Below are 57,671 nucleotides of genomic sequence, written 5' to 3'. Positions count from 1 at the left end.
CCCAAGTTAATTATTCAAAAAGATATTAAATAAACCAACAATGAAGAATTATTCACTTTGTTTAAAAAAATACAGCGTATTGATAATGCTGCTGTTGTGTGCCGTTATTTTTGGTTGTAAAAAATATTATGATCCACCGGCTGTTTTTGAGAAACAGGAGATTGTTTCGGTTAAAAAAAGAAAGGTCTTGTTAATTGGTATTGATGGTGCTACAGGAGAGGATGTGAAAAAAATTATGCCTCCAATTATTTCTTCCATATTGCCCACCAGTAAATATTCGTGGCAGAGCAGAAGCGATGCCCCGGTTAGCGATGCCGGAACCTGGAAAAATATCATGACCGGGATAGCAACCATCCACAAAATACAGGATAGTACCTTTATCGTTCCCGAAAGTGCCAGTGAGCACGATGCGGTTGTAGAGTATCCCTCGTTAATTGAACGTTTGCAGGCTACCCCTAAAATGAGGTATTCGGTGGCGGTTTCACCCTGGAAAACTTTGGTTGATCGTTTACTCCTTTATGCTGATGAGCCGATTGCGGTTGCCAACGATGCCGCTGCGGCCGATACGGCGGTTAAGAAAATAGGCATCAATAAAGCCGATTTAATAGTGGTCAACTTTAATCAGGTTAACCAGGCTGGTCTTAAATATGGCTACGCTGCCGATGTACCAGAATATAAAGCTGCGGTAACACAGGTAGATACTTACATTGGTAAATTATTAGATGCCGTTAAAGCCAGAAAAACATATGCCAATGAAGAATGGTTAGTGGTAATTACCTCTAATCATGGCGGGGTGAACAAAGGTTTTACCAGCCAGACGGAGCGGGAGCGTAACTCGTTTAATATTTACTATAACCCGGCTTTTAAAAAGGTAGAAATAGATAATGTGCCTTTAACTGATGCCTTTTTATTTCCGGCAGCTAAGGCCGCTACCGATGCAAAAGCCACACTTGCGGCAGCTAATTCTAGCATTTATGAAATAGGGGCATCGGGCGATAAAACCATCCAGTTCAGAGCCTTTGTTAAATCCAGTTCTTCATCTAACGGGCAGAATTTTGTATTGTTCTCCAAATCAAATGCTTCGTATGGTACAGTAAACGGATGGAATTTTATGGTACAGGTTAATGCCGATGGTAGCCGGAAATTCAGAGTAACGATGGGTTATAACTCATCTACCTTCTTTTTTATATATGCGCCTGCTAATTTTGATTTAAACAAGTGGTATTCGTTAACCTTAAAAATTTATACCAGTGCAGGTAAAAGAATGGCTGTATTGTATGTAGATGGTGTAGCTGGCGATGCTGTTGATATCTCGGGCAGAACTATAGGCAACAGTGCTTACGATTTGTTTCTCGGCAATTTAAGTATCACAACAACTGCGGCTGTAGCTTCGGGATCATTTGCTGTGAACGATATTGCCTTTTACAATAAAGCTCTTTCTGATAGCGAGATCAGCGATTTTACCTGTAGTAGCAGCGTGACCCTATCTGATCCAAATTTGATTGGCTATTGGCCATGTAAACAGGTAGATGGCGACAAAATGCTTAACCAGGCACCTACAGCTTTAGGAAAAGACCTAACTATAGCCGGAAAAGGTGGTTTATGGAATTCTTTTGAAAGGAAGGTTTGCAATGCCACAGCGCCATCAGGCAATACCATTATGGCGGTTTCCAACTCTGATATTGCTTCGCAGATTATTTATTGGTTTGGGGTTAATGTAGAAGATTCATGGAAGTTAAATGGAAAATCGTGGCTCAAGCTCTATGAAGTGGAATTTTATAAACCGTAAATCAATAATAGATTTTAAATCATAAATATTGATGGATCTGCATCCTTTTAAGGTATACAGGTTCATCACTACTAAAAATATGTATATGAAACACAAATACTATATTATCATCGTAAGTATTGCCCTGTGCTTTGCTGCCTGTAAAAAGTTTGCCACTGAAGCACTAAACGATACCACCACAGAAAAGGTATCACTAAAAGTGAAGGTAATGAACGATAGGGACAATAAGCTGGAGCCGGGCGTTAAAATATTAATCAGCCGTAAAATAAGCTCAAGTTCGGTATTTCAGGTGATAGATACGGTGCGTACTAATGCGCAGGGTGAATTTACTTATAGTGTACCTTATCCAAACTTGTTCAAGGCTGAAGTCGATACCGCATTTTACAAGTACGATTCAAAAGAACTGCTAATACAGAATGCCACAAATGGAGAAGTTATTTTACGTACAAAACCTAAATTTGGTATGTCGACCGTTGATATCAGCATATTGGACAGCGCCTCATCGGCGGCTATCGGCAATTTTTTAGTTAATGTAAGCTACCGAAAAATAGGTACAGGCACGTTTATCGATAACGGATCAGAAAGGACAAATGCAAGCGGAAAACTCTTGCTTTCTTTACCTTATCCAACAGAGGTTAAAGTGAAAATTGGTAATACAACCGATTACAGGGCAGATTCTGTTTCCGTTAACTTAATAGACGAGAATAGTGTTAGCACCCAATTAAAGGTTTCTACTGCAACCTTGTTTGTTTTTAATGCCGCAGATGCATTGGATAAGCAATATGTAAGCAATACCAGTTTTAGCGTTTATGTTAAAAAGCCAAATGAAACAACGTTTACGCTATTAAATAATATCACTACCGATATAGCGGGTAATTTCTCTGTGGTGGTGCCTCATCCTTCACAGGTAAAAGTAGAAATGCTCAACAATAAATATTTTGTTAATTATTCTGCTGTATCTGATATTCCCACTTATGCTACTGTACAGCAAAAGGCAACACTGAATCTTAAATCTCCAGCTTTTACAACACCTGTATTAACCAATTTACAATCTACAGAACTTGCATTAAATAATGGATTATCATTAAACGGCCCTCAGGATATGACCACTGATGCCAAGGGTAATTTATTCATTTCTGACGCAGGAAATAATAGGATTATTAAAGTAGACAATACAGGTAATGCAACCGTTTTAGCCGGTAATGGTACTGCCGGAACCGTAGATGGTGCCGGTGATGTAGCACAGTTTAATGCTCCTTATGGCATTAGGTGTGGTACAGACGGCTCACTATACGTAGCGGATGATACCAGGCATGTGATCAGAAAAATAGTGATTTCAGCAGATGGAAAAGCAATTGTGAGTACCATTGCAGGGATTGCAAATTCGAGCGGTACCACTGATGGAGCAGGAACTGTTGCAAAATTTAACCGCCCGGCGGGTTTAGCCCTAGATAAAGCCAATAGATATTTATATGTAGCGGAGTGGGGTGGTAATAAAGTGCGTAAAGTAGACCTATCAACCAATATAGTTTCTACCGTTGCAGGTTCTGGAACAAGTACAGTATTAGGTGGGACAGGTACAGCTGCTGCTTTTCAGATTCCGTGGGGCGTGGCCTTAACAGATGACGAAACCTCATTATATGTAGCCAGCTGGAATGGCAGTTCGATAAGTAAAATAAATCTATCAAACAGTTTCGTAACGATATTACGAAAAGGAGCAACTACGAACTTTAGTTCACCACGGGGAATATATGTTGCAGGAGGAAAATTGTTTATCGCCAATACCGGTAATCACACCTTTTCGGTAATCAATAATGAGGTAGAAACCAATACCACCTTTAGTTTGTTGATGGGCGCCACCACCTCGGGTAATGCCATTGGTTCGGCTACAGCTACACGCTTTAATGGTCCTGTAGGTATTTGGTATGATAAATATGCAGGTAAGTTTTATATAGCCGATACCGGTAACAATAAAATAAAGGTAATCAGTCCCAATTAAATTAATACCTCCAGGTATTAACCCAGTGCCTGGAGGTTAACAACACCTTTGTTTTCAAAAAGAACGATCGATTGCACAAAACATGATCAGTGAAATAGATTGATGTAAAATTAACTGTAAAAAGGTGGTTAATTTCGGATTTTCTACCCTATCATTTCCGATTTTCACCTCTTTTAAGCGCGTAAAAGCACAAATTTGCCGCAACCAACATCAAAAGCCTATGTTAAGGCTTAACACAAAATGAATTATACAAATTTACCTAACCTATGAAGAAATTATTGTTCGTCATATGTTTTCTGGCTACAGCAGTAATTGCTCAAGCACAAAGGGCAGCTGATGAAAAAAAAGCAATGAAAAACCTGCTCGACAAGCAGTTTGAATTTGCACAGAAACAATATCAGTTATTGGCCAAAAACACACCGGCAGACCGTATGCCGAAAACCTATTATGCAAAAAATAATAAGCTGGAAACCAGCGATACCAAATGGTGGTGCAGTGGTTTTTACCCAGGTTCGCTACTTTATATTTACGAATACACCAAAGATTCCGGCACTTTAAAAGAGGCAGAAAAACGCCTTGCTGTACTAGAGAAGGAGAAACATTATACCGGAAACCATGATTTAGGCTTCATGATGTTCTGTAGTTTCGGCAATGCCTACCGCATTACAGGTAATGCGCGATATAAACCAACTATCGATACAGCTGCAGCCTCGCTTGCCACGCGCTACCGCCCGGCTGCTAAAGTAATCCAATCGTGGAATAGTAGTAAACAATGGAAGGGCCCTGTTATTATTGATAATATGATGAATCTGGAGTTGCTGGCATGGGTGTCTGATCATGGTGGCGATCCGAAATACAAGAAAATTGCCATCAATCATGCTGATACTTCGCTTAAAAACCATTTCAGATCAGATTATAGTTCCTACCATGTAGTGGATTATGATATGACTACGGGCAAAGTACTAAAGAGAGGTACTGCCCAGGGGGCATCTGATGAGTCGGCCTGGAGCCGTGGGCAGGGTTGGGGATTATACGGTTATACCATGATGTACCGTTTTACCAAGAACAAACATTATCTTAATCAGGCAAAAAACATCGCCAAATTTATCATCAATCATCCGAATATGCCTGCCGATCAGGTTCCGTATTGGGACTTTAACGCACCGAACATTCCTGATACTTATCGCGATGCTTCTGCCGCTGCAGTTATTGCCTCTGGTTTGTTAGAGCTAGGACAGTACGCAACAAAAAGCGAGCGAAAATTATATGTAGGCGAAGCAAAAAAAATGATCATTTCACTTTCATCTGATGCGTATAGTGCAAAACCGGGCGAAAATGGTGGTTTTTTACTGATGCACAGTACAGGGGCCTTACCCCTGAAATCAGAAGTCGACGTTCCGCTTAGCTACGCCGATTATTACTATCTCGAGGCGCTGATGCGCTATAAAAACTGGTATTTATAACATACAAAAAATGGAAAGAAGAAAATTTATAGGCGCGTTGTCATTAACCGGAGTATTTGGGCTGTTTAATCCTAACGAAGTTTTATCTGCTACAAAAACTAATAACAATATAAGCGCTCAATCAAAAAACGACAGAGAATATTGGTATAAACTGTTGTATAAAATTGCCAGCCCCGTTGTTTCCAATTTAGCCAATGGAACCCTGATTAAGAATATGCCAGTGGTTACGGCGCCGAAATTCGACTCCAGAACACCTGCTGTATCGTATTTGGAGGCTGTTGGCCGCACCTATGCCGGAATTGCACCCTGGCTTTCGCTACCTGATGATACCACAGCCGAAGGTGTTTTAAGGAACAAATTGAAATTACAAGCCATTCAGGGATTAGATAGCTGTTTTGCGGCAAACAGTCCTGATAAACTAAATTTTAGCAAAGATTATCAGCCGATTGTTGATTCGGCCTATCTGGCACAAACCTTTTTAAGGGCACCGAAAGCTTTATGGGAACCTTTAAAGCCCGAAACAAAGCGCGAAATTATTGCCTCGTTTAAATCATTGAGGAACAGAAAACCCTTTAAAAATAACTGGTTGTTGTTTGGCTCTATTACCGAAGCCTTTTTATTATCGATTGGCGAACCACACGATGAAAGCCGCTTAAATGAGGGGGTAGATACTTTAAACGCATGGTATAAAGGAGACGGCTGGTACGGTGATGGCGTAAACATGGCTTTTGATTATTATAACTCTTTTGTAATCCACCCGATGATGGTGGATACGCTAGCTGTTATGCTCGATAAAAAACTAATCAAAAAAGAACGCTACGATCTTGCTGTAAAAAGGATGCAGCGTTACGTAGTAGGGCAAGAACGCATGATTTCTCCTGAAGGAACCTATCCACCAATCGGACGTTCAATTACCTATAGAACCGGCGCTTTCCAGGCTTTGAGTCAAATTGCCTTAATGCATAAGTTACCAGCAACCATTCAGCCAGCCCAGGTACGTTCGGCCCTAACTAAAGTTAAACAGAACATATACGGGACACCTGGAACTTTTGATGCAAAAGGATGGTTACAGCTTGGGTTTTGCGGGCATGATCCTGAAATAGCAGACTATTATACCTCTACAGGCAGTTTGTACATGGCTACACTATCGTTCCTTCCTTTGGGTTTACCGGCTACCGACGAGTTTTGGGCCGCAGCCCCGGCAGAATGGACATCAAAAAAAGCCTGGGCAGCAAAACCGTTCTCCAAAGATTATCATGTAGATTTTTAACCTAGAAAAAAGGAGGCTGTATCTGAAAGTTAAATTCGATTCAACTTGTTAAGTTAAGCTTCTTGATGAATCGGGATTCGGTTTGAAAAAACTAAGGATTAGGACGGGTTTGGTTCGGAGTTGGTTCGGACTTACAACAGCGTTGTGACAATTATATCCGAACCAACTATGTTTTAAATCCCTGTTAAATTTGTTGAAATAGTATATTGATTACAATTCTTTTTTTATCTTAGTGTTAATCATCCCATAATTTTTAAAATTATGGCAATATTTAAACAAGGAATCAACGGTGGTTTCACCGGGAAAGTTGGGAGCGTAATAGGCTATCAGCTAAATGGACAATGGGTAATGAAAGCTTTACCTAAATCCAGTGTAAAAAACAAAAAAGGAACAGCCCAACAAAAGCTTTGCAGGTTTGGTTTTACCAGGATGCAGCATTTCCTTAAACCCTTAATCAGCTTCATTAGGGTAGGGTACAATCTCGAATCTAAACTGAGGATGATGACTGCGCATAATGCAGCCAAGTCGTACAATATGTGCAATGCATTGGATGCGGATGGTGAAATTGATTATGCAAAGGTATGTCTAACCTTTGGAAGTTTGTTGGGGGCAGAAAAGCCCAGCGTAGTTAAAGACGATGTGGGCCTTCATTTCAGCTGGGAAAATAATACAGCTAATAACTCGATTAGAGAAACAGATCAGGTGATGGTAATTGCTTATAATGTTAAAGCTCAGCGGACCTATTTTAAACTCAGTGGCGCAAGAAGGATTGATGGCATGGAGACAATTGAAATCCCCATATTTGAAAAAGACAATGAACTGCATACCTGGATTTCATTTATTTCAGATGACAGGCAGGCTATTGCAATGAGTAGCTACACAGGGCGTATTATCATTTAAGATACCGGTAACCAGCCGTACTCCATTAAAATATTATCAAGGCAATCGTTATGATTGATAATGCTGAGAAACCAGCTTATTTACGTCGCTAAACGCTATATGAGCGCACAGAATAACCATTGTCGGGGGATTGATCGTTGAATACAGACTATTGGAAGATACTTTTGGTTTAGTAAAGGCTTTGGATAACAGATTGGAAAAAACACAATCTATTGATCGCGCTCCATCAAAAGCAGATTGTTAATTAATTCTGATCAGCAGTTTGTTTTAGAGGCTTCTGAAATTGGCGGTATGGGGTCAATCAACTTGGTTTATGCAAGATATATTGTTTGATTTTTATAAATTTACAACATGAAACAAGCAGAGACCGTTATCGATTTTTACAACAGGCTGCCAGACCATGCTCCTACAGATGTTCCGCTCGATAATGCTGGCATTGGCCACATAAACGTGTTCACAAGAGATAGCTGTGCGGTAGTAAGTCCGTACAGTCGCCGCGATTTTTATAAGGTTTCTCTCATTATTGGTAAAGGAAAGATCTATTATGCGGATAAGTGGATACAGATTGACCGACCTGCGCTGCTGTTTTCGAACCCTATTGTGCCTTATTCCTGGGAAGCAGACTCAGATCAGCAGTCGGGCTGGTATTGTCTTTTTACCGAAGATTTCATTCAGCATAGTGAAAGGGTAAATAACCTGCGGGATTCACCTTTGTTTAAGGTTGGCTGTAACCCGGTGTTTTTTCCGGATGAAGTTCAATTGCGCGAAATTTCGGCCATATTCCAAAAGATGCAGGCAGAAATGTGCTCAACTTATCAGCATAAGTATGATGTACTGCGTAGCTATTTGCACCTGTTGATCCATGAGGCGATGAAAAATAATCCGGCCACAAATTTTCATACCTACGCCAATGCCTCTTCAAGGGTTTCTGCCTTATTTCTTGAACTGCTGGAAAGACAGTTTCCAATAGATTCACCTACGCTTGTACTCAAACTGAAAAACCCAGCCGATTATGCCGACGCTTTATCCGTACACATCAATCACCTCAACCGCTCTGTAAAAGAGGTTACCGGTAAAACCACAACCGCTCATATCGCTGCCCGTATTGTTAAAGAGGCTAAGGCCCTATTGCAGCATACCGACTGGAATATCGGTGATGTTGCCTACAGCCTTGGCTTCGAATACCCTTCATATTTTACACTGTTCTTTAAAAAACACACCGGTTCAGCACCTACTAAATTAAGAGAGACTGTTTGAATATTATAACGATCTGTTTGATGCTTATAAGTCGCGGTTTTGCTTTCTTGTCTACATTTGAGTAAACAAAATCTTATCAAAATGAAATATAGAAATTTAGGGACTACCAACGAAAAACTGTCTGCACTTGGCCTAGGCTGCATGGGCATGAGTTTTGCGTATGGGCCTACAGACGACAAAGAAAGTTTAGCGACTCTTGAAAAAGCACTTGACCTTGGGATCAATTTTTGGGATACAGCCGATATGTATGCAAACGGAGCAAATGAGGAACTCATTTCTAAGGTACTCGTTCCTAACCGCAACAAGGTATTTATTGCAACTAAATTTGGGTTCCGTTTTAAAGATGGAATTGCCGGCCCCAGCAGCGCAACAGGAACCTATTTTGATGGTTCTCCCGCCTGGATGAAAGTTGCCGTTGAACAGAGCCTGAAACGATTGAGAATTGATACCATAGACCTCTACTATGCCCATCGGGTTGACCCAAACATTCCGATTGAAGAAACCGTTGGCGCTATGGCCGATCTGGTAAGGGAGGGAAAGGTCCGCTATCTCGGACTTAGTGAGGCTTCTGTTACTTCTTTACGCAAAGCACATGCCGAGCATCCGATTGCTGCGCTGCAAAGTGAGTACTCGTTGCTTACAAGGGATGTGGAAAATGGAATATTGCAGACTACCCGTGAACTTGGCATTTCACTTGTGCCTTATTCTCCGCTGGCACGGGGGCTGGTTACCAATACACTCGATGTGAACATCCTGGCCGACGATGATTTTAGAAGAACCCTGCCGCGTTACCAGCAGGAAAATATTACCGGAAACAATAGGCTCATAGCTGAATTTGCTGCACTGGCTGGTACCAAGGGCTGCACGCCTGCACAGCTTGCCCTGGCATGGGTGCTGGCGCAGGGCAACGATATTATACCGATTCCAGGCACGAAAAAAAGAAAATACCTGGAAGATAATGTAGGTGCGATTGAAGTTAAGCTAACAGGTGATGACCTTACAGCAATTGATGAGCTGATCAGGCGATATCCTATCACTGGCGAGCGCTATAGTGAAGGAGCAATGAAGATGGTTAACCACTAACGGACTTTCCATGACATAGCATATTTGGTGCAAGCATTGGCCTAAGCCAAACCTAAAAGGATAACCAGGAGAAATCGGGGTATATTCTTAAAAGGCTAACTATAAGAGCCTGTTTAAATTTCAACAGAAATAATTGCTATGTCAGCCTGAGGGGTAATTTATTTTATAAAAATCAATATAAATGACGTTAACTTTATAGAGAGTTAAGGAGGATAGCAGCATAACAGTCGCATTAATAGTGCATTAACCTGTGCCTGAGCTTTGTTTTAGCGTATAATAGTAATCAATATTGGTGAATCGTTTGATATCCCGCATGGTAGTAATATCCTTATCTGAAATACGTTGAGCTTATCTTCCTAAAAAAAACATATATTACTGGATATGAATGTTTTAAGCAAAATTTATCCCAATAGTGCAGGCATTGATATTGGGAGTGAAAAGGTTTATGTTTCTGTCGAAAACCAATCAGTGAGGAACTTCCGCACTTTTACTTCCTGTTATAAGGAATTGAGTGCCTATCTAAAAGAGTGTTCAATAACCCATGTTGCCATGGAAGCTACGGGCGTTTATTGGATTACCCTTTATGATGTTTTAGAGGCTGATGGGTTTGAGGTTACGCTGGTAAACCCAGCCGACAGCAAAAACCTTCCGGGCAGAAAGACCGATGTCCAAGACTGTCAGTGGATTCAGCAGCTCTTTAGCTACGGGTTACTCCGCAAAAGTTTTGTTCCTGAAGATATTGTAAGAAAACTGAGGGTTTATACCCGGATGCGGGAAGATAAGCTACAGATGGCCTCCTCCCACGTTCAGCATATGCAGAAAGCCCTAACCCTGATGAACATAAGGTTGCCAGAAGTGCTTTCACAAACCCATGGTGCCAGTGGAATGGCAATGATACAGGCTATTCTTGAAGGAGAACGGAACCCTGAAAAACTTTTGGCATGCTGTACCCCATCCTTAATCAAGAACAAGGGGAAAGATATTTTGCTCGCTCTTGAAGGCAATTACAAAGAAGAATACCTTTTCGAACTTCTGCAGGCCTATGATGGATATATGTTTTATATTGATCAGGTTTCCAAATGTGATATAGAAACAGGAAAAGTCCTTCAGGATTATAATAATTCTTCCAATAAAGATTACAAAGACGGGCATCCGGTCAAACCAATCCGCCATAATAAGCCAAATATTGATCAACTACACCAATTATTATTAGGAATTCATGGAGCAAACCCGACCACCTTACCAGGTTTAACAGATTACAGTTTAATGAGGCTTACGGCTGAACTTGGCAACAATATTAAGCAGTGGCCTTCAATAAAAAACTTTGTTTCCTGGTTGGGTCTGGCGCCAGGTAAGCATCAGTCAGGAAAGATGAATAAAAGAAGCAAGAAAAAACCTGTAACCAGAGCGGGGCAAATATTTAAACAGGCAGCCCAGTCTATACTGTTAAGCAAACAGCCAGGGCTGGGAGCCTTTGCCAGAAGACTTAAAGCAAAAAGGGGTTCCGGCATAGCTATAAAAGCTACCGCAAGAAAATTAGCGGAACTTTATTATAGAATATTTGATAAAGGGATGGATTATGTTGAACAGGGAGTAAAGAGATATCAAGAAAAATTAAAAGAACAACAGATCATTTTCCTTCAAAAGAAAGCAAACGAACTTAATCTACAATTGATTGAAAATTAGTCTATTACGGAAAGACGTCAATGGTAGCCTGTCGAAGACCCTTGTTTTTTATACCAAGAAAGCACTTCGACAAGCTCAGTGTGACAGCTATCTTATATAATATCGGTGGTGTGAGCGGGCCACAAAGGAAAGATTAATTCAAACTTTGCCGCCCGCTTTAATTTATTTCTACTATGATTTGATCCGCCTTTTCTTCAAAGGCCAAGCAGGTAAAATCTAAGTTGCATGAAGATACCTGGCAAAGGCGTTTGAGGGATATACCTTAAAGATTTGTAGCGCATAAAAAGAAGCCGTATTTTTATCAGTACCAACAGAAAAAATGAGAGTTGAAGCGTATATACCGACCGAATTACTAAGACCTTTCATCAAGGCATACAGAATTGTTGAAAGTGAAGTGGAAATGACAAATAGAATTTTGCCGGGTGCTTCGCTTGTTGTTGCTTTTCGTTACAAGGGACAGGTTAGTTACGTATCAGAGCAAAAAGAAGAACTTTTGCCTACTTCAACTATTTCTGGTTTAAGAAAATCGGTAAGACTCATCCACTATTTACAAGATTCTGCCACCATAATTGTTCAGTTTAAAGAAACAGGGGCAAAAGCATTTTTTAACGAACCGCTCCATGAACTCTTTGAAGAAAGTATTTCTCTTGATGCTTTCGTTAAGCGGCATACAATTGCAATGATTGAAGAACGGTTAGCTGAAGCTCAAAACAATATTCAAAGGATTGCAATCATTGAGCAGTTTTTATTATCTAGATTAGATAGCCGTATACCAGACAGGCTAATCTCAACAGCGGTAGAAATAATTCATTCAACAAAAGGTGCAATCAAAATAAAAGAGTTGGCAGACACGCTTTATATCAGCAATGACGCTTTTGAAAAGAGGTTTAGAAAAATAGTAGGCACATCGCCAAAACAATTCTCCTCTATTATACGCATGGAAGCAATTGTGAGGCAGAAACAACAAGCCGAAAGCCTAGCAGGCATAGCTTTTAATGCAGGATATTACGACCAACCTCATTTCAATAAAGACTTTAAACTGTTTACGGGTCAAACACCAACAGCGTTCTATAAATCGCCTGACTTTTGGTAATTCAATGATTTTTTACAATGATCTGGCCTGAGTTGTTCTGAAATTTGCAGTATAAAAAAATATAACTGATGACTTCAATACTCAGAATAACCTTTGCATTATGCATCGTAATGATGTGCAAGCAAAGTAGCTTTTCCCAAATCACTAACAGGTCGGTAGAAAAATCAAACAAAATGGACAATGCTAAAAAAAAGGAATTCATTTATTTCCTCTACGATACGGTATTTTTAAAAAAACGGTATGAGAAATTATCAGCGATAATCTCACCGGATTATATAAACCCGTCTGGTACCAGGGGTGCCGCTGGCTTTCAGGAAACAATATTTGAATTGGCAAAAGCATTTCCAGATGCTCAATGGGAAGTAAAAGAGATAATTGCTGATGGAAATAATGTAGTGGTAAAACAAAAATTTAGTGGAACACATAAAAATCAATTTCAGCATATTCCACCAACCAATAAAACTGTTTCTGTTGACGGAATAGTAACCTATAAATTTGAAAATGACAAAATAATTGGAAGTCAGGTACAAACGGACCGCTTAGGGTTTTTACAACAGTTGGGTGTCTTACCCATCGACCTTACAAATTTATCCGGGAAAAAGGAAAACCGCGATGAGATACACTTCATTGATAAGTTCTCAGTTCCTAAAGCCGCAATTGAAGAGTTTGTAAAGAGAATGGATTATAACAGAATATTTATAAGAAAATTGCCTGGCTTTATAAGCGATCAGGTTTTCGAACAAAAAGACAATGAGGGCAATTTGGCCATTATAACAATTGCCGTTTGGGAAAATCAGGATAAACTGAATCAAGCGAAAACAAGCGTACAGGCGGAGTATAAGCGGATAGAATTCAATCCTATTGATTTTTACCAACGATTAAATATAAAAATGGAAAGAGGACAATATTTAAAATTTAAAGAGTAAGAAATGTACAAAGATGCTTTTGGAATTTAGTCTATATTTTCAATTATTCAACTATGAAAACGGTACTTACGTAATCGAACATTCAAATTCTCTTAGGATTATAAATCAAACCGCTAACTGTATTTACAACAGTTAGCGGTTTGATTATTATTAATTAGTTCTTATCTTATTGGCTTTAAGGTATTTAATAAGAGCTTCAGGATGATCGGTCTGCAATCCCTGCGCGCCGTATTTTATTGCCTTATCCCAATCTTCAGGCATCTCGCTGGCTTTTTGCACATCTTGAAAAATACTGATGCCCATCTTTTTTAAAACAGGCAACAGCGTTTCATTAGGGATTTTATCGATTGCTTCCAGGGATGTTTTTTCAAAAAACTGCAGCAGATCTTGCTCTGTAGTAATTGCCGGATCCAAACGCGACATCATTGGCATCTGAGGTGCAATTTTCTGCCAGGAAATGTAATCGCTTTTACTTCCTACATAAACCAGAATCTGATGTTCCATCCCTGCCTTTTTAATAACCCTGTATGCTTTTTCTGCGTCAGCAGCTTTAAAATCCAAATAGATATTAATCTTTCCCTTACAGGTATTGAGTGCGTCTTCAAAACTGGCAATTTGGTGTAAACTGCCATCTTTACCTGTAAGAATAAGTTTTTTCGCCTCCTCAAAATTCAGGTCTTTTATCAGTCCCTTTCCATTGCTCCCCTGATCAACCCGGTCGTTATGCAGCAGTACAAGATGCCCATCTTTTGTGGTACGGAGATCCAGTTCCACATAATCGGCACCGATAGCAATAGCCTCCTCAATGGAAGCTATTGTATTTTCGGGTTTAATTAAATGACTACCGCGGTGGGCAATCACAATAAAAGCATTTTTTGATTTTGGCAAAGGCTTTATCATTTGTTGCGAGAATGCCGGTAGAAATGAACTATTGAACAAGATACCCATTAAAACGGGTTTTAGTTTTATGCTCATGCTTAGGGCTTTTGTACTGGGTTCATATCGGTGAATGCTGCTGCGCTGTTTCTATCTACTTTTTTTAAAGAGAAAGCATCGAAAAGTTCACCAGAGGTTTTATAGGCCTCAAATTTAAGGTTGGCGCCATCAACATGGATTACCTGGAAAAGCTGTGTGTTTTCTAAAGAGATATCCATCCATTTGGCACCATCTACCTTGTACATTTTAGGGCCGGCAACTGAAACCAGGTAAACCGGTCCATTTGCTTCCCTTCCCGATAGCCCCCTTGGTAAGTTTTGCCCACGGCTATAAGTATGATCATGCCCTTGCAGAACCAGATCAATGTGGTACTTGTCGAATAATGGTTTAAACCGTTCCCTGAATTCCTTATTGTCCCTGCTTTTTGCTGTAGAAAAAATAGGGTGGTGGAAGGTTATCACGGTCCATAACTTCGTGTTTTCTTTTAAAACTTTTTCCAGCCATTCATATTCGGCTTTGGCCGAAGCTTCGTCCAGGATAATCATTTGTGAGTCTAGTGAGATAATCCTTACATCCTGATAATCGACATAATAAACCGATTCTTCCAGTCCTTTTGGACCATTGCCAGAAAAGGTATATTGTACGCCCCAATGTGGATCGAGTACCAGTTTTCTTTTATCATCGCGAACATATTCATGGTTTCCCGGAGCGGGTATACTCGGTATCATACCATTGATAAAGCCGCCTCCATAATGCCATTCGCCCCATTCCTGATCATTGTTCGAGCGGTTGATCAGGTCGCCCGCGTGAATGATAAACCTTGCATCAGGTTGGTGTGAAAATGCCTTGCGGATCACCCGCGACCACTTCGAACGGATATCATTCTGTGCATCGCCAAGGTAAATGAAAGAAAAAGGCTTGTTTTTAGCCGATGCAGTGGTAAACTGGAACCATTCGCTCCAATGCTCACCCGAGCCAACACGGTAAGCATAAACCGTTTCCGGTTTTAGCTTGGTAAAGGTAACATGGTGATATTTAGCTATTTCATAATTATTTCCGCTTCCTAAAAGGGTAGAAGCTGCATCATAGCTTGTAATGGATTGTTCGAGCGCCGGATTGGAATCTTCTGCCTTGATCTGTGCTTTGGATGCTTTAATAGTAGTATCGGTACGCCAGTTAACGGTTTGGCTTGTAGCAGGATCTCCGGCCCAGGTCAAAATTACCCGGTCTGGGAAATGGCCGGGTTTAAAATCCTGGCCATATGTTTTAGTGCCCAGGGCTAAAACAGAGAGTGTAAATAGAAAAGAGAAAGTTTTGATATATAATTTCATATTATAATAATTAAGGGTATTCAATTTATTTCAGGCACCACATTAAAGTATTCTGATTATCTGCACCGAAAACCGAAACGGCTTTTTGATAGTTAACACGGTTTTTTGCACTTTCCGAATCCGGGTAGGTATAACGTTTAGGGATTCCTCTTCCGGCTGCAAGCGGACCGGTAATAAAAGCAGGGTATCCTGTGCGTCGCTGATCAAACCATCCTTCTGAGCCTTTAAATAACATGGCCAGCCATTTTTGGGTAATCAACTGTTCAAGTGTACCATCGTATTTCACCAATTGCTGATCATAGTAAGTTTGGGAGGCGGTTACGGCATAACTGGCCATCGATTCCCTGATGCCTTTATAGTACAGCGATTCTGCCGTTTCGCCGTTTACGGTAAGTTTGCCTTTCTGTACGGATTCTGCCAAAATAAAACATTGCTCGGTATAGGTAAGCAGGCTGGCTTTTAATAATGGATTTGAAGCACCACCGTTTTTCCTGAAGAAGGTAGAAGAGAAAACCGAAACATGATCTTCGCCACCATTATAAGCAGATGGCGCATCGATGGCATTGGGTACACCCACATACCTGTTCAAATCTACAGTAGATCCGGTGGTACTTTTTACAGGCTCTACCCAAACAGCCAGTCTTGGGTCGTTTCTTTGGATCAGTCTGTCTACCAGTTCTTTGCTTACTTTCGTTTTTAAATAATCGAAGTCGATCATTGCCAGAGGACCGCCGGGCCAACTGTAAGTGGCAATGTTACCCAGATAGGCAATTTCTGCGTTATCTGCACTGCTTTCGAAAATAGGATATGCCGTTTTATCGTTCACAATTTCCTGCATTTCAGTAAAGGCCGGTGGATAATTTTTGGAGATACGCAACAGCATCCGTAAGCGGAGCGAATTGGCAAACTTTCGCCAGGCGAGCGCCTTTCCTTTAAACATCACGTCTCCTTTAACATTAATTTCCTGCGAATTGCCTTTTAGCATGTCGTTGGCTTCCCTTAATTCTTTCAATAAGTCAGGGTAAATGGCCTGCTGCTGATCGTATTCGGGATAGATGAGGTTGGCCTCTTTTGATTTTAATGCTTGAGAATAGGGAATGTCGCCATAAAGATCCGTTAGATAGCCGAAGTTGAAAGCCTTCATGATTTTACTGATGGCAACATACTGATTTTCAGAACGTTTTTGGGCCGTTTCCATAAAGGTTTTGTTCACAGCTAAGCGGGCGTAAATATCATCCCAATCAACCGGTCCCCAATCTAACAGATCGTAACCTGTATTTCGCACCAAGGTAAGGTAGCGTGCTGCCGAAGCCGGTCTTCTGCTCACTGCATTTTCCTGATAAGCATAAGTAGTAGAAACCAATACATCCGACATTAAAAACTCGGTATTTGTAGTTTCAGGAGCATTTGGGTTGGTATTTATTTCTTCAAAATCTTTGGTACAGCTTGTTATCAATGCAAGCAGCATGAAAAGGAGCGTTGTATATTTGAATTTCATTTTTGTACAGGTTAAAAGTTACAACTTAATTTAAAACCGAATGAGCGGGTACCCGGCAATGTCCAGTGGCCCACGCCCAATTTAAAGCCTTCGGTAACGCTCATGGTCGTTTCAGGGTCATAGCCCAGTCCATTGGCGGTCCAGGTGTACAGGTTTCTTCCAATAAGTGATAGTGATAGGTTGCTGATGGGCAGTTTGCGCGTCAGTTTTTTGTCGAATATATAGGTTAAAGAAGCTTCCCTGATTTTTAGGAATGAAGCAGAATAGGTTAACCTTTCGTAATATTTATTGTAAGTGTTGTTATAAAAATCAGAAGCTGCAATAATTACGGTATTTTGGGTTAGGTTACCATTTGCATCAGCAATATAACCCGGGATAATCATCCCGTCGTTGCGTTTTCTGCCCTGCGAATCCGTCCAGGCCAAACCACCTGTTTCTGCATCCCTGCCCACCAATGTATTATCGGTTAAGCCGGCATTGATCAGGCTTTTAACCACGTACGAATAGAAATTACCACCTTTACGCCAGTCTAAAAGCACGTTTAAAGTGAAATTTTTATAGCTGAAAGTATTGTTAAAACCCAACGTAAAATCGGGGTTATAGTTTCCAACTTTGATGTATTCTGTATTGTTACGGATGTAATGTCCGGTTTTATCCAATAAAGCAGCACCTGCATTTGGTCCGCTGGTTACCTTGGTATAGCTTGGTGTGTAAAAATCTCCGATTTTTGTGCCTTCTTTAATCAGGTAACGGATATTATCCCCATCGGCACTGCCCATTGAGTATTCTTTCAAACCTTCTGATAGCTCAATTACCTTGTTCTCGTTTTTGGTGAAATTTACATTGGTTTCCCATTTAAAGGCGCCATCAAAAGGCACTGCATTTAAGCCGATTTCCCAGCCGCTGTTCTGGATATTTCCGGCATTGATTAATCGGTTGGACGAACCTGAAGCAATAGTGGTTGGGATGTTGATAATCTGGTTTCTTTTATTGGTTTTATACCAGGTTACATCAATGCCAACACGGCTTTTGAAAAAGCGTAAATCTCCGCCAAATTCGTACGAAGTGGCAATTTCTGGTTTCAGGAAGTTATTTTTGAGATTAAATTCAATGGTTGCCCTTTTTACGTCTCCCCAGTCCTGGTTAAAAGGGATGGTGTTATATAATTGATAAGGATCGGTGTCGCTACCTACCTGTGCCCAGTTGGCCCTTAGTTTAACAAACGAAAGTACATCAGATTTGATCTTAAATACATCGGTTATGATGGTGCTTAATGATGCGGAAGGATAAAAATACGAATTGTTGCCTGCAGGCAGGGTGCTCGACCAATCGTTTCTACCCGTTACATCAAGAAAAACCATATCCCTGAATGATACCTGCCCAAGGCCATAAATACTATTAATGCGTTTGCGTGAGTTGTACTGCGAATTTACAATGGTACCGGCCTGTGCATTGGCAATGTTGTATACACCGGGAATGCTCAAACTTTCTGTTTTTTGCGCAGTAGATCTGTTGGTCTGATCCATCTGATTTCCTCCGGCAGAAAGGTTCAAAGACCAATCCTGGCTTAACAGTTTTTTGTAGCTCAGTAAAAAATCAGTGTTTTGTTCTTTAAAGAAAGAATTATCTACTCCATACCCACCAAATTTGAAGCGTTTTGAGCTAAAAGGACGTTTGGTTTCGTGTTCTTCATTGTACATGTCAATTCCGGTACGTACCATTAAACTCAAGTTTTTGGTGATGTCGTAAACAACATTCACGTTTCCAGTTAACCGGTTTCTATCATAGCCATTGGTATGTTCGTAAGCTACGAAATAAGGGTTGTCCGAATCATCTGCCGAAAACTGTTCGATGTTTTCTCTTCCCGGTTTCCAGTAGTTTTTCAGGTCGTTGATATTCATATTTGGCGGAAGCGAATACAGCATCTGCGTAACACTTTCGCGGTATGCCGATGGCCTGTTGTCGCTTTTATTGTTTACATAACCAATATTGGTGCTGATCTTTAGTTTAGGGTGCAGCACATAGGTGGCAGAAAGGTTGAGTGTATTCCTTTTCAGGTCGGTATTGGGAACAATGCCTTTATTGGTTAGGTTGGTGTACGATAAGCGGTAATTACCATCCGCATTTTTTCCGCTGATGGAAATATTGTTGGTATAGGTAGAGCCGGTTTCGTAAAAATCCTGTGGATTGTTGGGGTACGATACCCAATCGGTGGCAATTGGTTTTCCGCTGGCATCCAGGGGGCTGTTCCATTGTAGGTGTTTTGTACCTACATCAAGCCGCGGGCCCCAAGCAGATGTAGTAGAAGATGCGGGATCATCGGTATATTCGCCACCTCCAAACGTATGCTGAAAATGAGGGAACAGCCATGCCTGATCGTACATGGCATTTGAGTTAAAGTTTATCCCTAAACCCTTTTTGTTTGCCGAGCCACTTTTGGTGGTAATCAAAACCACACCACTTCCGGCCCTGCTGCCATATAATGCTGCAGCACTTGCACCTTTTAGTATGGTGATGCTTTCTACATCATCTGGGCTGATATCCGCAATCGGGCTACCATAATCAACCGATGAGCGGCCAACTTCTGATGTTGCGCGAAGCGAATGTGCTACCGGAACACCATCGACTACGAATAAAGGCTGGTTATCGGTAGCAATAGAAGACTGACCCCTAATGGTGATAAAAGATGTAGATCCGGGATCGGAACCCGTGCTTACTATATTTACCCCAGCTACTTTTCCGGCGAGAGAGTTCACTACATTCACTTCTTTTACGGTATTTACTTCACTTCCTTTTACAGTCGCAATCGAATAACCTAATGCCTTTTCGGCACGTTTAATGCCCAGCGCAGTAACAACCACGTCGGAAAGTGCGGTTTCATCAGGAGCGAGGCTAACATTCAATTCGGTTTGGTTATTGATTATAATTTCCTTCATCTGATAACCGATCATACTGAAAATCAGCGTAGCCGATTTGTTGATAACGCTCAGGTTAAAATCTCCGTTAAGGTTGCTGCTGGTAGAATTGCTGCTGCCTTTTTCGATTACGTTTACGCCTGGTAATGGCAGCCCTTTTTCATCGGTTACCTTCCCGCTAATGCGGACCGATTTTTTAATAATGACCTGATTCTTTTCAATCAGATAAGTAAGCTGCATGGGTGTTAAAACCCGGTTTAGCAAACTACTAACCGTTTCATTATCTGCTTGTAAGCCGGTGATGTGCTGTTGCTCTACAGCATCTTTATTGGAATATACAAAAGAAAGACTGGTTTTCTTTTCGATGGTTTTAAAAAGATCGGTCAGGCTTCCCTGTTTTAAACTGATACTTATTTTGGTGTTTAGCTGCTGGGCATTTACAGGTGATGCCTGCCCTACAAAGAGCATTACGGAGAGCATGAGATAAATAAGGGTAAAAAAACGCATTGCGCTAAAAATTAATTGACTAGTCACTGCTGACTTTTTCATAACTTTGTATGTTTTAATCTTGATGGGTTAAAATAAAATTTAAAATTTCTTAGCTGCGGCATGCGTCAACATGCTGCAGCTATCTTTTATCGTTGTCTAGTTACATTTACCTCCTTTTATATAAATAATCTGTTTGTTTATGGTGTAATGAATGTCAAATGTGAGGCTGATGGTTTTCATTACCTCGCTGATCTCTACATTGTCGAATTTTGCGGTAAGCTCACAATTTTTGAAAGACTGATCAGTAACGATCTTAACTGCGTATTTGCGTGATATGATCTGAAAAACATCTTCCATCGGTGTGCTGTCGAAATTCATTTTTCCCGTTCTCCAGTTGATTGAAGCTTTGGCATCATCAACATTTTCGGACATCAATTGGGTAGATTTTATGTTATAAATTACCTTCTGATTAGGCAAAAGATGAACTGCTGCCGATTGTATGCCGGCAGAGTCTTTTGAAACCGCTACTTTTCCGGTAAGCACCGTTACTTCTGCCCCGTATCCTTTCCAGGCCCTGATGTTAAAGCTGGTTCCCAACACCCTGGTCTGGATTTTTCCGCTTTTCACTATAAAAGGATGTGCGGGATCTCTTTTTACCTTAAAAAACGCTTCACCATTTAATTTAACATTTCGGATATCAGCGTGCTTTAGGTTTTCGGGAAAACTGATGCTACTGCTCGAGTTCAGCCAGATTTCCGAACTATCCGGAAGGATTACATTAACAATCTTACCAGGAGCCGCTGTTTTGGTTATCCACACAATCTGATTTTGAACCACGGTTAATGGCTTTTTATCGCCAGCAACAAAAAATACCAACGCGCCAATAATGGCGGCAGCGGTTGCAGCTGGCCACCATTTTAATATTTTAAGTTTTCTTTTCGGAACCTGTTCAATTTGTTTTTTGATACCCTGAAAACTTTCTCTCCAGGACTCATCTTCTGGCATTTGCGCCGTATGCTGCCATAGCGATAATGCTTCTTCCAGTTGCTCCCTGCGGTCAGGATCATTAGCTATCCAATCGTTAAGTCTTTCTTCGAGTAGTTTTATTTCGGCGTTGCTGCGGGAGTTTTCCTTTACCGCCAAGTATTCGAGTACCAATTTCCATATTTCCTGATCCATTCACATGCTTTTATACTTACAAGACAAGAATAGTGAAAGCGCTACGGGTCGAAATCTGTTAACTTTGTGTTAAGAAATCGTCAAGGTTTTTTTTACCTAAATTCAGATTTGTTTTTTAATACTTTTTGTTGAAGGAACTGGAAACCTTTTACCAGATGGTCTTCCACGGTCCGTACGGAGATCTCCAATAAAGTTGCAATTTCTTTGTAGCTAAAGCCATCAATCCTGTACATGTAAAAAATAAGCCGTCGGCGTTCAGGCATCTGATCGATAAGCGCATAAAGTATCCGGCTCTGGTCTTTGTTCTCGAAAGCCTGAACAGGTGTTTCTTTTAGATCGATAATCTCAGCGGCTTCTTCTTCACTATCGATATGCCAGAAATTTGCTTTGGGGATTTTATGGTAATTGTTAGCGGCATTTTTTATAGCACGGAAGAGATAGGCTTTTTCGTTGGTGAGGATTGTACCGTTTTTCCAGATGGATATAAACACATCATTTAAAATGAGTTGTGCATCTTCAATATCCTTTACCAGGTAAATGGCGTATTTTATTAGCGTGGGGTACATGCGGCGATAAAGATCTTCGAAGGATTTTTCATCAAACTCCTGTTCTTTATTGTCGTTAAATCCGGCAGTATTGTTTTCGCCCATAAATTATCGCGTCAAAATTAAAATTCAGAAACGACACAGATGTTAACTGAATATTAAATACTCACCATAATCTGCCATTCAACAAATTGGATGCTTTTTGCTATGGCAAGGGCAATGTGGGAACCTGATCAAAAATTTATCTAACACCCTTCTAAACATCGAGAAAGCATATTTTGAGGCAAAAAGACCTAAAACGTAAAATTATAGCGGCAATTTCTCCCGAAAAATTGGTGTATCATGAGGATGGCTATCAAACACCTAGATTGAACGAAAGGGTGAGTTAGTGTTGCTTGATTAATAGATAGTTACTTAAGATAGTTGCTTAAAATAAAAAACGAGACAAACAGCCTAAAAACTGATTTGCCTCGTGAAGTGCTCCCGACGAGATTCGAACTCATATCGATGGTACCGGAAACCATAATTCTATCCATTGAACTACGGGAGCGTAAGGCTGCAAATATAGAAAATTCAAAATCATTTCATTAAAAAAACAAGCCTATTTTTAATCTGTAAGTTTATATCAGAGTTAACTTCCTGCTGTTGAAATATTTTTTATGTTAAAAAATGATTAAATCATAAAGCAGCGGGCTGCCTTATTGAGTTTATTCCCCTTTATTTTTAATTTAAGAACCCTTTTGGGTTAATTTTAAAGGTACACCGTTGGCTTTTTAAGAAATAAAAATGCACCTTTGCGAACCGTTAATAGAGGTTTAGGCATGTAATAAATTAGATTGTATTTTATGGAAGAATTGGTTGTGGAAGAGATTCAGGAACTGCTTGAAAAAGAAAATGATAAGGCTTTAAAGCAATATCTCGATCAACTGAATATTTCGGATGTTGAAGAACTGATTGACGAACTTCCACAATATGCAGCTAAATTTATCGAAACCTTATCGCTCAATAGGGCAGTAAACGTTTTTAGGATCCTGGATTTTCCTACCCAGGAGCGGATCATCAAAAAACTTTCGGGCAATAAATTGAACCAGATCATCAAAGATCTGCCACCAGACGACCGTACCGCACTTTTTAGTGAATTAAAAGGTGATGTGGTAAAAAAGATGATTACACTTTTACCGCCCGAAGAACGTAAAGAATCACTTGCACTTTTAGGCTACAAAGAAGATAGTATCGGCCGTTTAATGACGCCCGATTATATCGCTGTAAAGCCCGAATGGTCTATCACAAGGGTTTTGGCGCACATCAGGCGCTACGGAAAAAACTCCGAAACCATCGATGTGGTATATGTGATCGATAAAGAAGGTGTATTGTTGGATGATATCAGGATCCGTGAGGTTTTACTGGCTGATCCGGAAGCAATTATCGGCGAGCTTACCGATAAACGTTTTATTGCCCTAAAAGCTAACGATCCTCAGGAAGATGCAATCAATATCTTCAGGATGAACAACCGTGTGGCTTTACCTGTAGTAGATGAAAATAACATTCTTTTAGGTATTGTTACCGTTGATGATATCCTGTGGATTGCCAACGAGGAATATACCGAGGATATGCACAAAATTGGGGGTACTGAGGCTTTGGATGAACCTTATCTTGATATCCCGATTTTAAAACTGGTGAAAAAACGAGCAGGTTGGTTAATCGTCCTCTTTTTGGGCGAAATGTTAACCGCAACAGCCATGCAGCATTTCGAAATCGAACTCGAAAAGGCGGTAGTATTATCACTTTTTATTCCACTGATTATGAGTAGCGGCGGCAACAGTGGTTCTCAGGCTTCAACCTTAATTATCCAGGCCATGGCCTTAGGCGAGGTAACCATTGCCGAATGGTGGCGCGTAATGCGCCGCGAGCTCGTTTCAGGAGCCTTGCTGGGCATCATTTTAGGCACAATTGGTTTTGTCCGCATCGTAACCTGGCAAGAGTTACACCTCTATAATTATGGTCCGCATTGGTTTTTAATTGCTGCTACCATATTTTTTACCCTCGTTGGTATTGTATTATGGGGCAGTTTGATCGGTTCGATGATGCCGATTATTTTGAAAAAACTAAAACTCGATCCGGCCACTTCATCAGCACCATTTGTAGCCACCATGGTTGATGTTACCGGGATTGTAATCTATTTCAGTGTGGCCGTATTAATTTTAAAAGGCGTTTTACTTTAAACTTAAATTATGCAAAAGAAAATTACCACACTTTTTACCGATATCGGAGGCGTTTTATTAACCAATGGCTGGGATAGGCATGCAAGGGGCGAAGCTTCTGTGCTTTTTAACCTCGATTCGGTTGACTTAGAAGAACGCCATCACCTTACTTTCGATACCTATGAAGTGGGTAAGTTAACTCTTGATGAATATTTAGAGCGCATTGTTTTTTTCGAAGAAAGGAATTTTACCTACGATGATTTTAAAGAATTTATGTTCAAAAAATCGCTTCCTTATCCCGAAATGATTCAGTTGATCTGCGATTTAAAAAAGAAATACAACCTTAAAGTAGCCGTAATCAGTAACGAGGGCAGGGAGCTAAACCAGTACCGCATCAATACCTTTAAACTGAACGAATTTGTCGATTTTTTTGTGTCGTCTAGTTTTGTGCATTTCCGTAAACCCGACGCCGATATTTTTAAAGTTGCGATAGATATTTCGCAAAGTGATGTAGAAACGAGTTTATATATTGATGACCGTATGCTTTTTGTGCAGGTAGCAGAAGGTTTAGGCTTAAGAGGCATCCATCATACCGATTACGAAGATACCAAGGCACAACTGGCTGCTTACGGGCTGGAAGTCTAATTATGATATGCAATTAAATTATGATGTGCAGTTAGATGTTACCAACTGTTTGATCTTTTACAAAAGATCAATAAATTTATTTTAAAATGTTTGCTATTGGTATCAGATGGTGACATCTGACAACACAAAAACAAATTAAAATTGGTAACTCTTATTAAAAAGAATACTTGCTAATTAAAAATTATATTTATCTTTACGCCGTGAAAAATACAACAGATAAATATTGTTTAAACTCGTGTTTTTGTTACTCAAAAAGTAACGGGTTGACTTTATTTATCTGATAAGAAATATAAAAAGATTTAAAGCCGCTTGTTACAAATGTAATAAGCGGCTTTTTTATTGCTGATTGTTTGGTATGCACAATGGATGTGTGCTGGTCTGCAAAACCAGTGTAGTCAGTTCGATTCTGACACCAAACTCAAAAATACTTTATTCCTTGTATAGTGGTATCTTCTTCCTTTGATGTGCAGTTAGATGTTACCATCTAACTGTTTGATTTTTATAAAAGATCAATAAATTTATTTTAAAATGTTTGCTATTGGTATCAGATGGTAACATCTGACAACACAAAAACAAATGGCAAAGAATTGTCGTCATTCCTGCACAGGCGGGAATCTTAATGCAAAATACAAGCTCAACCAAAGTATTTATTAATAGGTTGCAGTTTTTGGAAAGCAGCTGCAGAAGCTCTATTTTAAGTTTCTTCCCGCTTTCTGTTCAAGGCCTGATGAAGGATCAGGCGCTTTCACTGTCAATCGGGTTTAAATGGCAGTGTAGCTGCTAATATTTTAGGTTGGGCGCAGCATATAATTCCATTTTTCTGTGCCTTCTCTAACGTTCGTCATCCTGAATTTATTTCAGGATCTGTCATCGTTAACTATCTGTGTTAATCTGTATTATCTGTGGTTAATTAAGCGCTTCAATACGCGCTTCGACTCCGCTCAGCGTAACAATCGAGTGGGTTCTGTGTTTTTTCTGTGCCTCCTCCCGCGCTCGTCATCCTGAATTTATTTCAGGATCTTTCATGGCAAACTGGCTGCTGCATATCTGTGTTAATCTGTATTATCTGTGGTTAATTAACCTTTGCAATGCGCTTCGACTCCGCTCAGCGTAACAATTGAGTGGGTATCCGTGCTTTCTGTATCTCCGGGGCAAAAAAGTCTTCAAACAAAAAAAGCCACTCTTTCAAGTGGCCCTAAGCTATTCAAAGTCCCCTTTAGGAGATTTAGGGGTTATACATTAAATCTAAAGTGCATGATGTCGCCATCTTCCACCACATAGGTTTTTCCTTCAACACCCAATTTACCAGCATCTTTACAGGCATTTTCAGAACCTAAGGTTACGAAATCGTTATACTTGATTACCTCCGCACGGATAAATCCTTTTTCGAAATCAGTATGAATTACACCAGCAGCTTGTGGTGCTGTAAAACCTTTGGTAATGGTCCAGGCGCGAACCTCTTGTACACCAGCGGTAAAGTAAGTGTAAAGGTTTAGTAATTTATAAGCCGCGCGGATTAATTTATTTACACCTGATTCTGTTAAGCCTAAATCGGCTAAAAATTCCTGACGCTCTTCGTAGCTATCCAGTTCAGCAATTTCTGATTCAATTTTAGCAGAGATCACTAGAACTTCAGCATTTTCATCAGCAACATTTGCTTTAACCAAATCAACATATTTATTGCCGTTAATTACCGATGCCTCATCAACATTACAAACATACATTACCGGCTTTTGTGTAAGCAGACCTAAATCTTCAATAAAATCGAAATCTTCCTGAGCCAATGGTGCTGTACGGATCGATTTACCACTTTCCAAATGAGATTTAACAACCGTTAAAATTTCATAAGTACGTTTAGCATCTTTATCGCCACCTGTTTTAGCCATTTTTTCAACTTTTTGAATACGTTTATCAACGGTATCCAAATCTTTAAGCTGAAGTTCAGTATCAATAATTTCACGATCACGGATCGGATCAACAGAACCATCAACGTGAATTACATTTCCGTCATCAAAACAACGTAGCACGTGAATAATTGCATTGGTAGCACGGATATTTCCTAAAAACTGGTTTCCCAAGCCTTCGCCTTTCGATGCACCTTTAACCAAACCTGCAATATCTACAATCTCGATTGTATTGGGCTGCACTTTGTTTGGTTTAACCAACTCGGCTAATTTGGTTAATCTATCATCAGGTACTGTAATTACGCCAACATTGGGCTCAATAGTACAAAAGGGAAAGTTTGCAGCCTGCGCTTTTGCATTTGATAAACAGTTAAAAAGAGTCGATTTCCCAACATTTGGTAAACCCACTATACCACATTGTAATGCCATTATTTATTAGTCTTTATATCTTTAGTTTTGGCTATTGGTGCATTATCTTATGGTCAATAGCCGAGTGTTTCATTTTTTGAGTATTAGTTCGGGGCGTTTTGGCTATGATCTATCAAAGCATCGACCATTTTACCTTTTTCCGCCTAAAATTCCGCGCAAAGATAAGCTTTTAAAAGCTTTATTTAAACCCTTGCTATTGTATCAAATCTATATTTTATCTAAGTTTAGCCCAAAATAGATAGAGATAAATGGAAGATTTTGAAAATGAAGTGCCCCAGGAAGTAAAATTGGTTGTTACCGAAGAAATGCGGAGCTATTTTTACGATATGAGTAAATGGGCAAGATTTTTATCGGTTGTGGGTTTTGTTATCTCGGCATTTTTAACCTTGGGTTCATTTGGAATAGGGGCTGCGGTAACGGCTAATCCAGGGATGCTCAATCAATTGGGCCCATTGGGCGGTATTGGCGCAACAGGCATCACCATATTTTACCTGCTGCTGGCCTTGTTCTTTTTTTATCCAAGTTTACTGCTGCTGCGTTTTTCGGCCAAAGGCAAACAAGGGGTTTTGTTCGGCGATCAGGAAAATTTAAATGATGCCATCGCCCATGTAAAATCGCTCTTTAAATTTTGGGGTGTAATTACCATCGTATTGATAGCCAGTTATTTTCTTCTGCTGTTGGCAGTACTTGCAGGCGGAGGTATAAAATAAAATATTGCGCACACAAAAAAGCCTCCCGATATTTTAAATCAGGAGGCTTTTTTTATTGAAATTATAATTACTTAAAAAGTAAAATCGTCGCTTGCTTTAGTGCTATGTTCTCCATTTTCAGAATATTCATAGCGTTTTTCAACCACATCTTGGTGAGTTTTGATGTAATCAACAGTTTCATTCAGCCCTTCTGCAAATTTTTCGAAATCTTCTTTGTATAAAAAGATTTTATGTTTTACAAATACACCGTCTTCTAATCTTTTCTTACTCTCGGTAACTGTTAAATAATAATCACCCGATCTAGTAGCCTTCACGTCGAAGAAATAAGTTCTCTTACCTGCTCTTACTTTCTTTGAAAAAACTTCTTCTCTTTCCTTGTTGTCGAATTCTCCCATGGTTGGTATTGATGTGGTTTTTGGTTTCGGTAAATATAAAGCAAATATTTAAAGTTCAAAATACAATTTTAATACAATTTAAATAGTTCGGGTTTCCTCCTCCAAAAGTTGGTTGTTGTAAAGCGCTGTATAGCTTCCATTTTTACTAAGTAATTCATTGTGTGTGCCTTGTTCGATGATTTTGCCATTATCAAGCACTAAAATCTTATCTGCATTTTTAATGGTCGAAATTCTATGGGCAATTAAAATACTTGTTTTTCCGGCCATGATTTTGCCCAGGTTTTGTAAAATTTCTTCCTCTGTTTTGGTATCAACCGCCGAAAGACAATCATCGAATATTAAAATCTTAGGCGATTTAATCAATGCCCTTGCGATAGACACGCGTTGTTTTTGTCCCCCAGAGAGGGTTATTCCGCGCTCACCGAGCATGGTTTCGAATTTTTCTTCAAAATCGATAATATTCGTATACACCGAGGCATTTTTCGCCGCATGATGCACTTCTTCATCGGTAACCTGGTCTAAACCAAAGGCAATATTGTTTTTAATGGTATCCGAAAAGAGGAAAACCTCTTGCGGCACAAAGCCGATCTGGCTGCGGTAATTTTTAAGGTTTAGCGCCTGAATGTTTTTCCCATCAATGTCTATGGCTCCATTTTCTACATCATACATCCGCATAATCAGACTGGCCAATGTCGATTTTCCGGAGCCTGTTTTTCCGATAATGGCTACAAATTCGCCGCTATTGATCTCAAAGCTCACGTTTTTTAAAGCTTCAATCCCTGTATCTGGGTAGGTAAAACTTACCTGGTTGAACTTGATATTGCCGTTTAGCTCAATTTCAGCAGTTTCTTTCGATTGGATATCAGATGGAATATCTAAAAATTCATTTATCCTTTTTTGCGATGCAGCAGCCCGCTGGATTAAAGAAGTAACCCAGCCCAACATCGTTACCGGAAAGGTTAACTGGTTAATGTAAATGATAAATTCGGCAATATTCCCTGCGGTAATACTGCCGTTCATCACCTGGATACCACCTATATATATGGTTAAAATGGTACTCAAGCCTATTAATAATAGCATGGTGGGGTAAAACAGTGCCGATACTTTAACCAAACTCATCGAATCTTTTTTATAATCGTTGCTTTGGATTTCGAACATGTTCCGTGTGTAATCTTCGCGAACGTATGATTTAATGATCCTGATTCCGGAGAAACGTTCCTGTACAAAGCTCGAAAGATCGGAGAGGCGCTCCTGTATTTTTCCGCTTTTTTTGAAGATCAGGGTATTTACATAATAGATAATGATTACAAGGAAGGGAAGGGGCAATAAACAATAGACGGCCAGTTTTGAATTTACATCAAACATCGACCAGATAATGAGCACAGATAAAACAAATGTATTGATGGTATACATAATCGCGGGACCAACATACATCCTCACCCGGTTAACATCTTCTGTGGCACGGTTCATTAAATCGCCGGTATTATTTCTTCGATAAAAACCCAGGCTCAGTTCCTGGTAATGTTGGTAGATATCGTTCTTCATATCAAATTCTATATGCCTCGACATTAAAATAATCGTTTGGCGCATAAAGAACAGAAAAAGCCCCCGTAATAAATAAAGCGCAATAACCAGTAAACCAAAATATAAAAGGTTGCTGCTAAAAATATCGTAAATAATGGCCTGGCGGTCGAAACCGTAAAAAAGGTTAAAAATCTGGATGTTCTCGGTAATCAGATCAACTGCATAACCAATCACCTGGGCAGGTACTACGCCAAAAATATTAGAAATGACCACGAAAATACTTCCGGGTATGATCCACCATTTGTATTTAAGAAAGTATTTGTTTAATCGGCTTAAATGTTTCATTCCATACAAACTTAGCTAATTTTGTTATTTCATGACACATATTTATCTTTTAGTGCTTAAGGTTTAAAAAATGATGACACTCTTTCCAATCTTCGAGCTTTGGGGGCTATGAGTTTGTAGGGCTAATTAACGGCTTACTAATTTGGGCGTTACCCAAGCTGCGCAAGGGGCGGGCTTTTCAGGGCTCCGCTTCGCTGCGGTACCGATGAAGGATCCGCTGGCGAGGTACGAGTCAAGGATTTGAAGCGCATAACGGGGCTTTTGTAACCCAAACGTACCGACACCTGCTTTTCTAAAATAATATGGCTACCTAATCGTGTTGTGGTTTAGACTACAGGCTTCGCAAACCTGCCAGGTTTAGCCCAAAAACCATCCCCATCGAATTAATTTCGTTATAGTTTCGTTAAATACGTGTAATAATGGTTTTTTATTTTAATTTTGCAGCAGGTTATCCGAACGTTCAATATGCCAACAAATTCTCCGTCAGATTCATCAATTTTAGATCAGTTAAGTGCTTATGGGCATAAAAAATTGGTTTTTTGCAATGATCCAGATACAGGTTTAAAAGCAATTATTGCTATACACGATACCACATTGGGTCCTGCTTTAGGCGGAACACGTATGTGGAGTTACGCCACCGAAGGCGAAGCTTTAGAAGATGCCTTACGTTTATCGAGAGGGATGACTTACAAAGCAGCCATTACCGGATTAAATCTTGGTGGTGGAAAGGGCGTAATCATCGGCGATTCCAGAAAAGATAAAACAGAAACTTTAATGCGCAGCTATGGCCGGTTTATTAAAAACCTAAATGGCGAATTCATTACCGCAGAAGAAATGGGTACCAATACACGCGATATGGAATATATCCGTATGGAAACCAATTATGTTACCGGCGTGCCCGAATCAATTGGTGGTGCTGGTAATCCGGCTCCTTTTACTGCGCAAGGTGTATATTTAGGCATTAAAGCGAGTGTTAAAGAGGTTTTCGGTACGGATATGCTAGCTGGAAGAACCATTGTAGTACAAGGTATAGGAAATGTTGGCGAGCATTTGGTTGCACTGTTAAGAAAAGAAAATGCCGAAGTTTTAATTAGCGATATTAACCAGGAGCAATTAACTTATGTTGCCCGAAAATATAAAGCAAAACCGATCGAAGCCGATAAAATTTTTACAACAGATGCCGATGTGTATGCGCCATGTGCAATGGGTGCTACCGTTAACAACAAAACCATCGAAAAAATGAAATTTGCAATTATTGCAGGTTCAGCAAACAATCAGTTAAAAGATGAAGTTTTAGATAGCGAATTGCTTTTGAAAAAAGGAATTTTATTCGCACCTGATTATTTAATCAATGCCGGCGGACTGATTTCCTGCTATTCTGAGTTAACTGGCTTTGGTAAAAAACGTACAGTGCAGCTTACTGAGAATATTTACGATGCTACCCGTAGCGTAATTAAATTAAGTAAAGCTGAAAATATATCAACAAATATTGCTGCAAACCGCATTGCAGAAAAGCGGATTGCAGATATTAAAAAAATTAAATCGTCATATTAAATCATAATTATTAAAACAGGTTTTAAAAAACCGCACTCGTTCTTACATTCATGTTAAACAGAAGGCACTTAAGAATCAAAGCTTTGCAAAATATTTTTGCTTGGCACATGGCAGACAAAAAAGACATTAAAGGTGATTTGAAAACTTTAATGCAAAGCATCGATAGCGTGTACGAAATGTACATCTGGATGTTATCTTTAATGGTAGAAGTTACCGAATTTACTGCTAACGACGCCGCAGAGCGCGCAAATAAGTTTATTAAAACAGCAGAGGATATTAATCCTAACATGAAATTGCTACACAATAAGTTTAGCGTTTTAATGCAGCAGAACCCCGAGTACGTATCTGCAGTTAAAAAATACAAGGTAGACTGGGGTTTCGATCCTGAAATCCGTAAAACAGTTTACAATTCCTTAAAAGCATCAAAAGAATATGCCGATTATCTTGCCGATCCAAACGAAAGTTTAGAGTCGTCAAAAGATATCATCAAATACATTTTCAGGAAAATCATCTTAAAAAATCAAGCCATTTTGCAGGTTTTCGAAGAGAAATTTATCAATTGGCAGGTAGATCACGAAGTGATGAAAGGTATGGTAGCTAAAACCTTGAAAAACTTTACATCTGAAGATCCTTTCAAAAATAAATTGACTGAAATTAGTGCAGATTGGGTTGAAGACAGCAAGTTTGTTCAGGATCTTTTTGTACATACTTTGCAGAATGATGCGAAATATCAGGAAATGATTGCCGATAGAACCAAAAACTGGGAATCGGAGCGTATTGCATTAATGGATACCATTTTAATGAAAATGGCCATTTGCGAATTGTTAAACTTTCCATCTATTCCGGTTAAAGTAACCATTAACGAATATTTAGAGTTATCAAAAGATTACAGTACACCGAAGAGTAATTCATTTATTAACGGTATTTTAGACAAAATTTTAGGCGATCTTAAGAAAAACAATACCATTAAAAAGATTGGCCGCGGATTAATCGAAGATTAAAAATGAAAAGAACATTTATCCTGGCTATTGCTGCACTTTCATTTGCGGCATGCCGTAATGCAAATAATCAAACTGGCGAAACTGCAACAGCTGTTTCAGTTGGCAACGATACTTCGAAAACAGCTAAAGTTGCTCCTGCAGATGCGCCTGTTATTGTTTTCGAACGCGATATTTTCGATTTCGGTAAAATAACACAGGGTGAGAAAGTTAAGCACGATTTCAAACTTAAAAATACAGGTAAAAGTCCGCTGATTGTTTCGAATGCAACTGCAACATGTGGCTGTACTGTTCCTCAGGTACCTGGCGAACCAATTTTACCTGGTAAGGAAGGGGTAATTAGCGTAGTTTTTAATAGCGAAGGTAAAATGGGCATGCAAGATAAGGTCGTAACTGTTACGTCAAATGCAAATCCAACGGTAACTACTGTCCATTTGGTAGGAGAGGTGCTGGCTAAAAAATAAATTGGTTCGGTTGTTTATGGCAATAATCCATAATGATCAAAATTCACAAAAACACAAATAAATAAGAAATGATATCAACAGTAATATTACAGGCAGCGGCAGGTGGTAGTAACATGCTCACTACAATCGTACCAATGGTACTCATCATGGTAGTTTTCTACTTTTTCATGATCCGCCCACAAGTTAAGAAAGCTAAAGACCATAAAAAATTGGTTGAAGAATTAAAAAAAGGAGATAAAATCGTAACTACCGCAGGTATTCACGGTCGTATTTCCGATATGAATGAAACAACTTTTTTAATTGAGGTTGAAGGTGGTGTAAAGATCCGTTTCGATAAATCGGCAGTTTCTTTAGATGCAACCAAGGCAGTTGCAGCGCCTAAAGCCTAATAAATTAATAAAATTTAAGCGCAGTCCCGAAAACTTTCGGGACTGTTTTTGTTTTACTACATTTGATTAAATGCATTTTGGATAATATTTTTCCAGCTTACAGCTAACATTAATTTATTATGCCCTTCATTAGGTTAACGAAGATTGAAAAAAGACGTGTGTTTAGCTTATTGGCCTGTTTGCTGCTGGCCATAGCTGCATGGCTTTTTATGGCATTGAACAACAAATATATTTATGTAGCAAAAACCGTTTTGGTTTTTAAAAATACACCTACCAAAAGGGCATTTTATCCCTTACAGTCTGATACGATAGATTTACAGGTTGAAGGCACCGGCTGGCAATTGCTTTTTGCCCGTTTACGCATTAGTCCACCCTCTGTTTCTGTTGATTTAAGTCGGCTCAATACCAAAGATTTTATTGTTTTTTCCGATCAGCTTTTCAATATCAACAGGCAGTTAGAAAGTACCCAAAAAGTAATCTCTGTTAAACCCGATACCCTGTATTTCGATTTCACCAAACGTGTAGTTAAAAAAGTTCCTGTAAAGCTGATCGATAAACTGAGCTTTGAAAAGCAATATGGCATTTCCAGTGAGGTTATTCTCAATCCAAAGTATGTTAAAGTAGCCGGACCTATAGAAGAGCTGGCCAAAATAAAATTCTGGCCCACTGATACGCTAAAGCAAGATAAAATACAAAGCAGCAGCACCACCAGGATTGCCTTACAGCACAGTATCCATAAAAATGTAAGTATTTATCCTTCATCTGTAGAGGTTAGGTTACCTGTTGATGAGTTTACGGAGAAGACAATCGAAGTGCCGTTAAAAATTACAAATAATAGGAACTATAACAGTCTTAAGCTGTATCCTAAAAAAGTTAAAGTTACCTTCTTAGTCGCGTTGAGTAATTACGATCAGGTTGACGAAAGTTTTATTACCGCTACTATTGATGTAGACGAATGGCAAATTTTAAAGCACCGTCAGTTTACGGTGAAGATAACCGAGTTTCCGGATTATTGTAAACTGGTAAGCGTAATGCCTTCCAAAATAGATTTTATTGTAGAAAAATAATGTATAAAGTAGGAATAACAGGAGGCATAGGCAGCGGTAAAACAACCGTCTGTAAGGTTTTTGAAGTATTGGGAATCCCTGTGTTTTACGCCGATACCGTTGCCAAAGAAATCATGTGTAAAGATGTTTTGCTGGTGGAGGGGATAAAATCTGCCTTCGGAAATGAAAGTTATTTTGAAGATGGGAAACTGAACAACAAACATATTGCCGGCATCGTATTTGATAATGAGGATGCACTGGCGAGACTGAACGCTTTAGTTCATCCTGCAGTTTTTAGGGCGTTTGATGCCTGGGAAGAAACCATTCCTGCTAATACGCCATATACCTTAAAAGAGGCTGCTTTGTTGTTTGAAAGTGGCTCTTACAAAATGTGCGATACCACAATCCTGGTTACTGCCCCTTATGAAATCAAAATGAAGCGGGTAATGCTGCGCGATGGGGTAACAGCAGAGCAGGTTAAAGCACGTATGGATAAACAGTTGAGCGACGAAGAAAAATCGAAAATGGCCAACCATTTTATCATAAATGATGAGCAACAATCTATAATTGAACAGGTTTTAGCTTTACACCAAGAATTTTTAAAGGCGGCCGAAGAATTTAAGAATGGCAAGGCTTAATCAACTTAAATCATAACATCCTTAAATCCTTTCATCCTGATCATGATTTTAGAAGATTTTATTACCATTAGCCCAATGGGCCTGTATTGCGTTTACGGCGATTTTTACCTCGATCCACAACAGCCCGTTAAAGAAGCTGTAGTTTCACATGCACATGGCGATCATGCCATTGGAGGAAGCCAGAATGTGTATTGCACTGCTGCTACTGCAACGTTTATGAAACACCGTTACCGCAAATTTGCCGCTGTCGATTTTTTTACCAAAAGCTATCATGAATCCTTCAAAATAAAAGACGTTACCATTACTTTCTATTCTGCCGGTCATATTTTGGGCTCTGCGCAGGTTTTAATGGAGTATAAGGGGGTGAAATATCTCTATACTGGCGATTATAAGATTGAGCCCGATAATACCTGTGAGCCTTTCGAATTTGTTGAAGCAGATGTGTTGATTACAGAAAGTACCTTTGCTAATCCCGAAACCAAACATCCTTCACCAATAGATGAAATTAAAAAGCTGAACGAAACCAATGCGAATATTATGCTTGGTTCTTATGCATTAGGTAAAAGCCAGCGGATTATCCAATTACTCAATGCACATTGCCCTACGAAGAACATTATGGTTCATCACAGCATTATGCCTTTTGTTAAAATCTATGAAGATTATGGTATGAAAGTAGGGCATTACAAAATGTACGATAGAAAAGTGATGAAAAATAATCAGGAGCATCAGGTTTATATTGTGCCGCCAATGGTTTTTCACAGTTACCATAAGGCGATTAATGTAGTACGCGCCTTTGCCTCTGGATGGAAGAACCTGCAACAACAAAACGGGATTTCACTTTATATTTCTGATCATGCCGATTGGGATGCAATTTTAGAAACCATAGAAAAAGTTAAACCAAAACAAGTATGGACTTTACATGGCGACGGTAAACAGCTCAAAGATTTTTTTAAAGACAAACTTGAGGTTAAAATACTTAATGGTTAAAATGATTGATTGAGAGAATGGATGTGATACAACTTAAAACATTCACTCATTCAAAATTCACTCATTCAATAATTATGTTAAAAGAAGGCGAAGATTTTTACTTTAACGAAGATGGACTGATGGTTTTTACCGAAGCTTACCATTTAAAACGTGGTTATTGCTGTAAAAATAAGTGCAAACACTGTCCGTGGGGTTATGGGAAGAAGAAAGAAAAGAAGTGATTCAGTTGGTAGTTGGCAATTTTCAGTTCACGTTTCTCTATTTTGTCTACAACTCATTTCTCCTTGTTAAAGCGAACATACTCATAAATATCGGCCAAGGGCACGTCAAATCCCATTGAAGCAAGAGTTAGCACATCAGAAATCTCTTCGTGTTTGTTGAGTACCCAATTTTGCTCATCATCAATGTAATAGGCCTCAACCGACACTGATTCTGAATCAATCATGATGTATTCTTTTAATGATGGAATATCTTTGTACAGGTTAAATTTTTTTCCTCTATCGTAATTTTTGGTTGAGGGAGATAGAATTTCAATAATTACAGTTGGTAAAATTGAGGTGTCTTCATCAACATCGCTATGTATTAACCCATTACAATAGATCGATATATCAGGATAGGTAAATAAAGTATTCTCAGGAATATTCATTCGTTTATCACTTCCATAAGGCCTGCAGGGCGTGCCTTTGAGTTTGTTAGCTATTTCGCCAAAAACATTGCTAAAAATCTCATTGTGATTATCACCAGCGCCAGACATTGCAAATATCTCTCCCTGGAAATACTCGTGCTTTACAGTTGATGCTTTTTCCATCTCGAGATATTCCGCTACAGTATAATGCCTTTTTTGGTAAGCTACAGCAGGTTCGTTTACAATCTCATCCATATAAATTTATTGAATTTGGTACGAAAGGTTAAAGGTTTAAATTGGCTAATTGAAGTTGTGGGCAGAATCACGTTGCAGCGCTAAAGGGAACATGGTTATAAATATCGGTTAAGGCTACATTAAATCCCATCGAAACAAAATTTAGCGTATCAGAAATATCTTGGTGTTTATTGAGCACCCAATTTTGCTCGTGATCAATATAAAAGGCCTCTACCGACACTGACTCTGAATTAATCATAATGTATTCTTTTAATGATGGAATATCTTTATACAGATTAAATTTTTTCCCTTTGTCATAATTTTTGGTTGAAGACGAGAGAATTTCGATGATTACAGTTGGCTGCAAAATAGTGTCTTCATCCTCACTTAAATGTTTAATTTCGTTACAATAGATAGAAATGTCTGGATATGTAAATAAGGTATTTTCCGGGATATTCATTCTCATATCGCTGCCAAACGGAATACATTTCGATCCTTTTAGTTTGTGAGCAAGAACCCCGAAAACATTCGAAAAGATCAGATTATGGTTAAAGGCCGCATCTGACATTGAATTGACGTCATCGAGCTCAGAGTCACGGTGCAGTGGGAATATTTCTCCCTGAAAATACTCATGCTTTACCTCAGATTTTTTTTCCATCTCGAGATATTCCGCTACAGTATAATGTCTTTTTTGATAAGCTACAACAGGTTCATTTACAATCACATCCATATACTAATTTACAGATGTTTTTTCATAAAGGTCAAAACTATAAACGATTAAACGTTTAAAACGGATAGTAGGTTTTGTGTTTGGGATTTAATCGGTTAACTGCAAACTGCCGACTAAAAACTGTCAAACTGAATTAATGTCCTGCAAAGAAACCAATCAATGCGACACCAATTCCCAATAAAACGGCAATCATTTTGCGGGTATTGATTTTATGATCGGCACTCGATTCGAATAAGATGGTGGTAGAAATATGTAAGAAAATACCAATTACAATACCCATAATTTTATTGAAATAAGCATCAATACCTCCAATAGTACCATTGCTTAAGCCAACACTTACATAAAAGCCCAATGGGGCCATGATGGCAAATACAATCAGATAAAATATAATGCTGCTTTTTTTGAAATGGTTTTGCATTAATATGCTGGCCAGCGCAAAAGCCGCCGGGATGTGGTGTAGCGAAATTCCGAAAATCAGCTCATTGTGCTGTTCTTTTGCCAATGGCATTCCTTCTAAAAAAGCATGCAAACACAAACTGATCATAATCCCAAAAGGAAAAACATGCCCGTCGTGATGTTTATGGATATGGCCATGTTCTACACCTTCTGAAAATTGCTCCAAGAAGATCTGTAATAAAAAACCAATCAGGATGAAAACACCAATCTGCCATTTGTCGGGGCCGCTATAAGCGTCAGGAATTAAATGTAAAACCGTAATGGCAAATAAATAAGCCCCACTGAAAGACAAAATCAGTTTCAGTAGCTTAGATTTATCGCTCTTTACTAAAAATATAGCTGTCCCACCTAAAAAGGCACAGAAAAAGAGTACGCAGAGTTTCCAGATTTCCATAAGTTAAAAATCAGGTTGTAATTTTTTAAATATTCTCGAACAGATAATTCCTATGGTAATGCCCAGTAAAGCACCAGTAGTTACATCAACAGGATAATGAACACCAACATATACCTGGGCAAAACTGATGATAAGTGCCCAGAAAATGCCAATAGGCAAAATAGGTTTCCATCGGCTATAAAAAATGCAGATTAAAAAAACGGCTATAGCAAAATGATTGGTGGCGTGCGCAGACGGAAAGCTCAAACCACTTCCACAGGGAACACGGTGAATAATATCGTTCGCCAAACTCAAATCATTGCAGGGCCTAACCCGGGCTACCCAAGGTTTCACTACTCTCGACGCAATTAAATCGCCCATGGCAAAAGTGAAGAGAACCATGCCGATAATGTAATAGCCCTGTTTCTTATATTGTTTAATACAAAAAACAACAATAAAAAGGTAAAGGGGCGACCAAAAGAAACGGTTACGCATTAAAGGCATCAACCAATCAAAAAAGCTGTTTGAAAGCCCACGGTGGATTTTCAGGAACAATTCTACGTCAAATTGCTGTATGCTTTCTATCATGCTTTTTTACAGATTAAAATTAACCGGTCTGAGCTGTTTTCGTCAAAATCGTCTAAGCCATAACTGCCAAAAGTTTTTTCGATAACCATCCCGGCCTTGGTAAGCATGCGCTGAAAATCCTCAAAACTAAATGCCTGCACCCGCTCTTCGAAATTGTATACCTTTTGTTTGTCTTCGAAATTTATCTTTTTGATAATTTTTCCCTCGATCACATTTTTGGTGATATTAAAAGTTATGCCATTGAGCGATTTTGTTTCGCAATGATTTAAGTTGCGGATAATTTTTTCGGTATTAAAATAGTCGAGCACCAGAATTCCCTCAGCTGTTAAACATTTTCGAAAGGTTTTAAGCGCATTTACATGGTCTTTTTCGGTGTCGAAATAGCCAAAACTGGTAAACAGATTTAAGGCCACATCAAAGTAATTGATGTAGAATAACCTGCGCATATCGTGTACAAGAAAATGTAATTTATTGTTTTCGAATTGCTTGGCGTATTTAATACTCTGTTCTGATAGATCTATTCCGGTAACATCGAAGCCTTTTTTGTTTAAATAGATTGAGTGCCGGCCTTTGCCACAGGCAATATCCAACATTTTAGCATCGGCCCCCGGGTGTAGGAATTGCGTAAGTTTATCGATGAAAAACTCGGCTTCAGCATCATTTCGTTGTTGATAAAGAATATGATAATAAGGCGAATTAAACCAATATTGAAACCACTTGCGCTGCATATAAAAGCCGTTTGTATCTTAAAAAGATGCAAATATAACGTTTTACAATCGCTAGTAAAGTTAGAATATGCTTTTATGCAATAAAGTTGCAAGAATATTATGGATACCGTATCCAATTAAAACACACGTTTGTTTTTGACCATAGTCCCAATTCTGGAAAATTGATCTTATAAACAGATATAAAAGCAATGTAAATTAAAGTGCACAAACAGTCCTAAATAGCTGCTATCTTGTTTTTTTTCTTATTTTTGAGCCTCAATTAAATTATATACAGTGACTTTAATAAAATCAATTTCAGGAATACGAGGAACCATTGGCGGAAGAGCCGGAGACGGCTTAACCCCATTTGATATTGTGAAATTTACAGCTGCCTTTGGTAGCTGGGTGGTACAAAAAACAGGCAATAAAAGAATAGTTTTAGGTCGCGATGCCCGTATTTCGGGTGAGATGGTGAATAACCTGGTTATCGGAACTTTACAAGGCTTAGGCATTGAGGTAATCGATTTAGGTTTATCAACCACGCCTACTGTAGAAGTCGCTGTGCCTGATGAAAAAGCAGGCGGCGGTATCATTTTAACCGCAAGCCATAACCCAAAACAATGGAATGCCTTAAAATTACTAAATGCGAGCGGCGAATTTATTAGCGACGCTGACGGAAAAGAAGTTTTAGATTTAGCAGAAAGTGCTGATTTTGATTTTGCTGACGTAGATAAATTAGGTAAAGTAATTAAAAACGATACTTATCTTCAAAAACATATTGATAAAGTTTTAGCATTACCATTGGTTGACGTTGAGGCGATTAAAAAAGCCGATTTTAAAGTTGTAATCGACTGCGTAAATTCAACTGGTGGTATTTTTATTCCTGCTTTATTAAAAGCATTGGGTGTGAGCAAAGTAATAGAATTATATTGTACACCAGATGGGCATTTTCCGCACAACCCTGAGCCACTTCCCGAAAACTTAACTGAAATATCAAAAGAAGTTCAGAAACAGCATGCAGATTTAGGTATTGTAGTTGATCCGGATGTTGACCGTTTATGTTTTGTAAACGAAGATGGCAGTATGTTCGGCGAGGAGTATACTTTAGTGGCTGTTGCCGACTATGTATTGAAAAATACACCAGGAAATACGGTTTCGAACCTTTCATCAACACGTGCTTTGCGCGATGTGACCGAAAAAGCAGGCGCAGAATACAACGCATCGGCCGTAGGAGAGGTGAATGTAGTAAACAAAATGAAAGCAACAAATGCCATTATCGGTGGAGAAGGAAACGGTGGAATCATTTATCCTGAATCGCACTACGGTAGGGATGCCCTGGTAGGTATTGCCTTGTTTTTAACGCACTTAGCTAAATTTGGTAAGTCAATCTCCGTATTAAGAGCCAGTTATCCGCAATACCACATTTCTAAAAACAAAATTACCCTTACGCCAGAAATGGATATCGATAATTTGTTGAAACAGGTAGAAGAAAAATATAAAAATCAGCCATACAGTACAATTGATGGATTGAAGATAGAATTTGATAAAACTTGGGTACATTTGCGCCGTTCGAACACTGAACCGATCATCAGGATTTACAGTGAAGCAGAGAATGAAACCATTGCCGAGAATTTGGCTAACAAAATTATTTCTGATATTAAAGAAATTTTACACCTTTAATCTCTAAAAGATTTCAGGATGAAGCATACCTGCTCAGGTTTAATAAAACGATTAAACCTTGAACATTTAAAACAGAGAATGCCCTTAGCAAGGTATCTTTGCAACACACTAACTTTTAAATATTCGTAAAATGAAAAGGGTCTATTTAGATAATGCGGCCACAACGCCTTTAGATGCAGCAGTAATCGCAGAAATGACAAATGTGATGGAAAACTATTTCGGTAATCCATCTGCCATTCATGCACTTGGCCGTGAGGTAAGAACGCTTGTAGAGAAAGCCCGTAAAACCGTTTCCGGCCTGCTTAATGCATCTCCATCCGAAATATTTTTTACTTCCGGCGGTACCGAAGCCGACAATACTGCTATCCGCTGTGGAATTTCAGCTTATGGCATAAAACATGCCATTACTTCGAAAATAGAACACCATGCCGTTGAGCATACGTTAAATACAATGCTTAAAAATGGTGAAATCGATAAATTAAGTTTTGTAAATATTGACGAAAAAGGGAATATCGATTACAATCATCTCGAAGAACTACTTCAAAATAACGAACGTACTTTTGTTTCGCTAATGCATGCCAATAACGAGTTGGGTACCCTAACCGATATGGTTAAAGTTGGCGATATCTGTGAGAAATACAATGCCATTTACCATGCCGATACCGTTCAAACCATGGGGCATTACCCACATAACGTACGCGAGCTTAAAGCACATTTTATTGTTTGCGCAGCGCACAAGCTCCACGGGCCTAAAGGTGTTGGCTTTTTATATGTAAACAGCAACATTAAAATTCCACCGATGATTTATGGTGGGGCACAGGAGCGCAACATGCGTGGTGGTACCGAAAATGTATATGGTATTGTGGGCTTAGCCAAGGCCTTAGAAATTGCTTATGCAGAAATGGATCAGCATCAGGCCTATATTCAGGGTTTAAAAGATTATTTGAAAGCACAGTTAATTGCTGAAATCCCCGGTATTGCTTTTAATGGCGAAACCGATGCCGATAAAAGTTTGTACACGGTACTGAATGTATCATTTCCAGAGATGGATATGGCCGATATGTTGTTGTTTAATTTAGATATCAATGGTATCTGTGCTTCTGGTGGCAGTGCCTGCTCTTCTGGTTCGAATATTGGTTCGCATGTGTTAAATGGTATTAATGCCGATCCAAACCGTCCTTCGGTGCGCTTTTCATTTAGCAAATACACAACAAAAGAAGAGTTAGATTATGTAATAGAAAAAGTTAAAATGGTAGTAAAGCAAAATGCTTTGGCTTAAAATATCATTAACCAAATAGGAGAGTCTCAATGAAAATTGGGACTTTTTTTTGCATAAGAATTTAGCTTTTTTTGGGGGGAAAGCAAAGGCAGTATTTCATTTTAAGGTTAGTCCTGCTTTCCATTTCAAATCCTCGCCCGATGAAAATCGGGCTGCGGGTTTTCCATTTCAATCAGGTTTATATACAGAAGTCGGTGCTGCTATTGAGGGTTTAATGGCATGATGCCTGATCTATTCTGCATCCTGCAGCCTCAAATAGTAGCACAGGCTGTGCCACTTAAACCTGATCGGAACGGACACGAAGTAATTGAAGCGCAGGGCTGTACTGGCCTAAATAGCACTGTAGCTGATTTCCAATAAACAATCAATTTTGCAATTAACTATTAAGCCAATAGAAACCGCTTGCAAAATTCAAAAATAAAGCTTATATTTAATTAAGATAAAGGCAATCCACGCCATTTTAATGTTGTTCCAGAACGAAACCTTATCAAATTCCCCGTGGTATAAGGTTAAGCAAATTTTAAATAGCTTTTTTACTAATGCATTTTGCAGTTTAAAGAGGCATGCTGATTAAAATTGTTAACCCTGAAAACTAACCATGTTTTCAATAATCTATATCGTCATGGAAAAGAGCCAAAACAATCAAAATCTAGAGAACGCGAAGCAGGAGGAAAAATTAAATGAAGAAAGGAAACACATTTACAAGTTTATCCTTAACCCATTTTCGTTTGAATCTTCGAACCATTTCAATAAAATCCATAAAAGAAGATTTCATTCTTTCGGCTGCATTCACGAATTGGGAAAACTTCCGGGAGCAATGTTATAATTTGCGAAAGGTAAACAAGTTTAGTTAATGCTATTGGTCTTTCTAAGGAGAGGCTATTTACTTCTTTGTGTTATGAGATAATGCTTTGGTTGAGAACTAAATGACCAAACTAGCCGCGCTAAGACGTTAGTTTTTGCTATTGAAACATAAAACAAGATTAATTGAAAGGTCTTAGCGAGACGCTAAGACTAGAGAAGATATTTGTTTGGTGAGTCACCAAACATGGAAATTTGTTGTCAATAAACCCATTCCCAAAACAACTAAGCAAAAACAATCTTATTTTTCACTTGTTTCTTTAATACATCAATTTACAGTACTATGGAAACAAATAAGGAAAAAGGTAAAGTTGTTGAGAACGATTTGCTAGATAAAAAAGTAGAAGATGTGAGAGATCATGATTCTTTAGATGAAAATAAATCATCGAAAATAACCACTAATCTTTTTAACAAAGAGGATAAACGGAAGAATAATCCACTAGGGCCAGGACACGAGCCCGGACCAACACCTGGTTCAGGAATATAACTGGTCGGAATATAATTTACGAACAAAATGACTAGATTTAAACCACAGCAATTGCTGTGGTTTTTTAGCTAAATCCCAAAATGGAAAGAAGAAATTTTATCAAAAACTCGGCATTGGCCATGGCCTTGCTTTCAATTTATAAAACTGATGTTTTTGCACAGCAAGCGCTATTGCGGGCTTATAATTTTAAACCATTACGCAATAATATGGGGATATTTACCGAACAGGGCGGTACCATAGGGTGGTTAAATTCGAGCAATGGTTTTGTAGTGGTAGATGCCCAGTTCCCAACTTCGGCGCCGCATGTGATCGAAGAATTGAAGAAACTAGGTGAAAAACCTTTCAAATACCTGATTAATACCCATCATCATGGCGACCATACTGCAGGCAATATCTCCTTTAAGGGATTGGCCGAAAAAATTGTGGCGCATCAAAACTCGTTGGTGAACCAAAAAAGAGCAGCAGAGAAAGCAAATAATTTAGATAAACAGTTACTGCCTGATACTACTTTTGGAACAAAATGGACTGCAAAAGTGGGCGATGAAAACATAAAAGCTTACTATTATGGCTCCGGTCATACCAATGGCGATGCCGTTTATCATTTTGAGCATGCAAATATTGCGCATGTAGGCGATTTGGTATTCAACCGTAAGTTTCCTTACATTGATAGGGAAAACGGCGCACACATCGGCAATTGGATTACGGCATTGGATAAAATTTTGGCTCAATTTGATAACGATACCCTGTTTATCTGGGGACACAGCCTGGATCCTGAAAAAGTAACCGGAAACAAAGCGGATGTTAAAGCCTTTCAAAATTACCTGCAGAACCTTTTAACTTTTGTGAGCAGTGAAATCAAAGCAGGTAAAAGCAAAGAAGATATCCTAAAAACAAGCTCAATTCCAAATGCACCAGAATGGCAGGGAGAGGGTATTCAAAGGAGTTTAACTGCTGCTTATGATCAGCTGAAAGGGAGATAAATACTCATTGGTTAACCACCCTGGCCGCTATTAAGTTAAGAGGGGAACTGGATTACGCTTTGAAATGACAAATAGGTGAATCGTGAGTTAAGTGCTTCTTTGGTAATGCTTTGTTCTGTTACCGTTGATATATTTTCAATAAAGATATCGTCATCTCGACTGAAACGCAGTGGAATGGAGAGATCTACCTTGATGGATTTAGCTTCGCTGAGCACTAGGTGGTTCTCGGCTATGTTATACTCCGCTCGAAATGACGGTATCGTCCGTCGTAGTTAAAAATTTATCGTTCTTGTATACAGCACTCCAAATCTTTTTTCAATTTATAAACATTCTATATTTAAAATAATCCTTTCAACGTCATTGAATTACCGTAGGCTTTAGTGTTTAACAACTATATTTGTTACAATTCAAAATCTACAGCTCATGGATGATTTTATTGCAGCCCGTTCCCAAATGGCCTTATCGTTAGGCTTCCACATCATTTTTTCCTGTATTGGCATGGTTATGCCTTTCTTTATGGCCGTATCGCATTATAAATGGCTTAAAACAAACGATGAGGTATATAAAAACCTAACTAAAGCCTGGAGTAAAGGTGTAGCCATATTTTTTGCTACTGGTGCGGTATCGGGTACCATGTTATCTTTCGAATTAGGATTACTCTGGCCAAAATTTATGGATCATGCCGGGCCAATATTCGGGATGCCTTTTTCGCTTGAGGGAACAGCCTTTTTTATCGAAGCAATAGCCCTTGGCTTTTTCTTGTACGGTTGGAATAAGTTAAATAGGTGGTTTCATTGGTTTACCGGGATGGTTGTAGGGGTAAGTGGTTTAGCATCCGGAATACTGGTTGTTGCCGCAAATGCCTGGATGAACAGTCCGGCGGGTTTTGATTTTGTAAACGGACAATACCTGAATATCGATCCCATACAGGCCATGTTTAATAAGGCATGGTTTAGTCAGGCGCTACACATGTGTTTGGCCGCATTTACCGCTACAGGCTTTGCTGTGGCAGGTGTACATGCTTTAATGATCTTGAGAGACCGTAATGCAGCGTTTCATTTGAAAGCCTTTAAAATAGCGGCCATATTTGCCTGTATAGGCGCATTATTGCAGCCTTTAAGTGGCGATATTTCGGCAAAAGACGTAGCCAAAAGGCAACCTGCTAAACTTGCTGCAATGGAGGCATTGTACAAAACCGAAAAGCCTGCCCCGCTGTTGATTGGTGGAATTGTGAATGAGAAAGATAAAACCGTGAAAGGCGCAATCGAAATTCCAGGTGCTTTAAGTTTTCTTGCGCATGGCGATTTCAAAGCAGAGGTTAAGGGGCTGGATCAGATTCCTGAAAATGAGCATCCTCCGGTAGCCATCACCCATTATGCTTTCCAGATTATGGTTGGGATTGGCACGCTGCTACTCTTAGTATCCTTAACTTATTTCTTCATTTTATTTAAAAAGAAACCTTTAACCGAGAAACGCTGGTTGTTGAAATTATTTGTTGTGGCCATTCCGCTTGGCTACATCGCTTTAGAAGCCGGCTGGGTGGTTACGGAGGTTGGCAGACAGCCATGGATTATTTATGGCATTATGCGTACTAAGGATGCCGTTACGCCAATGCCGGGTATTGCTTACTCCTTTTATATCTTCTCGGCCATTTATGTTTCGTTAAGCATTATTGTAACGTTTTTGCTTTACCGCCAGATTAAGATGGTGTCCGTGCTCTATAATAAAACTGAAGAAAATAATCATTAACCACAGATGAGTTTATCATCTGTGAAATCAAAACATCGGTGTAATAGTTTTCAGATATGAAAGAAGTTGTAATTACATTTTTATGCATGGCCATTCTGCTCTACTTTTTGTTGGGCGGTGCTGATTTTGGTGCGGGCATTATCGAGCTTTTTACCTCAACAAAAAATAGAAGCAGAACCCGAAAAACCATGTACCAGGCTATTGGTCCGGTGTGGGAGGCTAACCACATGTGGCTGATTATTGCCATTGTAATCCTTTTTGTAGGTTTTCCGAATATTTATACCACTATGTCAGTGTATTTGCATATTCCTTTGGCGATTATGCTCATTGGGATTATTGCGCGGGGTACCGCCTTTGTATTTCGCCATTACGATGCCGTTAAAGATGATATGCAGTGGCTTTACAACCGCATTTTCAGGTATTCGAGTTTTGTTACAGCACTTTTCCTGGGCATAATTGCCGGAAGCTTAATTTCAGGACACATCAATACACAGGCAACCGATTTTTACACCGCCTATATTTCGGGCTGGTTAAACTGGTTTTCAATCGCCGTGGGTCTGTTTACAGTAGCGCTTTGTGGTTTCCTTGCGGCCATCTATCTTATTGGCGAAACCAAGGATGCTTATGATAAACGCCGTTTTATTAAAAAGGCCGAATTTATGAATATAGCTGCTGTTGTTTTTGGTGCGATGGTGTTTATTGCTGCGCAGCGGGATAAAATTCCGTTGATAGATTGGGTGTTTAAAAGTACAGTCGGTTTGTCAGCAATTGTATTGGCCAGTTTATCTCTGGTGTTGTTATGGTACCTATTGATTAAAGGCAAAACCCAAATTTTACGCATTTTAGCAGGCTTCCAGGTAACGATGATCCTCCTGGCAATTAGTTACGCCCACTTTCCTAATTTTATCCGTTTAAAAAGCGGAGATGCCATTTCGCTATTAGAAACCGTTGGACCCGAAAAAACAATTTACAGTTTGGGTTTAGCACTTTTATTGGGAAGTGTATTAATTCTGCCTTTTTTGGGGTATCTTTTTTATAAATTTAAGAAGAAAGAGGAGTAGGCATTTCTGTCAATAAAAAGCGTCGTCATCTCGATCCGATAGCTATCGGATGTAACGCAGTGGAATGGAGAGATCTACCTAGATAGATTTAGCTTCGCTGAGCACTACGTGGCTCTCGACTGTGTTGCACTCCGCTCGAAATGACGACCCGAGGTAATAAAAAAAAGAGCACCTGTTTTCAAATGCTCCTTCAAATCTTTATTTACAACCCACCTTTTCTGTTCGATTTGGTTTGTACCGGCCAGGTTGCTGGCTTTCCGGTACGTTCGTTTACAGGTAAATCTGTCGCTTTTTCAGTTGAGGTTTTCTCAGGATCTTCGGAGGCCATATAAACCATGATGGCAGCTAAAATCACGTTGCTTCTGATTTCGTCGAAAACCAACTTATCGTAACTGTCGCGGTTGGTGTGCCAGGTATATGTTCCATAGTCCCAGCTGATAGAGCTTAACGAGTAACCTAAAGCTCCGGCAGCAACAAAAGAAGCAAAATCAGAGCCTCCTGCACCAGGCGACCCCGGGAAACTGGTTTTGATCTGGTTTTTAATGGTATCAGGAACTGCAGCCAACCAACGGGTAATGTAATCTTTCGATTTAGCAAAGCCTTGTCCGCCAATATTCACCACCCGGCCTGTGCCGTTATCCTGGTTAAACAAAGCCTGAAGGTTATTTACAATTTCCGGATGATCTTCTACAAAAGCCCTGGAGCCGTTTAAACCTTGCTCTTCGCTGCCCCAATGGCCAACCAAAATGGTGCGTTTTGGATTAGGATAGAATTTTTTTAGAATACGCATGGCTTCCATCATTAAAATGGTACCAGAACCATTATCGGTAGCGCCGCTTGCGCCATCCCACGAATCGAAATGTGCCGAAAGCATCACATATTCATTTGGTTTCTGTGTGCCTTTAATTTCTGCTAAGGTATTAAAAGTAGGTACTACGCCTAATTTTTTAGATTCTGCCTCAATTTTAAGCCTAGGTTTATCGCCGTTCAGCGCCAGGCGGTAAACCAAGCCATAGTCTTCAACCGATAAATCCAAAGTTGGGACCTTTATCGTATTTGCACCAAAAATTTTATCTACACCAAAACCCTGCGACCAGTTATTGATCACTACTGCTACCGCACCCGCATTTTCTATCGCTACAGGAAGTGTTTTTGCTGTTAAGCCCGTTTTGGCTATGCTGGCTGTCCATGCTTTAGCGGCATCGGCTTTTTCTTTTTTAAATTTCTCGAACAGATCTTTGGTAGCAAATTCTTCCCAGTTTTTTTCTGGTCTGCCGGATAGTTGATTCATCGAAATCAATACGATTTTGCCTTTCACATTTGGCAACCATTTTTGAAAAGCTATCGAATCTGTAATTTGAGGAAGAATAATCGCTTCTGCATTAATGGTTTTACCATTTGTAGAAGGGCTCCAGGCCAATTGTGTACCTTCTAAGGTTCTAACCCGTGGACTTATTAAATCGATGTGTGTAATGCCCCTTTCCCAGCCAGCCCATTCGCCCCATTTTTCATTTTTTGCAGAGATGCCCCAATCGCTATATTTTTTAACGGCCCAATCATTGGCTTGTTTCATTTGTGGAGAACCGACTAAACGTGGTCCAACAACATCTAAAAGTTCGTGTGCGAGTTTTTCCAATTGAGAATTTTCGTTCACTTCTTTAACAATATTGTCGATTATTTTTTTGTCTTGCGCGAATATGCAGGTTGAAGTGCACAGCAATAGCGCAGAAAATAGTAGTTTTTTATTCATAATTAGTTAGGGTTGATTATTGATAAGCTAATTTATGAAATATGGAGTAGGGTTGAAGGATGTTAATGGAAATGTTGCAGTAAGCAGGATCGTCATTGCGAGGCGATTTTTCATCGCCGTGGCAATCTTTTACGCTCGGTCCGTAAGGGCATAGGTTGATGATGTATACTTGAAATAAGGATTGAGGTTGGTGAGCCACTAACCTTTGAAGAGAATTCCTTAATTATATTAATATATTTTTTTCGCCTATATTTCCATACTTTAAGCAAATTTTTATAAATGATGAAAAAAACGGTCTCTTTACTATTGCTGCTCCTAGTTGGACAGTTTTCCTTCTCTCAACAGAATGTTATTGCAAATGCCAAGCGTACAGCGCAATTGATGATAGATAATTATCTAAAAAAAGATTATGAAAACTATGTTAATTTTTTATACCCTACAGAAATTAAATATAGAGGTGGTAGAAATAAGTTTGTAATGGCGTTAAAATCTAACGATGAGCATAGTAAACTTATTAATATAAAAACGGTTAGTCAAAAAATAATAGGTGTCTCAAAAGTTTATCATGCGGGAAAAGAACTTCATTGTGCTATTTCCGTGGAAAATAAAAGCAGTGGTGATGAGGGCTTAATGATTTTAAGGACAACATTACTTGCCATCAGTGCTGATCAAGGTAAAACGTGGAAATTTATCACTACCGTAGATAAAACCCCGACTCAAGTGCACAAAATGGTGCCTAAATTTAATGAAGATCTGATGTGGGATGCAGGTTCTTTTAATGTAGTGAAAAAATAGCATAAAAACTGTTGACTAAACTAAAAAGGTCAGATGGTAACATCTGACCCCACTATTACACTTTCTCTGTATATTTCTGGCAAAACATTACTAAAAACTGCTCTTCTGGATCTTATCATGAAACGGCAAATACTCGGCTAGTGCTGCAGAACCATACCAATTGTATAATTCCGGTTCCAGTAATTTGGCTTTTATGGCCGGATCGCTTTCCAGTAGTTGTTTTGCCTCTTCGATCGATTTTGTATTTAAAACGAAAATGCCGCGGTAATTTTTGTCGTTTTTACCCATCGGACCAGCAATTACGAGTTTTTGTGCTTCGACCATTTTACCCATGTTTGCCATATGCCCGGCAAATAAACTATCTGTTTTGGCTTTTGTTTCTGTAGTGTTTGTACCCGATTTCAGAATAACCAGCACATACATTTTCATGCCATAATTATCTGCCCCGAGTTTTTTAGCTAATGCTTCATCATAAGGTGCTTTTGCTTTTTTATCCTGAGCTTGTGTAGCGAGCGTAACAGTGATCAGGGAGATTAATAGGAATAGCTTTTTCATTTTAGTTTATGGTTTGGTTAGTTTAAAAATAAGAAAAATTGTGGTGTTTTTATTCCCCTCCCTCGGAAAGGTGCCCGCAGGGCGGGGTGGTTGTAGCACATGCTGGGAAAACCCCTCAAAAGGACTACAACATTATCTAATTAAACCTGATTGAAATGAAAAGCCCGCAGTGTAGCGAGGACTTGAAGCAAAAAGCAGGGCTGAACTAACCGATTTATTCAAGCCCTGCTTTTCTTATTATAGTTCATTTGTTTATTGGTCGATTGCACTAACGAACCAATGGCTAATGAACTATTGAACCAGCTAGTTGTTCATCATTTTAATAAAAGCGCCCAATTTAGCTTTCATGGCTCTTCTATCTACAATAAAATCGAGGAAACCGTGTTCGAGAACGAATTCTGAAGTTTGGAAACCTTTCGGTAAATCTTTTTTAATGGTTTCTTTAATTACCCGCGGACCAGCAAAACCGATCAGTGCGCCTGGTTCTGCAATATTAATATCGCCTAACATGGCATAAGATGCAGTTACACCACCAGTAGTCGGATCGGTTAATAAAGAGATGTATGGTACTTTAGCCTGGCCCAATAAAGCAAGTTTGGCAGATGTTTTAGCCATTTGCATTAGTGAAAATGCGGCTTCCATCATACGTGCACCACCTGATTTTGAGATCATCAGGAACGGAACTTTATGTTTAATGCTATAATCTATTGATCTTGCAATTTTTTCGCCCACTACCGAACCCATTGAACCGCCGATAAAAGCGAAATCCATACAGGCAATTACAAGGTCTTGTCCTTCGATTTTACCAACACCAGCACGGATAGCGTCTTTTAAGCCTGTTTTAGCCTGACTTTCTTTAATTCTATCGGTGTAAGGTTTGTTATCGTTAAAATTTAAAGGGTCGCCAGATGTTAAGTTAGGGAACAGCTCTTTAAACTCGTTATTATCAAATAAAACCTCGAAATATTCTTTTGAGCCTACTCTCAGGTGGTAATCGCAGTAATGACAAACGTATTTGTTTTCCTGAAGTTCTGCCTGATGTAGCGGTTTTTTACAATTTGGACATTTATTCCACAAACCATCTGGTGCTTCTTTTTTCTCCTCTGTTGTGGTGATGATACCTTTTTTTTCTCTCTTAAACCAAGCCATATAATTTTTTGAAGAATTGGATTGCAAAGAAACGAAAAATATAATAAAGTCGAACCTTTATTAGGCGTAAAAATAGTCAATGGTTAATTGGTTGATAGTCGATAGGCAATAATGCCGGCGTTGGATAGGTAATTGAAGACCCGGCTTAGGCTATTGCTAACTGCTAATTGCAAACTGAAGTGTGTCTTTTTTACACTAAGGATAATGTGTTTTTTACACTAAATAGGCCTTATTTTGCTGTTAGGCAAATAATTCTGTTGTTAGAAAAGCTTGGAATGTTATTTTTTTTTATAACTTCGGACTTAATAAAATTAACAAGAAATGAGTTTAAAAGGCTACAAAGGCGTAATTTACGGAGATGCCGTTCAAGAATTGTTTGAGCAGGCTAAAAAACATCAGTTTGCTTTACCAGCAGTTAACGTAACCGGTACAAATACGGTTAATGCGGTATTGGAAACTGCTAAGGCAGTAAATTCGCCTGTTATGATTCAACTATCTAATGGAGGTGCACAGTTTTATGCAGGCAAATCTTTAGATAATGAGAAATTGCAAGCATGTATTTTAGGTGCTGTATCGGCGGCTAAACATGTACATTTATTGGCAGAGCATTATGGTGTTGCCGTGGTTTTACATACCGACCACGCCGCTAAAAAATTATTGCCTTGGATTGATGGACTTTTAGACTACGGTGAAAAATTCTTCGCTGAAACAGGAAAACCTTTGTTTTCATCTCACATGCTGGATTTATCGGAAGAGTCGATTGAAGAAAACATGGAAATTTCTGCTAAATACTTAGCGCGCATGGCTAAAATGAACATGACTATCGAAATCGAACTTGGTGTTACAGGTGGTGAAGAAGATGGTGTTGATAACAGCGATGTAGACAGCTCTAAATTATATACTCAGCCTAGCGAAGTAGCTTATGCTTATGAAGAATTAAGCAAAGTTTCTCCTCGCTTTACTGTTGCTGCCGCTTTTGGCAACGTACATGGTGTTTATAAACCGGGTAACGTAAAATTGCAGCCGGTAATTTTGAAAAATTCTCAGGATTTTATCAAAGAAAAATTCGGCTTAACTGCAGAGAAACCAATCAATTTCGTATTTCATGGTGGTTCTGGTTCTACTCAGGAAGAAATCAGAGAAGCAATTTCTTATGGTGCGATTAAAATGAATATCGACACCGATATGCAATGGGCATTTTGGGAAGGTATTTTAGAATACTACAAAAAGAACGAAGCTTATCTTCAAGGTCAGATTGGTAATCCTGATGGAGATGATAAACCAAATAAAAAATATTACGATCCACGCGTTTGGTTGCGTAAGGGTGAAGAAACTTTTGTAAAGCGTTTAACTGCTGCTTTCGAAGATCTAAACTGTATCAACGTTAACGATAAGTTGTAAGTTCGATTGGTTTTGAAGATTGGATTTACATTCAATCATTCAAAAATCAATCACTCGATAATTAAGCAAAAGCGCCATGGGTTTAAAAACTTATGGCGCTTTTGTTTGTTTTATGGTATATTTAATCAAACAAATTGTAATGGCAAAATCTAAAAACGATACCAAAAGAAATAATTTTTTCGAGAAATTTGCCAATGCGGCAACCAAATTTACGGGTAGTTCTGTTGCATTTATAGCCGCAACGGCGATTGTCGTTATTTGGGCGGTAACAGGGCCACTTTTCAATTACTCTGAAACCTGGCAATTGGTGATTAATACAGGTACCACGATTATCACCTTTTTGATGGTTTTTCTGATCCAGAAGGCACAGAATAAAGATGGTAAGGCCATTCAGTTAAAATTGAACGAATTGATTGCTGCGCAGCAGGGGGCAAGTAACCGGATGGTCGATATAGAAGATTTGAGCGAAAAAGAACTCGATCAATTACATAAATTTTACGTTACGATTGCTACACTTGCCAAAAAAGAGGCCGATATTCATTGTTCACATTCGATAGATGTAGCGAAAGAGCTAAATGAATCGAAATTAAAATCGAATAAACACTTTAAACAACACGATAATGAGTCTGCACGTTCAAAAAGTTAACCATCCCGAAGATTTAGATAAAGTATTTGCGATCCGTAAGATTGTATTTGTAGACGAACAGAACTGCCCGCCGGAATTGGAGTGGGAACATGAAGATGAATCTACACATTTTCTGGCAACAAATAACGGACAGCCTTGTGGTGCCTGCAGATGGCGAAAAACGGATAATGGTTATAAGCTGGAACGTTTCGCGGTTTTAAAAGATTTTAGAGGGCAAGGAGTTGGCCGAGCGCTAATTGCCGAGGCTTTATCTGATTTGCCAGAGGATGCGCATTATATTTACCTGAACTCGCAGTTAGATGCCATGAGTTTGTACGCTAAATTTGGTTTTGTGGCAGAGGGAGAACAATTTGAAGAGGCTGGTATACAGCATTTTAAAATGGTGAAGAAGGTTTAGGGATAATTTGCTGCGGAGACACGGAAAGCTCAGCGTATTCAACAAAAAAATCGTCATTGCGAGGCATGAACTAAATATATCGTCATTTCGACTGAAGCGCAGCGAAATGGAGAAATCTTTAGATCAGATTTCTCGACTGCGTTTCACTCCGCTCGAAATGACGGCCTAGGCGCTAAAAAGAGATTTACCCAAATATCTTTCCTGATAACACCATGGCTTCGTTCCATTTATCCATATCAAGGTTTAATTTCTCTCCTTTTGCAGCCAAATAGCCAATTACATCTTCGGTAGCAATGTTGCCTGTGAGGTCATCAGCAGCCATTGGGCAGCCTCCAAAACCTTTTAATGCCGAATCTATACGTTTTACTCCAGAACGATAAGCAGCTTCTATTTTTTCAAACCGCTCGGCAGGGGTAGCGTGCAGATGGATGCCGATTTCTGTATGGTTAAACCTCGAAATCAGCTTAGGTAATATGCTCTCGATCTTTTCTGCTGTGGAAATGCCAACAGTATCAGCTAACGATAAAATCTCCACACCTTTATTCACGAGTACATCAGCCCATTTTTCTACAATTTCATAATTCCATTCATCGCCATAAGGATTTCCAAAACCCATCGACAGATAAACAACCGCTTTCTTATTGTTTTTAGCGCAAAGTGAAAGCATTTCTTCTACCGTGTTTAATGATTGTGCTATGCTTGAATTGGTATTACGCTGTTGGAAGGTTTCAGAGATTGAAAAGGGAAAACCAAGGTAATCGATCGCTCGATGCTTTACAGCGCTCTCTACACCCCTTAAATTGGCTACAATGGCCAAAAGCCTGGTAGAGGTGTTGCTCAAATCCAATTGTGCTAAAACTTCGGCGGTATCGGCCATTTGTGGGATGGCTTTGGGTGAAACAAAACTTCCAAAATCGAGTGTATTGAAACCAACCTCTAACAATAGGTTTAAATATTCGACCTTAAGTCCGGTTGGAACAAAATCGTGTAGTCCTTGCATCGCATCGCGTGGACATTCTACTAATTTGAAGTTGTTTTGGCTCATGTTTTTGGTTTAACCGCAAAATGCGCAAAGTTTTTCACAAAGAAAAGAAGAAACAGGAAACAAATTTTTATCATCAAAGTTACCTTAAAGACTAAAGACTAAAGACTAAAGACTAAAGACTAAGAAACCTTAACTTCTTCTTTTATGGCTGGTACTTCGTCTCTATAATCCACACTTCGATCTTTTGCAAAGGTTCTGATAATTAAACGGGTTCCTCTGTCATAACTGAAATAACTCCAAACCCAATTCACGAAAACAATAATCTTGTTTCTGAAGCCTACCAAAGTCATTAAGTGCACAAACATCCAGGTAAACCATGCGAAAACCCCTTGAAAACGGATTTTGCCAATATCTACTACGGCTTTGTTCCTACCTACTGTAGCCATAGAGCCTTTATCGAAATATTTAAATTTCTCCAAAGGTTTATTCTCTTTGATGTTGATCAGGTTTTTGGCCAGGTGGTGCCCTTGCTGGATGGCTGCAGGAGCAACTCCAGGATGGCCATTTGGTGTTTCTTCATCAATAATAGCGGCAACATCACCAATGGCATATACGTTTTGATAACCCGCCACCAAATTTTGCGTGTCAGTTTTCAATCTGCCGCCTCTTACCACTTCCGCTTTATCTAAACCAGCCAACACTTGTCCCTTAACACCTGCACTCCAAATTACCGTAGAACTTAAAATCGGTGCTTTATCCTGTAAGGTAAGCGTATGGCCATCATAGCCCAATACCCTGGTTTCGTTCATGATCGTAACGCCCATATCGGTAAGGAAATCTTTGGCTTTTTGCTGTGCCTGTGGCGACATCACACCTAATAATTCTGGCGAATTTTCGATCAGGTAAATATTTACCTTACTAAAATCCATTTCGGGATAATCATTCGGAATAACGTGTTTTTTAAGCTCAGCAATAGCCCCAGAGGTTTCAACCCCTGTAGGACCGCCGCCAACCACAACAAAGTTTAATAAGGCACTCTTTTTATCTACATCTTTTTCGATCAGCGATTTTTCGAAATTCTGTAAAATCAAACTTCTCAAATCCAGGGCCTCTGGGATGGATTTCATTGGCATGGAGTTGGCTTCAATTTCTTTATTGCCAAAAAAGTTACTGGTAGAACCTGTAGCAATAACAAGATAATCGTAATTAACTCTGCCGATATCAGTCTGTAAACAGTTTTCGGCTGCGTTAACTTCGGTAACTTTGGTTACCCGGAAAATGAGGTTTTTTTGTCCTTTAAAAATCTTTCTTAGTGGGAAAGCGATCGAATCGGCTTCTAAACCTCCTGTAGCGACCTGATAAAGTAAAGGTTGAAAAGTATGGTAGTTATGCTTGTCCAGCATAACAACCTGAAAGGGTTTGTTTTTTAAACGTTTAGCTAATTCAATTCCTCCAAATCCACCGCCAACTATAACTACTCTAGGGTATTCGCTTTTAGGAAGTTGTAAATCCATTTTTGTATCGGTTTATCTATTGCTAATGTAACAAAAAGATGGCCAAAAGGTTTATGAAATGAGGTTTTGGCAGTTATTCCA

52 protein-coding genes and 1 tRNA gene (1 of these 53 cut by a window edge) are annotated in these 57,671 nt (G+C 39.2%); 33 read left to right on the top strand and 20 right to left on the bottom strand.

Features of this window, described 5'->3' with window-relative positions; translation table 11 throughout:
• The 11 genes from ACN9MR_RS15685 to ACN9MR_RS15635 form a co-directional block, all read left to right on the top strand.
• Positions 1-10, top strand: partial view of a M60 family metallopeptidase gene (locus tag ACN9MR_RS15685; protein WP_426324996.1) — the end only. Its footprint begins 1,442 nt before the window's first position; only the last 10 of its 1,452 coding nucleotides appear in the window; its start codon lies off the left edge, out of view; its stop codon occupies positions 8-10.
• 30 nt (positions 11-40) lie between these two features.
• Entirely contained in the window at positions 41-1,789 is a 1,749-nt protein-coding gene (locus tag ACN9MR_RS15680; protein ID WP_426324994.1) for an alkaline phosphatase family protein, read from the top strand.
• 85 nt (positions 1,790-1,874) lie between these two features.
• Positions 1,875-3,788, top strand: a complete 1,914-nt coding sequence (locus tag ACN9MR_RS15675) for a hypothetical protein (protein ID WP_426324992.1) — start codon at positions 1,875-1,877, stop codon at positions 3,786-3,788.
• 266 nt (positions 3,789-4,054) lie between these two features.
• Entirely contained in the window at positions 4,055-5,251 is a 1,197-nt protein-coding gene (locus ACN9MR_RS15670; RefSeq protein ID WP_426324990.1) for a glycoside hydrolase family 88 protein, read from the top strand.
• Between the two features lie 10 nt (positions 5,252-5,261).
• The gene (locus ACN9MR_RS15665; protein WP_426324988.1) at positions 5,262-6,521 is read left to right on the top strand and encodes a DUF2264 domain-containing protein; all 1,260 of its coding nucleotides are present in this window, start codon (positions 5,262-5,264) and stop codon (positions 6,519-6,521) included.
• Between the two features lie 261 nt (positions 6,522-6,782).
• Positions 6,783-7,421 (top strand): DUF6266 family protein, encoded by a 639-nt coding sequence (locus ACN9MR_RS15660; protein ID WP_426324986.1) that lies wholly within the window; start codon positions 6,783-6,785, stop codon positions 7,419-7,421.
• Between the two features lie 351 nt (positions 7,422-7,772).
• Positions 7,773-8,678 (top strand): helix-turn-helix domain-containing protein, encoded by a 906-nt coding sequence (locus ACN9MR_RS15655; RefSeq protein ID WP_426324984.1) that lies wholly within the window; start codon positions 7,773-7,775, stop codon positions 8,676-8,678.
• Positions 8,679-8,759: 81 nt separating this feature from the next.
• A complete protein-coding gene (locus ACN9MR_RS15650; RefSeq protein ID WP_426324982.1) occupies positions 8,760-9,761 on the top strand; it encodes an aldo/keto reductase in 1,002 nt (333 codons plus the stop codon).
• Between the two features lie 381 nt (positions 9,762-10,142).
• Positions 10,143-11,447, top strand: coding sequence for an IS110 family transposase (locus ACN9MR_RS15645; RefSeq protein WP_426324980.1), 1,305 nt, complete (start codon positions 10,143-10,145; stop codon positions 11,445-11,447).
• Between the two features lie 319 nt (positions 11,448-11,766).
• Positions 11,767-12,540, top strand: coding sequence for a helix-turn-helix domain-containing protein (locus tag ACN9MR_RS15640; protein WP_426324978.1), 774 nt, complete (start codon positions 11,767-11,769; stop codon positions 12,538-12,540).
• Between the two features lie 173 nt (positions 12,541-12,713).
• The gene (locus ACN9MR_RS15635) at positions 12,714-13,466 is read left to right on the top strand and encodes an ester cyclase (RefSeq protein ID WP_426324976.1); all 753 of its coding nucleotides are present in this window, start codon (positions 12,714-12,716) and stop codon (positions 13,464-13,466) included.
• A 150-nt stretch (positions 13,467-13,616) separates the two neighbouring features.
• On the opposite strand, the gene ACN9MR_RS15630 is transcribed toward ACN9MR_RS15635, so the two are convergent.
• The 7 genes from ACN9MR_RS15630 to ACN9MR_RS15600 form a co-directional block, all read right to left on the bottom strand.
• A complete protein-coding gene (locus ACN9MR_RS15630) occupies positions 13,617-14,441 on the bottom strand; it encodes a glycerophosphodiester phosphodiesterase family protein (RefSeq protein ID WP_426324974.1) in 825 nt (274 codons plus the stop codon).
• 2 nt (positions 14,442-14,443) lie between these two features.
• Complete coding sequence (locus ACN9MR_RS15625; protein ID WP_426324972.1) at positions 14,444-15,733, bottom strand: fibronectin type III domain-containing protein; 1,290 nt, start codon at positions 15,731-15,733, stop codon at positions 14,444-14,446.
• Between the two features lie 25 nt (positions 15,734-15,758).
• Entirely contained in the window at positions 15,759-17,231 is a 1,473-nt protein-coding gene (locus tag ACN9MR_RS15620; RefSeq protein ID WP_426324970.1) for a SusD/RagB family nutrient-binding outer membrane lipoprotein, read from the bottom strand.
• 11 nt (positions 17,232-17,242) lie between these two features.
• Complete coding sequence (locus ACN9MR_RS15615) at positions 17,243-20,695, bottom strand: SusC/RagA family TonB-linked outer membrane protein (protein ID WP_426324968.1); 3,453 nt, start codon at positions 20,693-20,695, stop codon at positions 17,243-17,245.
• Between the two features lie 96 nt (positions 20,696-20,791).
• Positions 20,792-21,814, bottom strand: coding sequence for a FecR family protein (locus tag ACN9MR_RS15610; RefSeq protein WP_426324966.1), 1,023 nt, complete (start codon positions 21,812-21,814; stop codon positions 20,792-20,794).
• A 92-nt stretch (positions 21,815-21,906) separates the two neighbouring features.
• Positions 21,907-22,464 (bottom strand): RNA polymerase sigma-70 factor, encoded by a 558-nt coding sequence (locus ACN9MR_RS15605; protein ID WP_426324964.1) that lies wholly within the window; start codon positions 22,462-22,464, stop codon positions 21,907-21,909.
• 373 nt (positions 22,465-22,837) lie between these two features.
• A tRNA-Arg gene (locus ACN9MR_RS15600) sits at positions 22,838-22,909 on the bottom strand.
• Positions 22,910-23,204: 295 nt separating this feature from the next.
• Between ACN9MR_RS15600 and mgtE the strand changes: the two genes are divergently transcribed.
• Together mgtE and ACN9MR_RS15590 are read left to right on the top strand one after the other, a co-directional pair.
• The gene (gene mgtE / locus ACN9MR_RS15595) at positions 23,205-24,581 is read left to right on the top strand and encodes a magnesium transporter (RefSeq protein ID WP_426324962.1); all 1,377 of its coding nucleotides are present in this window, start codon (positions 23,205-23,207) and stop codon (positions 24,579-24,581) included.
• 9 nt (positions 24,582-24,590) lie between these two features.
• Positions 24,591-25,205 (top strand): HAD hydrolase-like protein, encoded by a 615-nt coding sequence (locus ACN9MR_RS15590; protein ID WP_276900571.1) that lies wholly within the window; start codon positions 24,591-24,593, stop codon positions 25,203-25,205.
• 1,232 nt (positions 25,206-26,437) lie between these two features.
• On the opposite strand, the gene ychF is transcribed toward ACN9MR_RS15590, so the two are convergent.
• The gene (ychF, locus tag ACN9MR_RS15585) at positions 26,438-27,538 is read right to left on the bottom strand and encodes a redox-regulated ATPase YchF (protein WP_086547122.1); all 1,101 of its coding nucleotides are present in this window, start codon (positions 27,536-27,538) and stop codon (positions 26,438-26,440) included.
• Positions 27,539-27,786: 248 nt separating this feature from the next.
• Between ychF and ACN9MR_RS15580 the strand changes: the two genes are divergently transcribed.
• Positions 27,787-28,248 (top strand): hypothetical protein, encoded by a 462-nt coding sequence (locus ACN9MR_RS15580; protein ID WP_426324959.1) that lies wholly within the window; start codon positions 27,787-27,789, stop codon positions 28,246-28,248.
• A 71-nt stretch (positions 28,249-28,319) separates the two neighbouring features.
• Here the strand turns inward: ACN9MR_RS15580 and ACN9MR_RS15575 are convergent, their stop codons facing one another.
• Both ACN9MR_RS15575 and ACN9MR_RS15570 read right to left on the bottom strand, forming a co-directional pair.
• Positions 28,320-28,643 carry a DUF3276 family protein gene (locus ACN9MR_RS15575; RefSeq protein ID WP_029275977.1) on the bottom strand — a complete coding sequence of 108 codons (324 nt, stop codon included), beginning with the start codon at positions 28,641-28,643 and terminating at the stop codon, positions 28,320-28,322.
• Positions 28,644-28,721: 78 nt separating this feature from the next.
• Complete coding sequence (locus tag ACN9MR_RS15570; protein ID WP_426324956.1) at positions 28,722-30,512, bottom strand: ABC transporter ATP-binding protein; 1,791 nt, start codon at positions 30,510-30,512, stop codon at positions 28,722-28,724.
• Between the two features lie 465 nt (positions 30,513-30,977).
• Between ACN9MR_RS15570 and ACN9MR_RS15565 the strand changes: the two genes are divergently transcribed.
• The 8 genes from ACN9MR_RS15565 to ACN9MR_RS15530 all read left to right on the top strand — a co-directional run bounded on the left by ACN9MR_RS15565 (position 30,978) and on the right by ACN9MR_RS15530 (position 36,809).
• A complete protein-coding gene (locus ACN9MR_RS15565; protein ID WP_426324954.1) occupies positions 30,978-32,066 on the top strand; it encodes a Glu/Leu/Phe/Val family dehydrogenase in 1,089 nt (362 codons plus the stop codon).
• 50 nt (positions 32,067-32,116) lie between these two features.
• Entirely contained in the window at positions 32,117-33,067 is a 951-nt protein-coding gene (gene nusB, locus ACN9MR_RS15560) for a transcription antitermination factor NusB (protein ID WP_057933473.1), read from the top strand.
• Between the two features lie 2 nt (positions 33,068-33,069).
• Entirely contained in the window at positions 33,070-33,528 is a 459-nt protein-coding gene (locus ACN9MR_RS15555; protein WP_426324953.1) for a DUF1573 domain-containing protein, read from the top strand.
• A 68-nt stretch (positions 33,529-33,596) separates the two neighbouring features.
• Positions 33,597-33,917 carry a preprotein translocase subunit YajC gene (yajC, locus tag ACN9MR_RS15550; RefSeq protein ID WP_426324952.1) on the top strand — a complete coding sequence of 107 codons (321 nt, stop codon included), beginning with the start codon at positions 33,597-33,599 and terminating at the stop codon, positions 33,915-33,917.
• Positions 33,918-34,036: 119 nt separating this feature from the next.
• Entirely contained in the window at positions 34,037-34,984 is a 948-nt protein-coding gene (locus ACN9MR_RS15545; protein WP_426324951.1) for a CdaR family protein, read from the top strand.
• On the top strand, positions 34,984-35,601 hold the full coding sequence (gene coaE / locus ACN9MR_RS15540; protein ID WP_426324950.1) for a dephospho-CoA kinase: 618 nt from the start codon (positions 34,984-34,986) through the stop codon (positions 35,599-35,601). Before ACN9MR_RS15545 ends, coaE begins: the two co-directional genes overlap by 1 nt.
• Before the next feature lie 42 nt (positions 35,602-35,643).
• Complete coding sequence (locus ACN9MR_RS15535; RefSeq protein ID WP_426324949.1) at positions 35,644-36,588, top strand: exonuclease; 945 nt, start codon at positions 35,644-35,646, stop codon at positions 36,586-36,588.
• 74 nt (positions 36,589-36,662) lie between these two features.
• Entirely contained in the window at positions 36,663-36,809 is a 147-nt protein-coding gene (locus tag ACN9MR_RS15530) for a DUF5522 domain-containing protein (RefSeq protein ID WP_215132499.1), read from the top strand.
• Between the two features lie 53 nt (positions 36,810-36,862).
• On the opposite strand, the gene ACN9MR_RS15525 is transcribed toward ACN9MR_RS15530, so the two are convergent.
• The 5 genes from ACN9MR_RS15525 to ACN9MR_RS15505 all read right to left on the bottom strand — a co-directional run bounded on the left by ACN9MR_RS15525 (position 36,863) and on the right by ACN9MR_RS15505 (position 40,322).
• Complete coding sequence (locus ACN9MR_RS15525) at positions 36,863-37,468, bottom strand: Uma2 family endonuclease (protein ID WP_426324948.1); 606 nt, start codon at positions 37,466-37,468, stop codon at positions 36,863-36,865.
• Between the two features lie 67 nt (positions 37,469-37,535).
• Positions 37,536-38,177, bottom strand: a complete 642-nt coding sequence (locus ACN9MR_RS15520) for a Uma2 family endonuclease (protein WP_426324947.1) — start codon at positions 38,175-38,177, stop codon at positions 37,536-37,538.
• Between the two features lie 133 nt (positions 38,178-38,310).
• Entirely contained in the window at positions 38,311-39,027 is a 717-nt protein-coding gene (locus tag ACN9MR_RS15515; RefSeq protein ID WP_086547111.1) for a ZIP family metal transporter, read from the bottom strand.
• A gap of 3 nt (positions 39,028-39,030) precedes the next feature.
• Entirely contained in the window at positions 39,031-39,594 is a 564-nt protein-coding gene (locus ACN9MR_RS15510; RefSeq protein WP_230145126.1) for a phosphatase PAP2 family protein, read from the bottom strand.
• Positions 39,591-40,322: a class I SAM-dependent methyltransferase gene (locus ACN9MR_RS15505; protein WP_426324946.1), complete on the bottom strand. Its 732-nt coding sequence runs from the start codon at positions 40,320-40,322 to the stop codon at positions 39,591-39,593. The genes ACN9MR_RS15510 and ACN9MR_RS15505 overlap by 4 nt, the downstream gene beginning before the upstream one ends.
• Positions 40,323-40,595: 273 nt before the next feature.
• Between ACN9MR_RS15505 and glmM the strand changes: the two genes are divergently transcribed.
• From glmM to ACN9MR_RS15470, 7 genes are all read left to right on the top strand, one after another.
• Positions 40,596-41,981, top strand: coding sequence for a phosphoglucosamine mutase (gene glmM, locus ACN9MR_RS15500; protein WP_426324944.1), 1,386 nt, complete (start codon positions 40,596-40,598; stop codon positions 41,979-41,981).
• Positions 41,982-42,111: 130 nt separating this feature from the next.
• Positions 42,112-43,260 (top strand): cysteine desulfurase family protein, encoded by a 1,149-nt coding sequence (locus ACN9MR_RS15495; protein ID WP_426324942.1) that lies wholly within the window; start codon positions 42,112-42,114, stop codon positions 43,258-43,260.
• Positions 43,261-43,479: 219 nt separating this feature from the next.
• Complete coding sequence (locus tag ACN9MR_RS15490; protein ID WP_426324940.1) at positions 43,480-43,620, top strand: hypothetical protein; 141 nt, start codon at positions 43,480-43,482, stop codon at positions 43,618-43,620.
• Between the two features lie 784 nt (positions 43,621-44,404).
• Complete coding sequence (locus tag ACN9MR_RS15485) at positions 44,405-44,608, top strand: hypothetical protein (RefSeq protein ID WP_131031784.1); 204 nt, start codon at positions 44,405-44,407, stop codon at positions 44,606-44,608.
• Positions 44,609-44,688: 80 nt separating this feature from the next.
• Entirely contained in the window at positions 44,689-45,588 is a 900-nt protein-coding gene (locus tag ACN9MR_RS15480) for an MBL fold metallo-hydrolase (protein ID WP_426324938.1), read from the top strand.
• Between the two features lie 423 nt (positions 45,589-46,011).
• Positions 46,012-47,337, top strand: coding sequence for a cytochrome ubiquinol oxidase subunit I (locus ACN9MR_RS15475; protein ID WP_426324936.1), 1,326 nt, complete (start codon positions 46,012-46,014; stop codon positions 47,335-47,337).
• A gap of 56 nt (positions 47,338-47,393) precedes the next feature.
• Positions 47,394-48,398 (top strand): cytochrome d ubiquinol oxidase subunit II, encoded by a 1,005-nt coding sequence (locus ACN9MR_RS15470; RefSeq protein ID WP_426324934.1) that lies wholly within the window; start codon positions 47,394-47,396, stop codon positions 48,396-48,398.
• 202 nt (positions 48,399-48,600) lie between these two features.
• Here the strand turns inward: ACN9MR_RS15470 and ACN9MR_RS15465 are convergent, their stop codons facing one another.
• Positions 48,601-50,148: a M20/M25/M40 family metallo-hydrolase gene (locus tag ACN9MR_RS15465; RefSeq protein ID WP_426324932.1), complete on the bottom strand. Its 1,548-nt coding sequence runs from the start codon at positions 50,146-50,148 to the stop codon at positions 48,601-48,603.
• 279 nt (positions 50,149-50,427) lie between these two features.
• Between ACN9MR_RS15465 and ACN9MR_RS15460 the strand changes: the two genes are divergently transcribed.
• Positions 50,428-50,943, top strand: coding sequence for a hypothetical protein (locus ACN9MR_RS15460; RefSeq protein ID WP_426324930.1), 516 nt, complete (start codon positions 50,428-50,430; stop codon positions 50,941-50,943).
• Between the two features lie 90 nt (positions 50,944-51,033).
• Here the strand turns inward: ACN9MR_RS15460 and ACN9MR_RS15455 are convergent, their stop codons facing one another.
• Complete coding sequence (locus ACN9MR_RS15455; protein ID WP_426324928.1) at positions 51,034-51,498, bottom strand: YciI family protein; 465 nt, start codon at positions 51,496-51,498, stop codon at positions 51,034-51,036.
• Between the two features lie 303 nt (positions 51,499-51,801).
• Positions 51,802-52,647 (bottom strand): acetyl-CoA carboxylase, carboxyltransferase subunit beta, encoded by an 846-nt coding sequence (accD, locus tag ACN9MR_RS15450; RefSeq protein ID WP_057933455.1) that lies wholly within the window; start codon positions 52,645-52,647, stop codon positions 51,802-51,804.
• 321 nt (positions 52,648-52,968) lie between these two features.
• Here accD and fbaA point away from each other — a divergent pair, with 321 nt between their 5' ends.
• From fbaA to ACN9MR_RS15435, 3 genes are all read left to right on the top strand, one after another.
• Positions 52,969-54,048 carry a class II fructose-bisphosphate aldolase gene (gene fbaA, locus ACN9MR_RS15445; RefSeq protein WP_426324925.1) on the top strand — a complete coding sequence of 360 codons (1,080 nt, stop codon included), beginning with the start codon at positions 52,969-52,971 and terminating at the stop codon, positions 54,046-54,048.
• Positions 54,049-54,187: 139 nt separating this feature from the next.
• Positions 54,188-54,694 (top strand): low affinity iron permease family protein, encoded by a 507-nt coding sequence (locus tag ACN9MR_RS15440; RefSeq protein WP_426324923.1) that lies wholly within the window; start codon positions 54,188-54,190, stop codon positions 54,692-54,694.
• Complete coding sequence (locus tag ACN9MR_RS15435; protein ID WP_057933453.1) at positions 54,669-55,091, top strand: GNAT family N-acetyltransferase; 423 nt, start codon at positions 54,669-54,671, stop codon at positions 55,089-55,091. Before ACN9MR_RS15440 ends, ACN9MR_RS15435 begins: the two co-directional genes overlap by 26 nt.
• A 184-nt stretch (positions 55,092-55,275) precedes the next feature.
• Here ACN9MR_RS15435 and ACN9MR_RS15430 read toward each other — a convergent pair whose 3' ends face one another.
• The gene (locus ACN9MR_RS15430) at positions 55,276-56,136 is read right to left on the bottom strand and encodes a hydroxymethylglutaryl-CoA lyase (protein WP_426324920.1); all 861 of its coding nucleotides are present in this window, start codon (positions 56,134-56,136) and stop codon (positions 55,276-55,278) included.
• A 119-nt stretch (positions 56,137-56,255) separates the two neighbouring features.
• Entirely contained in the window at positions 56,256-57,590 is a 1,335-nt protein-coding gene (locus ACN9MR_RS15425; protein WP_426324918.1) for an NAD(P)/FAD-dependent oxidoreductase, read from the bottom strand.
• Between the last annotated feature and the right edge of the window lie 81 nt (positions 57,591-57,671).

The organism is Pedobacter sp. R-06 (assembly GCF_049913135.1).
Classification (GTDB): Bacteria; Bacteroidota; Bacteroidia; order Sphingobacteriales; family Sphingobacteriaceae; genus Pedobacter.
The sequence above is the reverse complement of the archived record's forward strand: the minus strand, read 5'-3'. Positions and strand labels throughout refer to the sequence as shown.

Excerpts from the sequence above, each read along its gene's own strand:
- ACN9MR_RS15680 (WP_426324994.1), top strand. The coding sequence starts at position 41 with ATGAAGAATTATTCACTTTGTTTAAAAAAATACAGCGTATTGATAATG.
- ACN9MR_RS15675 (WP_426324992.1), top strand. The coding sequence starts at position 1,875 with ATGAAACACAAATACTATATTATCATCGTAAGTATTGCCCTGTGCTTT.
- ACN9MR_RS15670 (WP_426324990.1), top strand. The coding sequence starts at position 4,055 with ATGAAGAAATTATTGTTCGTCATATGTTTTCTGGCTACAGCAGTAATT.
- ACN9MR_RS15665 (WP_426324988.1), top strand. The coding sequence starts at position 5,262 with ATGGAAAGAAGAAAATTTATAGGCGCGTTGTCATTAACCGGAGTATTT.
- ACN9MR_RS15660 (WP_426324986.1), top strand. The coding sequence starts at position 6,783 with ATGGCAATATTTAAACAAGGAATCAACGGTGGTTTCACCGGGAAAGTT.
- ACN9MR_RS15655 (WP_426324984.1), top strand. The coding sequence starts at position 7,773 with ATGAAACAAGCAGAGACCGTTATCGATTTTTACAACAGGCTGCCAGAC.
- ACN9MR_RS15650 (WP_426324982.1), top strand. The coding sequence starts at position 8,760 with ATGAAATATAGAAATTTAGGGACTACCAACGAAAAACTGTCTGCACTT.
- ACN9MR_RS15645 (WP_426324980.1), top strand. The coding sequence starts at position 10,143 with ATGAATGTTTTAAGCAAAATTTATCCCAATAGTGCAGGCATTGATATT.
- ACN9MR_RS15640 (WP_426324978.1), top strand. The coding sequence starts at position 11,767 with ATGAGAGTTGAAGCGTATATACCGACCGAATTACTAAGACCTTTCATC.
- ACN9MR_RS15635 (WP_426324976.1), top strand. The coding sequence starts at position 12,714 with ATGGACAATGCTAAAAAAAAGGAATTCATTTATTTCCTCTACGATACG.
- ACN9MR_RS15630 (WP_426324974.1), bottom strand. The coding sequence starts at position 14,441 with ATGAGCATAAAACTAAAACCCGTTTTAATGGGTATCTTGTTCAATAGT.
- ACN9MR_RS15625 (WP_426324972.1), bottom strand. The coding sequence starts at position 15,733 with ATGAAATTATATATCAAAACTTTCTCTTTTCTATTTACACTCTCTGTT.
- ACN9MR_RS15620 (WP_426324970.1), bottom strand. The coding sequence starts at position 17,231 with ATGAAATTCAAATATACAACGCTCCTTTTCATGCTGCTTGCATTGATA.
- ACN9MR_RS15615 (WP_426324968.1), bottom strand. The coding sequence starts at position 20,695 with ATGAAAAAGTCAGCAGTGACTAGTCAATTAATTTTTAGCGCAATGCGT.
- ACN9MR_RS15610 (WP_426324966.1), bottom strand. The coding sequence starts at position 21,814 with ATGGATCAGGAAATATGGAAATTGGTACTCGAATACTTGGCGGTAAAG.
- ACN9MR_RS15605 (WP_426324964.1), bottom strand. The coding sequence starts at position 22,464 with ATGGGCGAAAACAATACTGCCGGATTTAACGACAATAAAGAACAGGAG.
- mgtE (WP_426324962.1), top strand. The coding sequence starts at position 23,205 with ATGGAAGAATTGGTTGTGGAAGAGATTCAGGAACTGCTTGAAAAAGAA.
- ACN9MR_RS15590 (WP_276900571.1), top strand. The coding sequence starts at position 24,591 with ATGCAAAAGAAAATTACCACACTTTTTACCGATATCGGAGGCGTTTTA.
- ychF (WP_086547122.1), bottom strand. The coding sequence starts at position 27,538 with ATGGCATTACAATGTGGTATAGTGGGTTTACCAAATGTTGGGAAATCG.
- ACN9MR_RS15580 (WP_426324959.1), top strand. The coding sequence starts at position 27,787 with ATGGAAGATTTTGAAAATGAAGTGCCCCAGGAAGTAAAATTGGTTGTT.
- ACN9MR_RS15575 (WP_029275977.1), bottom strand. The coding sequence starts at position 28,643 with ATGGGAGAATTCGACAACAAGGAAAGAGAAGAAGTTTTTTCAAAGAAA.
- ACN9MR_RS15570 (WP_426324956.1), bottom strand. The coding sequence starts at position 30,512 with ATGAAACATTTAAGCCGATTAAACAAATACTTTCTTAAATACAAATGG.
- ACN9MR_RS15565 (WP_426324954.1), top strand. The coding sequence starts at position 30,978 with ATGCCAACAAATTCTCCGTCAGATTCATCAATTTTAGATCAGTTAAGT.
- nusB (WP_057933473.1), top strand. The coding sequence starts at position 32,117 with ATGTTAAACAGAAGGCACTTAAGAATCAAAGCTTTGCAAAATATTTTT.
- ACN9MR_RS15555 (WP_426324953.1), top strand. The coding sequence starts at position 33,070 with ATGAAAAGAACATTTATCCTGGCTATTGCTGCACTTTCATTTGCGGCA.
- yajC (WP_426324952.1), top strand. The coding sequence starts at position 33,597 with ATGATATCAACAGTAATATTACAGGCAGCGGCAGGTGGTAGTAACATG.
- ACN9MR_RS15545 (WP_426324951.1), top strand. The coding sequence starts at position 34,037 with ATGCCCTTCATTAGGTTAACGAAGATTGAAAAAAGACGTGTGTTTAGC.
- coaE (WP_426324950.1), top strand. The coding sequence starts at position 34,984 with ATGTATAAAGTAGGAATAACAGGAGGCATAGGCAGCGGTAAAACAACC.
- ACN9MR_RS15535 (WP_426324949.1), top strand. The coding sequence starts at position 35,644 with ATGATTTTAGAAGATTTTATTACCATTAGCCCAATGGGCCTGTATTGC.
- ACN9MR_RS15530 (WP_215132499.1), top strand. The coding sequence starts at position 36,663 with ATGTTAAAAGAAGGCGAAGATTTTTACTTTAACGAAGATGGACTGATG.
- ACN9MR_RS15525 (WP_426324948.1), bottom strand. The coding sequence starts at position 37,468 with ATGGATGAGATTGTAAACGAACCTGCTGTAGCTTACCAAAAAAGGCAT.
- ACN9MR_RS15520 (WP_426324947.1), bottom strand. The coding sequence starts at position 38,177 with ATGGATGTGATTGTAAATGAACCTGTTGTAGCTTATCAAAAAAGACAT.
- ACN9MR_RS15515 (WP_086547111.1), bottom strand. The coding sequence starts at position 39,027 with ATGGAAATCTGGAAACTCTGCGTACTCTTTTTCTGTGCCTTTTTAGGT.
- ACN9MR_RS15510 (WP_230145126.1), bottom strand. The coding sequence starts at position 39,594 with ATGATAGAAAGCATACAGCAATTTGACGTAGAATTGTTCCTGAAAATC.
- ACN9MR_RS15505 (WP_426324946.1), bottom strand. The coding sequence starts at position 40,322 with ATGCAGCGCAAGTGGTTTCAATATTGGTTTAATTCGCCTTATTATCAT.
- ACN9MR_RS15495 (WP_426324942.1), top strand. The coding sequence starts at position 42,112 with ATGAAAAGGGTCTATTTAGATAATGCGGCCACAACGCCTTTAGATGCA.
- ACN9MR_RS15490 (WP_426324940.1), top strand. The coding sequence starts at position 43,480 with ATGATGCCTGATCTATTCTGCATCCTGCAGCCTCAAATAGTAGCACAG.
- ACN9MR_RS15485 (WP_131031784.1), top strand. The coding sequence starts at position 44,405 with ATGGAAACAAATAAGGAAAAAGGTAAAGTTGTTGAGAACGATTTGCTA.
- ACN9MR_RS15480 (WP_426324938.1), top strand. The coding sequence starts at position 44,689 with ATGGAAAGAAGAAATTTTATCAAAAACTCGGCATTGGCCATGGCCTTG.
- ACN9MR_RS15475 (WP_426324936.1), top strand. The coding sequence starts at position 46,012 with ATGGATGATTTTATTGCAGCCCGTTCCCAAATGGCCTTATCGTTAGGC.
- ACN9MR_RS15470 (WP_426324934.1), top strand. The coding sequence starts at position 47,394 with ATGAAAGAAGTTGTAATTACATTTTTATGCATGGCCATTCTGCTCTAC.
- ACN9MR_RS15465 (WP_426324932.1), bottom strand. The coding sequence starts at position 50,148 with ATGAATAAAAAACTACTATTTTCTGCGCTATTGCTGTGCACTTCAACC.
- ACN9MR_RS15460 (WP_426324930.1), top strand. The coding sequence starts at position 50,428 with ATGATGAAAAAAACGGTCTCTTTACTATTGCTGCTCCTAGTTGGACAG.
- ACN9MR_RS15455 (WP_426324928.1), bottom strand. The coding sequence starts at position 51,498 with ATGAAAAAGCTATTCCTATTAATCTCCCTGATCACTGTTACGCTCGCT.
- accD (WP_057933455.1), bottom strand. The coding sequence starts at position 52,647 with ATGGCTTGGTTTAAGAGAGAAAAAAAAGGTATCATCACCACAACAGAG.
- fbaA (WP_426324925.1), top strand. The coding sequence starts at position 52,969 with ATGAGTTTAAAAGGCTACAAAGGCGTAATTTACGGAGATGCCGTTCAA.
- ACN9MR_RS15440 (WP_426324923.1), top strand. The coding sequence starts at position 54,188 with ATGGCAAAATCTAAAAACGATACCAAAAGAAATAATTTTTTCGAGAAA.
- ACN9MR_RS15435 (WP_057933453.1), top strand. The coding sequence starts at position 54,669 with ATGAGTCTGCACGTTCAAAAAGTTAACCATCCCGAAGATTTAGATAAA.
- ACN9MR_RS15430 (WP_426324920.1), bottom strand. The coding sequence starts at position 56,136 with ATGAGCCAAAACAACTTCAAATTAGTAGAATGTCCACGCGATGCGATG.
- ACN9MR_RS15425 (WP_426324918.1), bottom strand. The coding sequence starts at position 57,590 with ATGGATTTACAACTTCCTAAAAGCGAATACCCTAGAGTAGTTATAGTT.